Origin of the sequence: Pseudomonas sp. PA-7-1E (genome assembly GCF_021605325.1) — a bacterium.
In the GTDB taxonomy this organism is placed as follows: Bacteria; Pseudomonadota; Gammaproteobacteria; order Pseudomonadales; family Pseudomonadaceae; genus Aquipseudomonas; species Aquipseudomonas fluorescens_BV.
Window position 1 is genome coordinate 1 of record NZ_WKFA01000041.1, and the last position, 49,691, is coordinate 49,691.

Annotated in this window: 47 protein-coding genes; 23 read left to right on the plus strand and 24 right to left on the minus strand. The window is 60.4% G+C overall.

Features of this window, described 5'->3' with window-relative positions; genetic code table 11:
* The first annotated feature begins 36 nt into the window (after positions 1 to 36).
* The 7 genes from purM to GIW79_RS21370 all read left to right on the plus strand — a co-directional run bounded on the left by purM (position 37) and on the right by GIW79_RS21370 (position 8,516).
* Complete coding sequence (gene purM, locus GIW79_RS21340) at positions 37 to 1,095, plus strand: phosphoribosylformylglycinamidine cyclo-ligase (RefSeq protein WP_014719398.1); 1,059 nt, start codon at positions 37 to 39, stop codon at positions 1,093 to 1,095.
* On the plus strand, positions 1,095 to 1,745 hold the full coding sequence (gene purN, locus GIW79_RS21345) for a phosphoribosylglycinamide formyltransferase (protein WP_057976913.1): 651 nt from the start codon (positions 1,095 to 1,097) through the stop codon (positions 1,743 to 1,745). Before purM ends, purN begins: the two co-directional genes overlap by 1 nt.
* Before the next feature lie 8 nt (positions 1,746 to 1,753).
* Positions 1,754 to 2,467 carry a DUF3108 domain-containing protein gene (locus GIW79_RS21350; protein ID WP_014719399.1) on the plus strand — a complete coding sequence of 238 codons (714 nt, stop codon included), beginning with the start codon at positions 1,754 to 1,756 and terminating at the stop codon, positions 2,465 to 2,467.
* 371 nt (positions 2,468 to 2,838) lie between these two features.
* Positions 2,839 to 3,027 carry a hypothetical protein gene (locus GIW79_RS21355; protein ID WP_236455622.1) on the plus strand — a complete coding sequence of 63 codons (189 nt, stop codon included), beginning with the start codon at positions 2,839 to 2,841 and terminating at the stop codon, positions 3,025 to 3,027.
* A 230-nt stretch (positions 3,028 to 3,257) separates the two neighbouring features.
* Entirely contained in the window at positions 3,258 to 5,183 is a 1,926-nt protein-coding gene (locus GIW79_RS21360) for an IucA/IucC family protein (RefSeq protein ID WP_236455624.1), read from the plus strand.
* Complete coding sequence (locus GIW79_RS21365; protein WP_054920202.1) at positions 5,173 to 6,393, plus strand: MFS transporter; 1,221 nt, start codon at positions 5,173 to 5,175, stop codon at positions 6,391 to 6,393. The genes GIW79_RS21360 and GIW79_RS21365 overlap by 11 nt, the downstream gene beginning before the upstream one ends.
* A 2-nt stretch (positions 6,394 to 6,395) precedes the next feature.
* On the plus strand, positions 6,396 to 8,516 hold the full coding sequence (locus tag GIW79_RS21370; RefSeq protein WP_236455626.1) for a TonB-dependent receptor: 2,121 nt from the start codon (positions 6,396 to 6,398) through the stop codon (positions 8,514 to 8,516).
* 66 nt (positions 8,517 to 8,582) lie between these two features.
* Here the strand turns inward: GIW79_RS21370 and GIW79_RS21375 are convergent, their stop codons facing one another.
* The 7 genes from GIW79_RS21375 to GIW79_RS21405 all read right to left on the minus strand — a co-directional run bounded on the left by GIW79_RS21375 (position 8,583) and on the right by GIW79_RS21405 (position 16,365).
* A complete protein-coding gene (locus tag GIW79_RS21375) occupies positions 8,583 to 9,128 on the minus strand; it encodes a DUF2058 domain-containing protein (RefSeq protein WP_014719402.1) in 546 nt (181 codons plus the stop codon).
* Positions 9,129 to 9,153: 25 nt separating this feature from the next.
* Positions 9,154 to 9,987, minus strand: coding sequence for a nucleoside triphosphate pyrophosphohydrolase (gene mazG, locus GIW79_RS21380; RefSeq protein ID WP_236455634.1), 834 nt, complete (start codon positions 9,985 to 9,987; stop codon positions 9,154 to 9,156).
* Positions 9,988 to 10,140: 153 nt separating this feature from the next.
* Entirely contained in the window at positions 10,141 to 12,384 is a 2,244-nt protein-coding gene (gene relA / locus GIW79_RS21385; RefSeq protein WP_003193076.1) for a GTP diphosphokinase, read from the minus strand.
* A 120-nt stretch (positions 12,385 to 12,504) separates the two neighbouring features.
* Complete coding sequence (gene rlmD / locus GIW79_RS21390) at positions 12,505 to 13,857, minus strand: 23S rRNA (uracil(1939)-C(5))-methyltransferase RlmD (RefSeq protein ID WP_034128319.1); 1,353 nt, start codon at positions 13,855 to 13,857, stop codon at positions 12,505 to 12,507.
* Positions 13,857 to 14,759: a cysteine synthase CysM gene (gene cysM, locus GIW79_RS21395; protein WP_034128318.1), complete on the minus strand. Its 903-nt coding sequence runs from the start codon at positions 14,757 to 14,759 to the stop codon at positions 13,857 to 13,859. Before cysM ends, rlmD begins: the two co-directional genes overlap by 1 nt.
* Positions 14,760 to 14,864: 105 nt before the next feature.
* A complete protein-coding gene (locus GIW79_RS21400) occupies positions 14,865 to 15,464 on the minus strand; it encodes a tRNA-uridine aminocarboxypropyltransferase (protein ID WP_181125125.1) in 600 nt (199 codons plus the stop codon).
* Positions 15,465 to 15,471: 7 nt separating this feature from the next.
* Positions 15,472 to 16,365 (minus strand): LysR family transcriptional regulator, encoded by an 894-nt coding sequence (locus GIW79_RS21405; protein ID WP_181125124.1) that lies wholly within the window; start codon positions 16,363 to 16,365, stop codon positions 15,472 to 15,474.
* A gap of 303 nt (positions 16,366 to 16,668) precedes the next feature.
* On the opposite strand from GIW79_RS21405, the gene speB reads away from it, so the two are divergent.
* Positions 16,669 to 17,619: an agmatinase gene (gene speB / locus GIW79_RS21410; RefSeq protein WP_236455644.1), complete on the plus strand. Its 951-nt coding sequence runs from the start codon at positions 16,669 to 16,671 to the stop codon at positions 17,617 to 17,619.
* A 162-nt stretch (positions 17,620 to 17,781) separates the two neighbouring features.
* Positions 17,782 to 19,164 (plus strand): sodium:solute symporter, encoded by a 1,383-nt coding sequence (locus tag GIW79_RS21415; RefSeq protein WP_034128314.1) that lies wholly within the window; start codon positions 17,782 to 17,784, stop codon positions 19,162 to 19,164.
* Between the two features lie 189 nt (positions 19,165 to 19,353).
* Here the strand turns inward: GIW79_RS21415 and GIW79_RS29640 are convergent, their stop codons facing one another.
* Both GIW79_RS29640 and ptrR read right to left on the minus strand, forming a co-directional pair.
* Entirely contained in the window at positions 19,354 to 19,476 is a 123-nt protein-coding gene (locus GIW79_RS29640) for a PA1414 family protein (protein ID WP_003193089.1), read from the minus strand.
* Positions 19,477 to 19,618: 142 nt separating this feature from the next.
* A complete protein-coding gene (ptrR, locus tag GIW79_RS21420) occupies positions 19,619 to 20,512 on the minus strand; it encodes a putrescine utilization regulator PtrR (RefSeq protein WP_236452837.1) in 894 nt (297 codons plus the stop codon).
* 104 nt (positions 20,513 to 20,616) lie between these two features.
* On the opposite strand from ptrR, the gene GIW79_RS21425 reads away from it, so the two are divergent.
* Positions 20,617 to 21,795 carry an MFS transporter gene (locus GIW79_RS21425; RefSeq protein ID WP_200583181.1) on the plus strand — a complete coding sequence of 393 codons (1,179 nt, stop codon included), beginning with the start codon at positions 20,617 to 20,619 and terminating at the stop codon, positions 21,793 to 21,795.
* Here GIW79_RS21425 and GIW79_RS21430 read toward each other — a convergent pair.
* Both GIW79_RS21430 and GIW79_RS21435 read right to left on the minus strand, forming a co-directional pair.
* Positions 21,739 to 22,137 (minus strand): DUF2177 family protein, encoded by a 399-nt coding sequence (locus tag GIW79_RS21430; RefSeq protein WP_080757723.1) that lies wholly within the window; start codon positions 22,135 to 22,137, stop codon positions 21,739 to 21,741. The genes GIW79_RS21425 and GIW79_RS21430 overlap by 57 nt on opposite strands.
* Positions 22,138 to 22,296: 159 nt before the next feature.
* Positions 22,297 to 23,133 (minus strand): CvfB family protein, encoded by an 837-nt coding sequence (locus GIW79_RS21435; protein ID WP_236452840.1) that lies wholly within the window; start codon positions 23,131 to 23,133, stop codon positions 22,297 to 22,299.
* Positions 23,134 to 23,457: 324 nt separating this feature from the next.
* Between GIW79_RS21435 and GIW79_RS21440 the strand changes: the two genes are divergently transcribed.
* The 3 genes from GIW79_RS21440 to GIW79_RS21450 all read left to right on the plus strand — a co-directional run bounded on the left by GIW79_RS21440 (position 23,458) and on the right by GIW79_RS21450 (position 25,505).
* On the plus strand, positions 23,458 to 23,637 hold the full coding sequence (locus GIW79_RS21440; RefSeq protein WP_003193095.1) for a hypothetical protein: 180 nt from the start codon (positions 23,458 to 23,460) through the stop codon (positions 23,635 to 23,637).
* Between the two features lie 212 nt (positions 23,638 to 23,849).
* Complete coding sequence (locus GIW79_RS21445; protein WP_054920217.1) at positions 23,850 to 24,572, plus strand: TorF family putative porin; 723 nt, start codon at positions 23,850 to 23,852, stop codon at positions 24,570 to 24,572.
* A gap of 66 nt (positions 24,573 to 24,638) precedes the next feature.
* Positions 24,639 to 25,505 carry a DUF6279 family lipoprotein gene (locus GIW79_RS21450; protein ID WP_236452850.1) on the plus strand — a complete coding sequence of 289 codons (867 nt, stop codon included), beginning with the start codon at positions 24,639 to 24,641 and terminating at the stop codon, positions 25,503 to 25,505.
* A 13-nt stretch (positions 25,506 to 25,518) separates the two neighbouring features.
* Here GIW79_RS21450 and GIW79_RS21455 read toward each other — a convergent pair whose 3' ends face one another.
* From GIW79_RS21455 to GIW79_RS21465, 3 genes are all read right to left on the minus strand, one after another.
* Positions 25,519 to 26,346: a copper resistance protein B gene (locus tag GIW79_RS21455; RefSeq protein WP_205548243.1), complete on the minus strand. Its 828-nt coding sequence runs from the start codon at positions 26,344 to 26,346 to the stop codon at positions 25,519 to 25,521.
* 10 nt (positions 26,347 to 26,356) lie between these two features.
* Entirely contained in the window at positions 26,357 to 28,072 is a 1,716-nt protein-coding gene (locus GIW79_RS21460; protein ID WP_205548237.1) for a copper resistance system multicopper oxidase, read from the minus strand.
* Positions 28,073 to 28,198: 126 nt separating this feature from the next.
* On the minus strand, positions 28,199 to 28,588 hold the full coding sequence (locus GIW79_RS21465; RefSeq protein WP_034128303.1) for a hypothetical protein: 390 nt from the start codon (positions 28,586 to 28,588) through the stop codon (positions 28,199 to 28,201).
* Between the two features lie 153 nt (positions 28,589 to 28,741).
* Here GIW79_RS21465 and GIW79_RS21470 point away from each other — a divergent pair, with 153 nt between their 5' ends.
* Positions 28,742 to 29,011, plus strand: coding sequence for a hypothetical protein (locus GIW79_RS21470; RefSeq protein WP_072447464.1), 270 nt, complete (start codon positions 28,742 to 28,744; stop codon positions 29,009 to 29,011).
* A 106-nt stretch (positions 29,012 to 29,117) separates the two neighbouring features.
* Here the strand turns inward: GIW79_RS21470 and GIW79_RS21475 are convergent, their stop codons facing one another.
* Positions 29,118 to 30,464 carry a DEAD/DEAH box helicase gene (locus GIW79_RS21475; protein ID WP_003193110.1) on the minus strand — a complete coding sequence of 449 codons (1,347 nt, stop codon included), beginning with the start codon at positions 30,462 to 30,464 and terminating at the stop codon, positions 29,118 to 29,120.
* A gap of 192 nt (positions 30,465 to 30,656) precedes the next feature.
* Between GIW79_RS21475 and GIW79_RS21480 the strand changes: the two genes are divergently transcribed.
* Positions 30,657 to 31,949: a mechanosensitive ion channel family protein gene (locus GIW79_RS21480; protein WP_034128301.1), complete on the plus strand. Its 1,293-nt coding sequence runs from the start codon at positions 30,657 to 30,659 to the stop codon at positions 31,947 to 31,949.
* Between the two features lie 16 nt (positions 31,950 to 31,965).
* On the opposite strand, the gene GIW79_RS21485 is transcribed toward GIW79_RS21480, so the two are convergent.
* Complete coding sequence (locus GIW79_RS21485) at positions 31,966 to 32,532, minus strand: TetR/AcrR family transcriptional regulator (protein WP_034128300.1); 567 nt, start codon at positions 32,530 to 32,532, stop codon at positions 31,966 to 31,968.
* A gap of 125 nt (positions 32,533 to 32,657) precedes the next feature.
* Between GIW79_RS21485 and GIW79_RS21490 the strand changes: the two genes are divergently transcribed.
* Positions 32,658 to 33,446: an SDR family NAD(P)-dependent oxidoreductase gene (locus tag GIW79_RS21490; protein ID WP_054920232.1), complete on the plus strand. Its 789-nt coding sequence runs from the start codon at positions 32,658 to 32,660 to the stop codon at positions 33,444 to 33,446.
* A 61-nt stretch (positions 33,447 to 33,507) separates the two neighbouring features.
* Entirely contained in the window at positions 33,508 to 34,536 is a 1,029-nt protein-coding gene (locus GIW79_RS21495) for an NADP-dependent oxidoreductase (RefSeq protein WP_236452875.1), read from the plus strand.
* Here the strand turns inward: GIW79_RS21495 and GIW79_RS21500 are convergent.
* From GIW79_RS21500 to GIW79_RS21510, 3 genes are all read right to left on the minus strand, one after another.
* A complete protein-coding gene (locus GIW79_RS21500) occupies positions 34,493 to 35,362 on the minus strand; it encodes a carboxylate/amino acid/amine transporter (protein ID WP_034128297.1) in 870 nt (289 codons plus the stop codon). The genes GIW79_RS21495 and GIW79_RS21500 overlap by 44 nt on opposite strands.
* A 203-nt stretch (positions 35,363 to 35,565) precedes the next feature.
* Positions 35,566 to 36,165, minus strand: coding sequence for an FMN-dependent NADH-azoreductase (locus GIW79_RS21505; RefSeq protein WP_072433673.1), 600 nt, complete (start codon positions 36,163 to 36,165; stop codon positions 35,566 to 35,568).
* 151 nt (positions 36,166 to 36,316) lie between these two features.
* Positions 36,317 to 36,631: a 3-phosphoglycerate kinase gene (locus GIW79_RS21510; RefSeq protein WP_014719425.1), complete on the minus strand. Its 315-nt coding sequence runs from the start codon at positions 36,629 to 36,631 to the stop codon at positions 36,317 to 36,319.
* Positions 36,632 to 36,680: 49 nt separating this feature from the next.
* On the opposite strand from GIW79_RS21510, the gene GIW79_RS21515 reads away from it, so the two are divergent.
* The 5 genes from GIW79_RS21515 to aqpZ all read left to right on the plus strand — a co-directional run bounded on the left by GIW79_RS21515 (position 36,681) and on the right by aqpZ (position 41,781).
* Entirely contained in the window at positions 36,681 to 37,604 is a 924-nt protein-coding gene (locus GIW79_RS21515; protein ID WP_003193120.1) for a LysR family transcriptional regulator, read from the plus strand.
* 14 nt (positions 37,605 to 37,618) lie between these two features.
* The gene (locus GIW79_RS21520; RefSeq protein WP_054920239.1) at positions 37,619 to 38,422 is read left to right on the plus strand and encodes an alpha/beta fold hydrolase; all 804 of its coding nucleotides are present in this window, start codon (positions 37,619 to 37,621) and stop codon (positions 38,420 to 38,422) included.
* A gap of 3 nt (positions 38,423 to 38,425) precedes the next feature.
* Entirely contained in the window at positions 38,426 to 38,989 is a 564-nt protein-coding gene (locus tag GIW79_RS21525; protein WP_236452876.1) for a peptidylprolyl isomerase, read from the plus strand.
* 82 nt (positions 38,990 to 39,071) lie between these two features.
* Positions 39,072 to 40,904, plus strand: coding sequence for an ABC transporter ATP-binding protein (locus GIW79_RS21530; RefSeq protein ID WP_236452878.1), 1,833 nt, complete (start codon positions 39,072 to 39,074; stop codon positions 40,902 to 40,904).
* A 175-nt stretch (positions 40,905 to 41,079) separates the two neighbouring features.
* Positions 41,080 to 41,781 carry an aquaporin Z gene (gene aqpZ, locus GIW79_RS21535; RefSeq protein WP_054920241.1) on the plus strand — a complete coding sequence of 234 codons (702 nt, stop codon included), beginning with the start codon at positions 41,080 to 41,082 and terminating at the stop codon, positions 41,779 to 41,781.
* Positions 41,782 to 41,901: 120 nt separating this feature from the next.
* On the opposite strand, the gene GIW79_RS21540 is transcribed toward aqpZ, so the two are convergent.
* Positions 41,902 to 43,035 (minus strand): GNAT family N-acetyltransferase, encoded by a 1,134-nt coding sequence (locus GIW79_RS21540; protein ID WP_236452891.1) that lies wholly within the window; start codon positions 43,033 to 43,035, stop codon positions 41,902 to 41,904.
* A 285-nt stretch (positions 43,036 to 43,320) separates the two neighbouring features.
* On the opposite strand from GIW79_RS21540, the gene GIW79_RS21545 reads away from it, so the two are divergent.
* On the plus strand, positions 43,321 to 44,643 hold the full coding sequence (locus GIW79_RS21545; RefSeq protein ID WP_003193136.1) for a putative porin: 1,323 nt from the start codon (positions 43,321 to 43,323) through the stop codon (positions 44,641 to 44,643).
* Positions 44,644 to 44,675: 32 nt separating this feature from the next.
* Here GIW79_RS21545 and GIW79_RS21550 read toward each other — a convergent pair whose 3' ends face one another.
* The 4 genes from GIW79_RS21550 to hrpA all read right to left on the minus strand — a co-directional run.
* Positions 44,676 to 44,912, minus strand: a complete 237-nt coding sequence (locus GIW79_RS21550) for an anti-sigma factor family protein (protein WP_020302662.1) — start codon at positions 44,910 to 44,912, stop codon at positions 44,676 to 44,678.
* The gene (locus GIW79_RS21555) at positions 44,906 to 45,520 is read right to left on the minus strand and encodes an RNA polymerase sigma factor (protein WP_014719433.1); all 615 of its coding nucleotides are present in this window, start codon (positions 45,518 to 45,520) and stop codon (positions 44,906 to 44,908) included. Before GIW79_RS21555 ends, GIW79_RS21550 begins: the two co-directional genes overlap by 7 nt.
* Before the next feature lie 145 nt (positions 45,521 to 45,665).
* Complete coding sequence (locus GIW79_RS21560; protein ID WP_034128411.1) at positions 45,666 to 46,787, minus strand: beta-ketoacyl-ACP synthase III; 1,122 nt, start codon at positions 46,785 to 46,787, stop codon at positions 45,666 to 45,668.
* Positions 46,788 to 47,027: 240 nt separating this feature from the next.
* The coding region (gene hrpA / locus GIW79_RS21565) for an ATP-dependent RNA helicase HrpA (protein ID WP_236477415.1) at positions 47,028 to 49,691 on the minus strand (2,664 nt) is incomplete at its 5' end.

Consider the following 49,691-nt stretch of genomic DNA (forward strand, 5'->3'; position numbering starts at 1 on the left):
GTCGTTACCCAGAAATCCCCCCTAAAGGCCTGGATCATGAGCAAGCAACCCTCCCTGAGCTACAAGGACGCCGGTGTAGACATCGACGCCGGTGAAGCATTGGTCGAACGCATCAAGAGCGTCGCCAAGCGCACTGCGCGCCCTGAAGTCATGGGTGGCCTGGGCGGTTTTGGCGCCCTCTGCGAAATCCCGGCCGGCTACAAGCAGCCTGTATTGGTGTCCGGCACCGACGGCGTGGGCACCAAGCTGCGCCTGGCCCTGAACCTGAACAAGCACGACAGCATCGGCATCGACCTTGTCGCCATGTGCGTCAACGACCTGGTGGTGTGCGGCGCCGAGCCGCTGTTCTTCCTCGACTACTACGCCACCGGCAAGCTCAATGTCGAGACCGCGACCCAGGTCGTAACCGGCATCGGCGCCGGCTGCGAATTGTCGGGTTGCTCCCTGGTCGGCGGTGAAACCGCTGAAATGCCAGGCATGTACGAAGGCGAAGACTACGACCTGGCCGGCTTCTGTGTCGGTGTGGTGGAAAAAGCCGAGATCATCGACGGCTCCAAAGTAGCTGCTGGTGACGCCCTGCTCGCCCTGCCATCGTCCGGCCCGCACTCCAACGGCTACTCGCTGATCCGCAAGATCATCGAAGTGTCCGGCGCCGACATCGAGAACATCCAGCTCGACGGCAAGCCACTGACCGACCTGTTGATGGCGCCGACCCGCATCTACGTCAAGCCACTGCTCAAGCTGATCAAGGACACCGGCGCTGTCAAGGCCATGGCCCACATCACCGGTGGCGGCCTGCTGGACAACATCCCGCGCGTCCTGCCAAAAGGCGCCCAGGCGATTGTCGACGTGGCCAGCTGGCAGCGCCCGGCAGTCTTCGATTGGTTGCAGGAAAAAGGCAACGTCAACGAAACCGAAATGCACCGCGTGCTGAACTGCGGCGTAGGCATGGTGATCTGCGTCGCGCAGGAACACGTTGAAACCGCGTTGAACGTGCTGCGTGAAGCCGGCGAACAACCTTGGGTCATTGGCCAGATCGCCACTGCTGCCGAAGGCGCAGCCCAGGTTGAACTGAAGAACCTCAAGGCTCACTGATGCCCCAGACCTGTGATGTCGTGGTGCTGCTTTCCGGCACCGGCAGTAACTTGCAGGCCCTGATCGACAGCACGCGCACCGGCGACAGCCCGGTGCGCATCGCTGCGGTGATTTCCAACCGCAGCGACGCCTACGGTCTGCAACGCGCCCGAGACGCGGGTATCGACACCCGCGCCCTGGATCACAAGGCGTTCGAAGGTCGCGAGGCCTTCGACAGCGCCTTGATCGAACTGATCGACGCCTTCAACCCCAAACTTGTTGTCCTTGCCGGTTTCATGCGCATCCTCAGCGCAGATTTCGTCCGGCACTACGAAGGGCGCCTGCTCAATATCCACCCCTCCCTGCTGCCCAAGTACAAAGGCATGCACACCCACCAGCGCGCTCTCGACGCCGGCGACCGTGAACATGGCTGCAGCGTGCACTTTGTGACCGAGGAACTCGATGGCGGGCCTCTGGTCGTACAGGCAGTGGTTCCGGTAGAGTCAGGCGACTCGGCGCAGACGCTTGCGCAACGGGTTCATACCCAGGAACACAGGATTTACCCGCTGGCTGTTCGCTGGTTTGCCGAAGGACGGTTGATTCTTGGCGACCAGGGTGCATTATTGGACGGCCAGTTACTCGCGGCCAGCGGCCACTTGATTCGAACCTAGGAGATTTTATGCGTCGCGCCCTGCTTTTCGCTTTTGCGCTGTTCGCTTTGCCTGCCGTACAAGCGGCAGACCTTCACCCCTTCTCCGTCAGCTACACCGCCGACTGGAAACAACTGCCCATGAGCGGTTCGGCTGAACGCAGCCTGAGCAAGAATGGCGACGGTACCTGGACCTTGAATTTCAAGGCCTCGATGATGATTGCCAGCCTGACCGAAACCAGTGTGATCCTGTTCGACAAGGACACCCTGCAACCCAAGAGCTACAGCTTCGAACGCGGCGGCCTGGGCAAGGCGAAGAAGATCAACCTGGACTTCGACCAGAGCGCCAAGAAAGTCACCGGCTTTGAAAACAAAGACCCGGTCAATGTCACGCTCGAAAGCGGCATGCTCGACAAGTCCACCTACCAACTTGCTCTGCAACGCGATGTTGCCGCGGGCAAGAAGAGCATGAGCTACCGCGTGGTTGAGGGTACTGATACCGATACCTACGACTTCCGCGTGATCGGCTCGGAAAAGGTCCAGACCAAGGTCGGTTCGATCGACGCGATCAAGGTCGAGCGCGTGCGCGACCCGTCGCAGAGCAAGCGCATCACGCAGATGTGGTTTGCCAAGGACCAGGGCGGCATTCTGGTTGCCCTGCGTCAGGTCGAGACTGACGGCAAGGAATACAACATCATGCTGCAGGATGGCACCGTTGACGGTAAGGCCGTTAAAGGTAGCTGATTGCGCTGATGTGCTGGAAAAGAGCCTCGCTGAATGCGGGGCTTTTTTTGCCTGGGATTTCAGGGGGAGCCACTACCACTCGCAGGTAGGCCAGCTCCCACATTGGAATGCATTTCCCGGTGGGAGCTGGCTTGCCTGCGATAGCGGCGGCAGGGTCAACCCCGATAAACAGGCCGACCCCAACATGAAACTTTTGTCATAAATCCCCTGCAGCTGCGGCGCAATGTCGCGGTTTACGAGGCCTGCAGCATTGTTGCGTTACCCGCAATAAATTATTGCGCGCAAAATCGGTTTACTTAGCAAGCTAACAAATCATATAACAGAACCCTGCGACGACTTGCCGCAGATCAACCAGAGATTGGAGCAAGCAGATGACTGTAAAAGTAACTGAACGCGACGATGAACATATGTCCCATGAGGCAGTAGGCCACGGGATTCACATCTGGGATGTCCATCAGCAAGACGTATTGTTCGGCATGTTTCACAACGAGAGCGACGCCAACAATTATAAAAACGAGCTCGAAACTCTCGAACTGCAACGCCAGGCAAAAAGCTCCTGAAGCTCTGAAATCATGTTGACGCCCGGCCCACGCAGCCGGGCCGTCTACAAGAAACCGCGCCTTTGGAGCGCGGTTTTTTTGTTAAGAGACGCCACCTTTACGTTGATTCCGGCCACCCATGCCCGAAGCATCATCGCCGTAAATTAATGTAACAAAAGTACACACAAATAATGATTCTCGATATCATTCGTGCGCCTTTCATTCAGGCTGACGATCAGGGAATCAATTTGATGCACGGAAATAGCAGGAAGCCAGAAAATGCGTTACTGGAACGCTGGAGCGAAGCACTTGCCACTGCGCAATTTCAGACCAGCCACGTCACCCTCGAAGCCCTGATCAATACGCTGGCACCTGCCGCCGAACGTAGCTTCCAACGCCTGATCCAAGCATTGTTTCGTGAAAGCCTGCTGGACCCCAGCACTCTCCTTTATGACGAACATGGCCATTGCTCGCTGACACTGGCTTGCCAGGCCCGATTGCGTTTCGAACATTTGCACCCTGGCCGCATGGCAAGCTGGGACCTGCGTGGCGAAGTCATCCTGTTGCGCGAAGGCCAGCCCGAACAGAAAATCCAGTTCCCATCACAGTTGTTGACGTTGCTTAACGCCAGCCTCGAGTCGCCTGCCGACCGGGAAGTGCTAAACCGCCTCAACGTAGAGATCGACGACAGCTTCATCAACGACACCTTGTGCCTGGCCTTCCATGAGCAATGGACGCTCAAGCTGCATGCATCCCTGGGCCCGGAGCATCAAGACAATCTGCTGAGTCATCTCAAAAACAGCCCGAGCGTTATCAACCCGACTTCCGTGCTTGAACAGTGGGGAACACTGGGTCACCCATGGCATCCCAATTACAAGACCAAGCTGGGCCTGAATACCGAGCAAGTCATCGACTATTCGCCAGAGTTCGAAGCACGCTTCCCGGTGCTGCTGTGCGCGCTGCATCGCCAATTTGCCCATGTCGAAAAGTTGGCCGGTACCGCCGATTACTGGCAGTGGTGGAGCGAGCACTTCCCGCAAGCGGCACAGCAATTGACCGCAGTCCTGCAAGCACAGGGCCTTCAGGCAGGCGATTATCTGCCATTGCCCGCCCACCCCTGGCAGGCACGCCAGGAACTGCCCCAACTGTTCGCCAACGAAATCGGCGACAAACTGCTGGTGCTGACCGATATCGTCGCGTTTACCGCCCACCCCACCATGTCATTCAGAACCGTGTTGCCTGAAGGGCGTTGCGATGCGCCTATGGTCAAACTGCCCGTGTCGCTGCGACTGACCAGCGTGCAGCGCACCGTCTCACCGCGCTCAGCGCGCATGGGCCCACGGATCAGCCATTTGCTGCTGGCCATCCTGGAGCGCGAGCCTGCGATTCAGAAAATCCTCAGCATCGTTCCCGAGCGTATCGGTGTGCATTTCAAGCCACAGCTGGCCAATGACGAGCACTCCCGCCACCTGGCGGTGCTCTATCGCGACAATCCCCATAGCCAGCTCCAGCCCGGGGAAATGGCCGTGCCGGTGGGCAGCCTGTTTGCCATTGATCAACACGGCCAGCCGCTGCTGCGCCAATGGGTGCGCCTGAGCCAAGGCAAGGATGACGCGGCGGCCATGCTCGCCTTCTTCCATGAGTACGCGGCGATCAGTGTGCCGGCGCTGCTGGGCATGTATTTGCGCTACGGCGTTGCATTCGAGGCCCATCAGCAGAACTCTTTTATGGTCATGGCCGCAGACGGGCAATTGAGCCGCCTGCTGTTACGCGATTTCGGCGATATCCGTATCGACCGCAAAACCTTGCACGCCCACGGCCTGGACATTGAACTGCACGACCCGAAGATGACGCTGTACGACGACGCAGGTTTCGTAAGGGACAAGCTGCTGCACACCGTTTTCATGTGCCATCTGGGCGAGCTCATCCTGCTTGCCGCGCGCCACTTCGACATCCCCCAGGCGCTGCTCTGGAATGAACTGTCAGCTCAGGTCAGCCAGTGTTTTGACGACATGCGCTCGCAGGTTGATCCGCAGCGCTGGGCCACCGAGCGCGAAGCACTGCTGGAGCAAGCATGGCCGGCCAAGTCGTTCATGCGCATGCGCCTGCTGGAGAGTCATGCCGATATCGTCGGGCGGTTGCCTAACCCGTTGAGCGCGGCCGCCAATGCCGACTAACAACACAGCGCTGCGGCTGCTGGTGGTGATTCAGTTGGTGTCGATGGGGGCGATGGAAATGAGCGGCCCGTTCTGGCCGCTGCAAATCCAGAAGTTGCTGGGCACTGCAAATGCCCAGTACACCGGCCTGCTGTCTTCGCTGGTGTATGCCGGGCCGATGATGGCAGCGATGATTCTCACACCCATGTGGGGGAAGCTGGGCGACCGTACCGGCCATAAGCCCATGATCATCCGCGCATTGCTGGCACTGGCGGTGTGCCAGGCGCTGGCTGCGATAACGCCTGATCCGTGGTGGCTGGTGGTCATCCGCGTGGTGCAAGGTGCGTTGGCCGGCTTCATTGCAGCGGCCCAAGCCTACGCACTGGCCTGCTGCGGCGAGGGTGGGCGCGGGCACATTCTTGCCAGGCTGCAATCAGCCACCGCTGTAGGCTCCCTGGCCGGACCGGTATTGGGCGGCTGGCTCATGGACATATCCGGTTTCGCATTGCTGTGCTACAGCGCCACCGTCGTCTGCCTGTTGTGCGCGATAATCAGCGCGTTTTTACCCAGCGACTCACCACGATCGAGACCTGCCCGCACGTCCAAGCCTGCCGCACTCCCCAGAGGCTGGATTGGCGCGATGCTGGGGATCATCGTATTGATCCAGGCAGCCAGGATGATGCCGCAACCGTTTTACGCCTTATATGTCGCCCAGGTTTTGCACGCGCCCGCGTGGCTGATCGGCGCCAGCTATGGCGCCAGTGCCTTGACCCTGGCACTGTCCGCGCCGTTGTGGGGCCGCCTGTTCGATCGACATCAGCCAGCCCATACGCTGCGCATCATCGAGTGGGTCACCTGGGCCTGCGCGCTCACGCTGGCCTGCACGGCGCTGGCCAGTGAGTGGTTGGGGTTCATCGCCAGCAGGCTGCTGTGGGGCGTGTGGCAGGGGGCTTTGTTGCCCGTGGCCTACACACTGATCGCCACTACCGTAGCGCACAGCCAGCAGGGTTTTGCCCTGGGCATGGGCAACAGCGCCGCGAAAGCTGGTGCGCTGTGCGGCGCATTGTTGGGCGGTATCGGCATGGGGTGGGTAGGCCTGGCACACAGCTTCTGGCTGGTCGCACTGACCTATGCCTTGGCCGCCGTGAGTATCCGCGCCATCCGTTCGTTTGCGCGAGCGCCTGAGACATCCGATTTTTCTGTCAATACTTCTAATAACTCTGAGACATGATCATGAACACATCGCAATGGGCAGTACTGCTGCCACTTCTTGGGTCAATAAGTGCCCCTGCCTGGGCCGATCAGACAGAGCAGACACAGGCAGCCCCGACCAGTCTGCAACTGCAGGCGACAGTGGTATCGGCCACGCGCAGCGAAACCAGCATTGCGCAGATTCCAGGCTCAGTGCAGGTGATCAATGAAGCGCAAATCCGCCAGCAGACCGGGGCAGGACGTCGGGTTGCAGATATCCTCGGCCAACTGGTGCCTGGCATTGCCCCTTCCAGCGGCGGCATGAGCAACTTCGGCCAGACGCTTCGCGGGCGCAATACCCTGATCCTGATCGACGGGGTTTCGCAAAACGCCACGCGCGATAACTTCCGCCAGCTCAACAGCGTGGCACCGGAAAGCATCGAGCGTATCGAAGTGATCTCCGGCGCCAGCAGCGTCTACGGCGCAGGCGCATCGGGCGGCATCATCAACATCATCACCAAACGCAACCAAGGTGAAGACCTGGCGTTCAGCAGCAAGATCGGCATGACCGCCGGCAACAACCTCAGCCACAAGGGGTTCGCTTACCAGGCGTTCCAAAGCGCCACCGGGCGCAAAGGCCCGGTGGACTGGTACCTCTCGGGCAACACCGTGCAGCGCAACGATCAGTTCGACGGTAATGGCAAGCGCATTCCCCAGGACACGTCCCAGGGCAGCAACATGGACACCGATACCTACGACCTGCAAGGTCGCTTCGGCTATGAGCTTGATGACGACAAGAAGATCAGCCTGTCGCTGCAAGACTACAAGGACGAACAAGACACCCGCTACACCAAGAACCCCCGCATCACCAGCAACGCAGTCGCCGTAAAAGGCCTGGACCTGGGCGACCAACCCTACACCCACAACCAGGCGGTCAACCTCAACTACGCCGACAAGGATTTCTACGGCCAGGGCCTGCAGATCGAAAGCTACTGGCGGCGGGCCGACGCCCTATTCTTTCCAGACCTGTCCCGAGGCCGGGCAGGCGTGTCAGATAACAACAGCGTGCAGGACGTCTACGGCCTGCGTGCGGCGATCGAGACCCAGATGCCGGACATCGGCCCGGCAACGGGCAACCTGGTATGGGGCGCGGACTACGACCATGAAACCTCACGCCAGCGTGGCGACCAATACCGGGTCAATGGCCTGACCTACACGAAAACCGGTACCACGTTCGAACTGGGTCCAGATATCGAGACCACCACCAAAGCCATCTTTGGCCAGCTCTCCTACGACATCGACAACTGGACCTTGCGCGGTGGCGTACGTCGCGAATGGATTGAGAGTAAAGTCTCCGACAGCATCGCGTATGGCGAAATCGTCCAGACCGGCAACCGCGCGACACTGCCCGGTGGCACGCTCAAATACGATGACACGCTGTATAACCTCGGTGCGGTGTACCACCTGACCGACAACCAGGATGTGTTCGTCAACTTCAGCCAGGGCTTTTCCCTACCGGATATCCAGCGCTTCCTGCGTGACGTGAACAGCAAATACGATATCCAGGACCTCAATGCCCAGGCCTTGAAAGTCGATAGCTACGAGCTGGGCTGGCGTGGCGACTGGGACAAGTGGCAGGCCAGTGTCACCGCGTACGAAAACACCTCGGATGTCACGCAGTTCTATGATGCCAATGATCGTGTGCTGCGCCTGATCAATCAGAAAGAACGCGTGCGTGGCGTCGAAACCGGCCTGACCTATAACATCAGCGACCAATGGTCCGTCGGCGGTACTTACGCTTACGCCAAAGGCGAGACCCAGCAGAACGGCAAGTGGATCGACCTGCCTGCCACCCGCATCTCCCCCGCCAAGACCACAGCCTTTGTCGGCTATGAGCGTGACGACTACAGCCTGCGCTTGCAGGGTATGCGCCTGGCCAATTATGACGCTGCGGCCAAGGACAACAACGGTCGCGATATCCAGGGCTACACCCTGGTCGACCTGCTGGGCTCGGTAAGGCTACCGGTAGGCCGCCTCGAAGGGGCGGTATACAACCTCACCAACCGCAACTACCAGAACATGTTCGCCCAGGCCAACGCCCGCGCACCGTACCCGAATGCCGAGGGTCGTACCTTCAGCCTGAGTTACGCAGTGGATTGGTAACCGGTTGGTGCTGCACGCTTAAAACACAAACCCCGCCTTTTGGCGGGGTTTGTCATTTCCAGCGGCTTACCACATCAGATCATCAGGGATCTGGTAAGCGGCGTACGGATCATCCTCGTCCGGCACCTGGCTTTCGGTGAGGATGTTGAGCTGCACGATACGCTCCGGAGCGCGCTCCTGGATTTTAAGCGCCGCTTCCCGCGGGATCACCTCGTAGCCGCCGCCGTGGTGCACGATAGCCAGGGAGCCGTTGCTCAGCTTGTTGCGCATCAGCGTGTTGACCGACAGGCGCTTGACCTTCTTGTCATCCACGAAGTTGTAGTAGTCCTCGGTGGTCAGCTTGGGCAGGCGCGAGGTCTCGATCAGTTGCTTGACCTGGGCGGTACGCGCCTTGGCTTCGGCTTTTTCCTGCTGCTGACGGTTCAGCTCCTGGTCACGCTTGACCTTCTCGGCGTGTGCCTCAGCAGCCAGGCGCGCCTGGGTATCATCGACTTCGGCCTGGCCCTTGTGGACCAGGCGCTGCTGTTTCTGTTTCTCTTTGCCGACCTGCTTGGCCTGCTTTTGGTTGACCAGACCTGCTTTGAGCAACTGGTCGCGAAGGGAAAGGCTCATGGTGCTTACTCACTTAGGCAACTGCTCAACCGCAGCTGGACACATTCTTTTCCTGACGTTTGGCTTCACCCCAGAGGGCGTCCAACTCTTCGAGGGTGCAATCTTCTATGGGTTGGTGTGTATCGCGCAATGCCTGTTCGATAAATCGGAAACGTCGTTCGAACTTGGCATTGGCACCGCGCAAGGCAGTTTCCGGGTCGACCTTGAGGTGACGGGCCAGGTTGACCGCGGCAAACAGCAGGTCGCCGACTTCATCGGCGATGGCCGCCGCATCGTTATCGGCCATGGCTTCGAGCACTTCGTCCAACTCTTCGCGCACGTTGTCCACCACCGGCAACGCGGAAGGCCAGTCGAAACCAACCTGGCTGGCGCGCTTTTGCAATTTGGCCGCACGGGACAACGAGGGTAAGGCGGTGGGCACATCATCGAGTAGGGAGAGTTGCTCGGGAACGTCGGACTTTTCTGCGCGCTCCTCAGCTTTGATCTGCTCCCAGCGCTCCTTGACCCGTTCTTCGCTCAACTGCGGGATATCCAGCGGTGCGTACAGGTCGCCGGTTGGGAACACGTGAGGATGCCGGCGAATCAACTTACGAGTGATGCTGTCGATCACGCCGGCAAATTCGAAGCGCCCTTCTTCCCGGGCCAGTTGGCTGTAATACACCACCTGGAACAGCAGATCGCCCAGTTCGCCTTGCAGATGGTCAAAGTCGCCGCGCTCGATGGCGTCGGCCACTTCATAGGCCTCCTCCAGCGTGTGCGGGACGATGGTCGCGTAGGTTTGCTTGATGTCCCACGGGCAGCCGTACTGCGGGTCGCGCAGGCGGCTCATCAGGTGCAGCAGGTCTTCGAGTGAATACATCGTATCTCTTTCCGCTGAAAATCCAATGTGGGAGCTGGCTTGCCTGCGATGCTTGCGACTCGGTGCTTCAGTTAAACCGAGGTGATGCTATCGCAGGCAAGCCAGTTCCCACAGAAAACAACTCCACATGTCAGTCGGCTGTCATCCTGCTAATCATGGGGTGCGGTTGCGCCGGGTTTCGATGATGTTCGGCAACTGGGAAATCCGCCCCAGCAACCGTCCCAGTGCGTCCAGCCCCGGAATCTCGATGGTCAGGGACATCAATGCAGTGTTGTCTTCCTTGTTCGAACGGGTGTTGACCGCCAGCACGTTGATCCGCTCGTTGAGCAGCACTTGCGAGACGTCACGCAGCAAGCCGGAACGGTCGTAGGCACGGATGATGATGTCGACAGGGTAAGTGAGCACCGGCACCGGACCCCAGCTGACCTGGATGATCCGCTCCGGTTCGCGCCCGCCCAGTTGCAGCACCGAGGCGCAATCCTGGCGGTGAATGCTCACGCCACGGCCCTGGGTGATGTAGCCGACAATGGCGTCGCCCGGCAACGGCTGGCAGCAGCCGGCCATTTGCGTCATCAGGTTGCCCACGCCCTGGATCTGGATATCGCCACGCTTGCCCGGCTTGTAGCCAGTGGCTTTGCGCGGGATCAGCTCCAGCTGTTCGTTGCCGCGCTCCGGCTCGACCAGTTGCTGGGCCAGGTTGACCAGTTGCGCCAGGCGCAGGTCGCCCGCGCCGAGGGCGGCGAACATGTCTTCGGCGATCTTCATGTTGGCCTTTTCGGCCAGCTTGTCGAAGTCCACCTGAGGCAGGCCCAGGCGCGCCAGTTCGCGTTCAAGCAAGGTCTTGCCAGCGGCGACGTTCTGGTCACGTGCCTGCAGCTTGAACCAGTGGACGATCTTCGCCCGCGCCCGCGAGGTGGTGATGTAGCCCAGGTTCGGGTTCAGCCAGTCGCGGCTCGGCGTGCCGTGCTTGCTGGTGATGATCTCGACCTGTTCACCGGTTTGCAGGCTGTAGTTGAGCGGCACGATGCGCCCGTTGATCTTGGCGCCGCGGCAGTTATGCCCGATTTCGGTGTGCACGCGGTAGGCGAAGTCCAGCGGCGTGGCGCCCTTGGGCAAGTCGATGGCGTGGCCGTCAGGCGTGAAGATATAGACCCGGTCCGGCTCGATATCCACCCGCAGTTGTTCGGCCAGGCCGCCGATGTCGCCGAGCTCCTCGTGCCATTCCAGCACTTGGCGCAGCCAGGAAATTTTCTCTTCGTACTGGTTGGACCCGGCCTTGACGTCGGTGCCCTTGTAGCGCCAGTGCGCACACACCCCCAGCTCGGCTTCTTCGTGCATGGCGTGGGTGCGGATCTGCACTTCCAGCACCTTGCCTTCAGGGCCGATTACCGCCGTGTGCAGCGAGCGATAGCCGTTTTCCTTGGGGTTGGCGATGTAGTCGTCGAATTCCTTGGGAATGTGCCGCCACAGCGTGTGGACGATACCCAGCGCGGTGTAGCAGTCGCGCATTTCCGGCACCAGCACGCGCACCGCACGCACGTCGTAGATCTGGCTGAAGGCCAAGCCCTTGCGCTGCATTTTGCGCCAGATGGAATAGATGTGCTTGGCGCGGCCGCTGATATCGGCGTCCACGCCGGTAGCCTGCAACTCCGAACGCAACTGGCCCATCACGTCGCTGATAAAGCGCTCGCGATCCAGGCGCCGCTCGTGCAGCAACGTGGCGATCTGTTTGTATTGGTCGGGCTCAAGGTAGCGAAAGGACAAATCCTCCAGCTCCCACTTGATATGGCCGATGCCCAGGCGATGGGCCAGTGGCGCGTAGATGTCGAAGACTTCGCGGGCCACACGGTTGCGCTTTTCATCATCGGCGGTCTTCACCGCACGGATCGCGCAGGTACGCTCGGCCAGCTTGATCAGCGCGACGCGCACATCGTCGACCATCGCTACCAGCATTTTGCGCAGGTTTTCTACCTGGCCCTGGGTGCCCAGCACCATGGACTGACGCGGGCTGAGGCTGGCACTGATGGCGGCCATGCGCAGCACGCCGTCGATCAGCTTGGCCACCACCGCGCCGAAACGCTGGCTGACCAGAGGCAACGCAATGTGCCCTTCGCGCACGCCGCGATAGAGCACGGCGGCGATCAGCGAATCCTGGTCCAACTTGAGATCGGCGAGGATCTCGGCGATTTCCAGGCCAGTGCGAAAACTTGAAGTGCCTTCGGCCCACAGGTTCTTGGCCGCATTGTCTTGCTGTTCAGACTCACGAGCGAACTCGCAGGCTGCTTTCAAGGCTTCACGGTCCAGTGCCGGGTCGACACTGACGGCATGATCCAGCCATGCCTCGAGATTGATACTGCCGTCGGTGTTGATCGGCTGGTGTGCTCTCACCTGTACCATCTTGCTTACCTTCCCTACGACGCACCTTCGATGCGCCAAAATCATCGCCGACTTTACTGCGAGCTCCGTGGCAGTGTTCAGGCCCTGGAGAACGCAGGCCAGTCGGATTAAACGGGCATCCTAGCCCGCTTCAAATAACGCCATGGCCTCGACATGCGCGGTCTGCGGAAACATGTCGAGGATCCCGGCACGCTTTAGCCGGTAGCCTTGCTTGACCAACTCAACCGTGTCCCGCGCCAGCGTGGCTGGGTTGCAGGACACATACACCAGGCGCTTGGCCCCCAAGGCTGCAAGTTTGCGCACAACCTCCAGGGCACCATCGCGGGGTGGGTCCAAGAGTACCGCAGAAAAGCCCTGTTTGGCCCATTCTGCGTCGGTCAAAGGCTGGGACAAATCGGCCTGAAAAAACTGTGCGTTATGCAAATGGTTGCTGACGGCATTGAGGGCCGCACGGTCCACCATGGCCTGTACGCCCTCCACCGCCACCACTTCGCGTACGTGGCGAGCCAGTGGCAGGGCGAAGTTGCCCAGGCCGCAAAACAGGTCCAGTACCCGTTCGTCGGCTTGTGGCGCCAGCCATTGCAGCGCTTGGGCGACCATCGCCTGGTTGACCCCGGCGTTGACCTGCACAAAGTCGCCCGGCCGGTACGCCAGCTCCAGATCCCACGCCTCCAAACGGAAGCCCAAGGCCTGACCCGGCTCGACGGGCTCCGGCTGCCCTTCCCCGTGCAGCCACAATTGGGCGTCATGGAAGGTGCAGAATTCCTTGAGGATCTGCAGGTCAGCCTCGGACAACGGCGCCATATGCCGCAGCAACACGGCGATGGACGAACCGCTGAACAACTCGACATGCCCCAACGCCTGCGGTTTGCTCAAGCGACGCAGCATCGTTGGCAAACGCTGCATGATCGGTTGCAAGGCCTGTACCAGCACCGGGCAATCATCGATTGCGACGATGTCCTGGCTGGCCACGGCGCGAAAACCCACTTCGAGTTTCTTTGCCTTGGCGTCCCAACGTACGGCCACACGGGCGCGGCGCCGATAACCGAACTCCGGCCCGCTCAACGGCGCTGCCCACTCCTGTGGCTCGACACCGGCCACCCGGGACAATTGCTCGGCAAGCATGCGCTGTTTCAGGGCAAGTTGTTCTTCATGGGGCAGGTGCTGCACGCTGCAACCGCCGCAGCGGCCAACATGGGCGCAGGGTGCCGGGCGACGCAACTCGCTGGCCTGGAACACCCGCTCGGTGCGCGCCTCGACCACTTTGCCATGGGCGCCCAACACCCGTGCTTCCACCTCTTCGCCGGCCAACGCACCGTTCACAAACCAGGTGCGGCCTTCAAAGAACACAATGCCACGGCCATCATTGGCCAGGCGCTCGATGGTCAGGCGCTGTTTCTTGCCCACAGGTATCTGTGGGGCCCGGCTGCCGCCCGTCGGTTGGAAGCGCAGGCCTCTCTCGTGCTTGGCCATCAGTTGGGTTCGTCGAAAATGCCGGTCGACAGGTAACGGTCGCCTCGGTCACAGATGATCGCGACGATCACCGCGTTTTCCACTTCTTTGGACAGGCGCAACATACCGGCCACGGCGCCACCGGAGGACACGCCGCAAAAGATGCCCTCTTCACGGGCCAGGCGGCGCGTGGTGTCTTCGGCTTCGCGCTGGGCCATGTCGATGATGCGGTCTACCCGCGTGGCGTTGTAGATCTTCGGCAAATACTCTTCGGGCCAGCGGCGAATACCCGGGATGGCCGCGCCTTCCATCGGTTGCAGGCCGACAATCTGGATCGCCGGGTTCTGCTCCTTGAGGTAGCGCGAGTTGCCCATGATGGTACCGGTGGTGCCCATGGAGCTGACGAAGTGGGTGATGGTGCCCTGGGTCTGGCGCCAGATCTCCGGGCCGGTGCTGGTGTAGTGCGCCTCGGGGTTGTCGCCGTTGGCGAACTGATCGAGCACCACGCCACGGCCTTCGGCGGCCATGCGCTCGGCAAGATCGCGCGCACCTTCCATGCCTTCTTCCTGGGTCACCAGGATCAGCTGGGCGCCATAGGCGGTCATCGCCGCCTTGCGCTCGGCGCTGCCGTTGTCGGGCATGATCAGGACCATCTTGTAACCCTTGATCGCTGCGGCCATGGCCAGGGCGATCCCGGTGTTACCCGAGGTGGCTTCGATCAGGGTGTCACCGGGTTGGATCTGCCCACGCAACTCGGCGCGGGCGATCATCGACAGCGCCGGGCGGTCTTTGACCGAGCCGGCCGGGTTGTTGCCCTCGAGTTTGAGCAACAAGGTATTGCTGGTTTCACCCGCCATGCGTTGCAAGCGGACCAGGGGCGTGTTGCCGACACAATCGGCGATTGTTGGGTACTGCAAGGTCATGGCGTATTCGCAATCCAGACTGCGGGGCGCACATCATACCGGGAAAGGCCGGCGGGCCATATCACGCAAAGTGTGGTGCTTATGGCTTAAAGGCATAAGCCGGGTTTATGTCGGGTCGCCATGGTTGCGCTGGAATACTTCATCGCCCATCGCAGCAATCTGCCCTTCGATCAGCGCTTCAAAAGGTTTGAGCAGTGGCTCAAACGACGTCGGCGCTTCCAATACCTGCAACGCTTGCGTGATCGCTTCGACCGTCGACAAAGCGCCAGGCCCCGGCGCCTTGCGTAAGCGATAGCGGGAAACGCCGCCTTCGGCCAATGTCACCCGGGGCAATGCCGCCAGCAAAGGGTTGAGGTGCAGCAGTTTGCGCGCCTTGCGCCAGGTGCCATCGGGAACCACCAACAGCAGTGGCTGATCGTCAGGTGCGTAGGCGTGCAGCGGCTCGGCATCATCCGCCGGAAACAACAGGCGTGGCCGATAGCCAGGCTGGTTCAATAGCGTCGCAAGGTCATCAAACACCTCCCCCACCACCAACTGCGCGTTGTTCAGGCCCAACGCCGCCAACCGTGCAGTATTGAGCGCATGGCCGACCTCGCTCGGGTGCTGCAACACCAACACACGAGTGCGGCTGTCAAGGTGGGGGATCAGCGCACAAAGGCAGTGCGTGGTCGGGCGCAGGCAGCGCGGGCAATGGGGTCGGGACATGGTGTTTTCAGGCCTGGTTGAGCTGGGTCTTGAGCAAATCGCGGAAGGTCTGGATCAGTGGCTCGCGGCTGCGGCCACGGCGCATGATCAGCGAAAACGGCGCCTGGTAGCCGAAGGTCGCCGGCAGCAAAACGCGCAGATCGCCCTTGTCAGCCCAGGCCCGGGCGTAGTGTTCGGGCAGGTAGCCAATATAAGCGCCCGACAGCACCAGAATCAGTTGCGCCTCCATACTTTCCACCGTGGCAGCGCTGTGCTTGAAGCCGTGGCGCGCCAACTCCGCCTGGCTCCAGTAACCCCGCCCGACCATGCGTTGCTGGGTGATCACTTGTTCCGGGATGCGCCGCTCGTTGAACAATGGGTGCCGGGTGCTGCAATACAACCAGTGCTGTTCGCGGTACAGCGGCATGTAGACCAGCCCGCTCATGCGGTTGGAAAACGCACCGATGGCCAGGTCCAGGCGGTTGTCCTGCACCCCCAGTTGCAATTCGTAGGGGCTCATCACCGACAGGTGCAAATGCACTGCCGGGTGCTCCAGGCTGTAGGCGCCAATCACTTCGGCGAACGGCAAGGCCTTGTCGCTGACGGTGGAGTCGAGCACTCCGAGCTTGAGGGTGCCGCGCAATTCGCCTTTCAACGCGGCGGCGTACTGCTCGAAACCTTCGAGTTCGCCCAACAGGCGCAGGGTTTCCTGATGAAACAGCTCGCCCTTGCTGGTCAGGCTGAAGCCGCCACGGCCACGATGGCACAGCACCAGGCCCAAGGCTGACTCGAGTTGGCTCATGTAGGTGCTGATGGCCGACGTCGACAGGTTGAGTTCGTGCTGGGCGTTGGCAAACCCTTGGTGGCGCACGACGCTGACGAAGATGCGCAGGAGTTTCAGGTCGGGCAAGGCGTTGGCCATGGGGGCTCCAATGAAGCGTGACGCAGAGCATCACAGGATGCATCCCCACGCAGAGCGTGGGAACGATCAACTGTAGGAGCGAGCTTGCTCGCGAAAAACCTGAGGACGCCGCGTACATTCTAGGGCTGCGCATCATCGTTGACGTTTTTCGCGAGCAAGCTCGCTCCTACAGGGATCAGGGAGTTTAACTCAGGCTTTAGTTTAGAAAAATCTGAACTAAGTATTTGCCTCTGCCGATTCTTCCTAAGCCAGGCTTTTCGCAGAATCGGCCATCAATAAACAAAACAACGATGAGGCAATCCCGTGGACAAGATTTTCCACCAACCACTGGGCGGCAACGAAATGCCGCGCTTCGCCGGCATCGCCACCATGATGCGTCTTCCCCACCTGCAAACCGCCAAGGGCCTGGACGCCGCCTTCGTCGGCGTGCCTCTGGATATCGGCACCTCGCTGCGCGCCGGTACGCGCTTCGGCCCACGGGAAATCCGCGCCGAGTCGGTGATGATCCGTCCCTACAACATGGCCACCGGCGCCGCACCGTTCGACTCACTGTCGGTGGCCGATATCGGCGACGTGGCGATCAATACCTTTAACCTGCTCGACGCGGTGCGCATCATCGAAGAGGCCTACGACGAGATCCTCGAGCACGACGCCATCCCCCTGACCCTGGGTGGCGACCACACCATCACCCTGCCGATCCTGCGGGCGATCCACAAAAAACATGGCAAGGTCGGGCTGGTGCACATCGATGCCCACGCCGACGTCAACGACCATATGTTCGGCGAGAAAATTGCCCACGGCACCACCTTCCGCCGCGCCGTGGAAGAAGGCTTGCTCGATTGCGACCGCGTGGTGCAGATCGGCCTGCGCGCCCAGGGGTACACCGCCGAAGACTTCAACTGGAGCCGCAAGCAAGGCTTCCGCGTGGTCCAGGCCGAAGAATGCTGGCATCACTCCCTCGCGCCGCTGATGGCCGAAGTGCGAGAAAAAGTCGGCGGCGGCCCGGTGTACCTGAGCTTCGACATCGACGGCATCGACCCCGCCTGGGCACCCGGCACCGGCACCCCGGAAATCGGCGGGCTGACCACCATCCAGGCCATCGAAATCATCCGTGGCTGCCAGGGCCTCGATCTGATTGGTTGCGACCTGGTAGAAGTTTCGCCGCCTTACGACACCACCGGCAATACCTCGTTGCTGGGCGCCAACTTGCTGTACGAGATGCTCTGCATACTGCCTGGCGTCGCGCATCGCTGATAAGGCGAACGCGCTGAGAACAAAAAAAACCGCGTCTTCACACTCACAACCAAGGGGGTCGCACAGATCCCCGACAACGATGTACCTGACTTTCGCTCGCGTGTTTACCGAGCCAGCTGCCGCCTGATCGCCCATAAAAAATATAATCGGAGAACCGCCGTCATGGCTTTGGATTTATTCGTCGTACTCATCTACGCCGCCGGCATGCTGGTGCTCGGCTACTACGGCATGCGTCGCGCCAAGACCCACGAAGACTACCTGGTCGCCGGCCGCAACCTCGGCCCATCGCTGTACATGGGCACCATGGCCGCCACGGTGCTGGGCGGTGCCTCCACCGTCGGCACCGTGCGCCTGGGATATGTGCATGGTATTTCGGGTTTCTGGCTGTGCGCCGCGCTCGGCGCGGGCATCATTGCCCTGAACCTGTTCCTGGCCAAGCCCCTGTTGAAGCTGAAAATCTTCACCGTCACCCAGGTCCTGGAAAAACGCTACAACCCCATGGCCCGCCAGGCCAGCGCGGTGATCATGCTGGCCTACGCCCTGATGATCGGCGTGACCTCGATCCTGGCCATCGGCACCGTGCTGCAAGTGCTGTTCGACCTGCCGTTCTGGATGTCGGTACTGGTGGGCGGCGGCGTGGTGGTGGTGTATTCGACCATCGGTGGCATGTGGTCGCTGACCCTCACCGATATTGTGCAATTCGTGATCAAGACCGTCGGCCTGATGTTCATACTGTTGCCGATCTGCCTGTACCGCGTCGGTGGCTGGGATGAACTGGTGGCCAAACTGCCGGCGTCGAGCTTCAGCTTCACCGCTATCGGCTGGGACACGATCATCACCTACTTCATGATCTACTTCTTCGGCATCCTGATCGGCCAGGATATCTGGCAACGGGTCTTCACCGCCCGTGACGAAAAGGTCGCCCAGTACGCAGGCACTTTTGCCGGCTTCTATTGCATCCTGTACGGCCTGGCCTGTGCGCTGATCGGCATGGCTGCCCATGTGCTGATCCCGGACCTGGACAACGTCAACAATGCCTTCGCCGCGATCGTCAAAGCTTCGCTGCCGGACGGCATTCGCGGCCTGGTCATCGCCGCCGCGCTGGCCGCCATGATGTCCACCGCCAGCGCCGGCCTGCTCGCCGCCTCCACCGTATTGACCGAAGACCTGCTGCCCCGCCTGCGCGGCGGCAAGGCGTCGAGCCTGCGCATCAACCGCCTGTTTACCCTGTTGACCGGCGTTGCCGTGCTGGGTATCGCATTGGTGGTGAACGATGTGATCAGCGCCCTGACCCTGGCCTATAACCTGTTGGTGGGCGGTATGTTGGTGCCCTTGATCGGCGCGATCTTCTGGAAGCGCGCGACCACCTCGGGCGCAATCACGTCCATGAGCCTGGGCTTTGTGACCGCGCTGGTGTTTATGTTCAAGGATGGGTTGGATGCAAATACGCCGATCTACTACAGCCTGGCGGTGGCGCTGGTGAGCTTTGTGCTAGTGAGCCTGCTGTCGCGTCGGCCGGCAAAGGTGGCGGCTGCGGTGGTTTGAGCTATAACAAGGGCGGGGATATTTTTTTCAGCGGGCGCGACGTCGGAGGTCGCGCCCGTTTTTTTCGCCTGGTGCAAAACAACTGTGGGAGCGGGCTTGCTCGCGAAAGCGGTGTGTCATTCAACCTTATTTTGGCTGATACACCCTATTCGCGAGCAAGCCCGCTCCCACATTTTTTAGACCGCGTGATTAGCGGCGACGTGGCCGACGTTGCTCGTCATCCGTGCGAATCGGCACCGGTTGCAGCGGAGGCTCGATCAAGCCCAATGCAACGCCGAGGTCGTGGAGCCAGTTTTGGATTTTCTCTTTCATGATTGCCCCCTTTGAGGGTAGTGCTGGCCGGCGTGAGTACTGTCGCCGTTTCCTACAGTGATAGTAGCCCTAAGTCCTAGGTAATGCTTGAAGGAAACCACAACGAACTATTACTGAATTGATCCGAATCCTGACGGATCGTTCAAGCAATGGCACGTGTGTCTTGCACGCATCGCGGGTTGCCGTCTTGCTGCAGGTCGATCCATGCATTGAGGTTAGCGCCGAGCATGCCCTTTCGCCACATCAGCCAGGTGGTCGCAGTGGCAAAAGGCCCAGTCAGCGGATGAACGGACACGCTGTCCTTGCCGGGCAGGCTTGCGAGCATGGACTCAGACATCAACGCCACGCCGGAACCTGCGACCACGCAGGCGAGCATGCCTTGGTAGGACTCGATCTCGATCGCCCGCCCCATCGCCACACGCTCATGGGAAAACCAGGTTTCCAGGCGCGTGCGGTAGGCGCAACTGCGCCGGAACGTGAACACTGCACGGCCCGCCACATCCTGGGGGCCACGCACCGGCGGATGATCGGCCTCGCAAATCAGCACCAGGCGCTCTTCGCACAGCGGTACGCCATCCAGGGTGGCGATGGTCAGCGGGCCGTCGACGAAGGCTGCGTCCAGGCGCCCGGTAATCAGCCCTTCCAGCAACTCCCCGCTGGGCGCCGACTGCACCTGCAGATTCACCATGGGGTAAGTCTTGTGATAGCGCGCCAGCAGCTTCGGCAAATGAACCGCGGCGGTGCTGTACATGCTGCCCAATACGAAATCACCAGCCGGTTGCCCGCCTTGTACGGCGCCGTGGGCTTCATCGTGCAGCGCCAGCAGGCGGGTGCTGTAGTCCAGTAGTACCTTGCCTGCCGGAGAAAGCTGCAAACGCTGGCGCTCGCGCACGAACAGATCGACACCCAGTTGCTCTTCCATTTGTTTAAGCCGGGTCGACAGATTTGAGGGAACGCGGTGCAGGCGCTCAGCGGCGCGGGTGATGGAGCCCTCTTCCGCCACGGCCTGGAAAATGCGCAATTGACTGAACTCCATTACTTTCTCCAAAACTGAACAAGTTACTCACTATTATTCAATTTTACAGAAAGTCAATCCGTCTTAGCCTGCAAGGCATTCGCTTCTTTGCAGGAAACCTGACCATGTCCCCGCTGATTCGTTTACTCGCCAGCTTCGTCGCCCTGATGATGGCCATGGGCATTGGCCGCTTCGCCCTGACTCCGCAAATGCCGCATTTGCTCAGTGAAGGCCAGATCGACCTGACCGGCGCCGGCCTGATCGCAGCCGCCAATTACCTGGGCTATTTTGTCGGCGCGGTGGACTCGATCTTTGCCCGCAGCCATCAGCATGTGCGCGGGCGCCTCTACGGCGGGCTGTGGTTGTGCGTATTGCTGACCCTGGCGTCCTACTGGGCTAACGGGTTCTGGCCGCATTTGTTGCTGCGTTTCGGCACCGGGGTCGCCAGTGCCTGGGCCCTGGTGATGATTACCAGCCTGAGCCAGCCACTGGCGATTGCCGCCGGCCGCCCGCGCCTGGGTGCGCTGGTGTTTGCTGGGCCGGGGTTGGGGATTGTGCTGACGGGGCTGCTGGCGCTGGTGTCGAACCTATCAGGGCAAAGCTCTGCCGCGCTGTGGTTGATCTACGGGACTGTGGCGCTGGTGATGTTGCTGGCGATCCTGCCGTTTCTACCCAAGCCGACCCTCACCGTGACACAGCCCACCAGCGCGGGGAGCAACGGCAGCATCGCGCACTTGTGCTGTATCTATTTCTTGTACGGCCTGGGCTACATCATCCCGGCGACTTTTCTGTCGCAGATGGCCAGCGCTCAATTCAACGGGGCCTGGCAGGCCGATCTGTTCTGGCCCTGCTTTGGCCTGGCGGCCGCGCTGGGAGTGGGGGTGGCCAGCCTGCGCCGCAAGCACCCGAACACCACCCGTCGCTGGCTGATGGCGACTTTATGGCTGCAAGCGGCCGGGGTATTTGCCTGCCTGCTGGGCAATGGCTGGGGCTTGGCGCTGGGCGTGTTGCTGTGCGGTGCTCCATTTTTGGCCTGCATGCAGTTGGTGATGGCGCGATTAAGGGAGGTCGCACCCCATGGCTACCAACGCAGCACGGGGCTGCTGACCGCCAGCTTCGCCGTCGGCCAATTGAGCGGGCCACTATTGGCGTCGGTCAGCAGCCACCTCAGTGGCGGCCTGCAACCGGCGTTGGTCGCTGCCGGTACCGGGTTGTTATTAGCAGGTTCAGTACTGATCAACCGCCCTCTACCGCCACAGCCGATTTGCACACAAATGGCCAACAGTGCAGCAAATGGCGGTTAGGCACGTGCCCCACGCCATGTCCATCAGCGCCAACCCAGCGGACCAGCCTTGAAGCGTGGCCCAGTTGCTCAGGTCATAGGTGCCGTAGGCCACCAGGCCAAGCAAGGCGCCCAAACGCGCAGCGCGCTGCCAACTGGCGCTGGGCAAGATAACCAGCACCACGCAACCGAGGACGTACAGGAGATAGAACAATACGGCAGGCAACAGGCGTGGCTGATCAAGCATCAGCGCGCCAAGCAGGGATTTGTAGGTGGGCCCCATGAGCACACCGAGCCAAAGGCCGTCGAGGACCAGGAAGGCGAGCAAGGTACCGAGGTAGGCATACAACGACTTTCTTGACATGAGCAAGCCCTACTGTGAAGGCAAGCTTGTTGTGGCGAGCAAGCTTGCTTGCGTTGGGGTGCGAAGCGCCCCCAAAAAAGCTTGCGACTGCTACGCAGTCGAGCGGGAGCAAGCTCCCTCGCCACAACAAGCTCGCTCCTACAGGAGAGCGAAGCGTACTCAGCTTAGTTCAATGCGATCCGCATGAATCACGATCTGGCCCTGCTTGTAGAGCGCACCAATGGCCTTCTTGAAGTTGCCCTTGCTCACGCCGAACAAGTCACTGATCACCGCCGGGTCGCTTTTGTCGCTGACCGGCAGGCTGCCATTGTTGTCGCGCAACTTGGCGAGGATCTTCGAGTTCAGGCTGGAGGCCGCTTCCTGGCCCACCGGCTGCAGGCTCAGGCTGATGTTGCCATCGGCGCGGATCTCTTTGATAAAGCCCTTCTCTTCCTTGCCCGGGCGCAGGAACTTGAACACTTCGTTCTTGTGGATCAAGCCCCAGTGCTTGTTGTTGATGATCGCCTTGAAGCCCATGTCAGTGGCTTCGGCCACCAGCAGGTCGACTTCCTGGCCCACCTGATAGTTCGCCGGCGTCTTGTCCAGGTAACGGTCAAGGCGAGCGGTGGCGGTGATGCGCTTGGTGTGCTTGTCGAGGTAGACGTGCACCACGCAATATTCACCCGCGGTCATCTGGCGTTTTTCTTCCGAATAAGGCAGCAGCAGATCCTTGGGCAAACCCCAATCAAGGAAGACGCCAATGCTGTTGACTTCCACAACTTTCAAACTGGCGAATTCACCGACTTGAACTTTGGGCTTTTCGGTGGTGGCGATAAGTTTGTCATCGCTGTCCAGATAAATGAAAACGTTGAGCCAGTCTTCATCTTCACTGGGAATATCTTTAGGGATATACCGATTAGGCAAGAGGATTTCCCCATCTTGCGCACCATCGAGGTACAAACCAAAGTTAGTGTGCTTGACCACTTGCAAGCTGTTGTAGCGCCCGACTAAAGCCATTTCCAATACCCTCATTGCGTGGGCGGCATTCTACCCGAGTTGTGCCCTGCACGCGCACACGCCTGAAAAATCGCGGGCTGGCATGGCGTTCCAGTGGCCTCGCCCCACTCGTCTGATCGTTCGGTTCACTTTGAGCAGGCCATCAGCGTGTCCACAAGCCTTGGGTTTCCAGCTAAAACAGTAAGTTAGCGCTTTATTTCAGCGCTGAACTTCGGCTATTTCCAGCCGCGAGCACTTATTCTCGAGGGATATTTGCCAAGCAATTGTCAAGTATTTCCTGTACGATAGCTGGCCAAGTTAATTTTCTACAGGTTAGTGGCCGCCATGCGTGTAAAAGCATCCAACAGCAAAGCAAAGCCAGCTCCCGCCGTTGAAACCAGCGAATCGATCAATAGCCAGATTGCTGCGTTCCTCAAGTCCGGCGGCGAAATCCAGCAAATTGCCAAGGGCGTGAGCGGCCAGACTTTCGGCCCGTCCAAGCAGATCAGCCTGGGCAAGAAGTAATAGTCATACCCGCGCACTGCATCTGGTCCCTAAGCGTCTTGCCTTCGAGGCGCTAGGACTAGAGTTGCCACCCCCTCCCGACACCCTCAATACGCAGCTAATCGACGAACGGGCCTCAATGCCTGGCATTCGCCGGTATCCTTGCACACGTCTAGCACGGGCATCTGCCTGAATCTTTCCGTTACTGCTCCTCGCTTTTCATGGAGTGAAGCATGCTTAAACGCTGTATTTTCGTGGTCAGCATCCTGGTCGCCAGCCCTTTGGCCGAAGCGCATATCTTCCAGCGCGAATTGGGTGACTTCGACCTGAAATTAGGTACAACCCCCAGCCGCACCATGGCCCAGGGCCTTGTCAAGCCGACCGCCCCTGGCAGCGACTCGTTCCACGGAGGCCTGGACCTTACCCACGACAGCGGCCTGTATTTCGGCCAGTTTTCCCCGAACATGGGCCTGTCGTCGGCCAATAACCTTGAAGTCGACTCCTACATGGGCTTCAAGCGTCCGTTCGACCAGACCCTGGGCTATGAAGTCGGCTTGATCCACTACAGCTACCCCAAGCTCAGCCCCCTCGACAGCCAAGAGTTCTACGGCGGGCTGAACCTGTTGGGCAATCGCTTTGGCGTGTCTTTCAGCAACGACCCCGACCGCCAGGACAGCACCCTGTTTGCAGACCTGGGCGGCACCCAGCCTTTCGGCATCGGCGTCAGCATGAAGTACACCACCCATCAACTGGGCACACCGGTCTCGGTAGAGAACGGCGCCATCAGCAGTTTCAGCGATTGGTCGGTACAGTTTTCCCGGGCCTGGAAAGGCATTGACCTGGACCTGATCTACAGCGGCTCCAGCCTCAGCGGCAGTGACTGCTCGGCCTACTCCGGACACAATTCGCAATGTGACGGGCTGTTGACCTTGAAGGCCGTGAGGTCGTTTTATTGATGGGCTGAACTGTCGCACCCCGCGCAGGTTCACATTCATTAACGCCCTCCATGCAAGGACCTGCCCATGTTGCGCCGGCTCAAATTCCTGATGGTACTGCTGACCCTGAGCCTGGTGCTCGCCGGCTGCAATCGCGTAGGCCTGGCCTACCGAAACCTCGACGTGATCATCCCCTGGACCCTCAACGATTACCTGGACATGAATGCCGGGCAAAAGAGCTGGTTCAACGACACCCTCAAGGAGCACCTGGCCTGGCACTGCACCACGCAATTGCCTGGCTACCTGGACTGGCTCGACCGCCTGCAGCAGATGGTCGACAGTAACCAGGTCACCGACGCCGCATTGCAAACCCGTACAGTCGAAGCCAAACAGGCAATTGCCGAGATTGCGCGGGAAATCACGCCCTCATCTGTGCAATTGCTGCAAGGCCTGGACGATCAGCAGGTCAAGGACATGAGCGATGCTCTGGCCAAGGACCTGCGCAAACGCCAGGACGAATACCTCAAGCCACCACTGGCTCAACAAATCAAGGAACGCGCCGAGCGTATGAGCAAGCGCCTGGACGCCTGGATCGGCCCGTTGAGCCCAGGCCAGCAAAACCGCGTCACGGCCTGGTCGGCCGAGTTGGGCGCGCAAAACCAAGCGTGGATCGGCAACCGCGCCCATTGGCAGGCGCAATTTATCGAGGCGCTGCAACAACGCCACAATGCCGATTTCCCGCAGAAAATCCAGCAACTGCTGGTGGATCGCGAAAGCCTGTGGACCCCGCAATACCGCGCCGCCTACGCACAGACCGAAGCCGCCGCGCGCAGTTTGCTCGTGGACGTGATGGCCCAAAGCTCCCCAGCGCAGCGCCTGAAACTCACCCAGAAAATCGACAAGGTCCGCAGCGACTTCCAGGCGCTTAAATGCCTGAAAAGCGCACAGTCTTGATGGATGCTTGCGGTCAGAACCATAGGCGCACGCCAACCACCCAGTGCAGTTGGTTAACGTCTTCGCCTTCGTCCCGTGCGTATTGCGCGGTCTGGCCATAAGTGCGGTTCCAGCTGAGCCCGACATAAGGCGCAAACTCGCGGCGAACTTCGTAGCGCAAACGCAAGCCCAGGTCACTTTCCGCCAAGCCCGAACCAACGCCGCGTTGCGGATCGTTCTGCGCATAAAAATTGAGTTCGGCGGTGGGCTGCAGGATCAGGCGATTGGTGAGCAGAATGTCGTAGTCACCCTCAAGGCGTGCGGCGGTATGCCCCGATTCGCCGACAAACAACGTGGCTTCGGCCTCGAAGTTGTAGAGCGCCATGCCTTGTAGGCCAAAGGCCGCCCAGCTCTGGCTAGCACCGGGCTTGAAGTCCTGACGCACGCCGCCGACCAGGTCCCACCACGGGCTGATAGCGCGCCCCCATAAGGCTTGGGCTTCGGCACTTTCAGTGCGGCCGGCGCTGCGTTCGCCTTCACTGCGTAGCCACAGCCGGTCGATGTCACCGCCGACCCAACCCTTGATGTCCCAACTCTGCGCGTTGCCGTCGCCGCCCTGCCATTCCAACTGGTTGACCAGCAGCATCGAGTTCACGCCGCTGTCGTGCACCTGATGCCCTCCCGGCGCGTTGTACACCGCTGCGCGGTCTGCGTCGGTCAGCGCCGGAATCGGCGTACGGCTTTGCGTCAGCGCGGACGTCGCCGGGCTCATGCCCTGAAATTCATCCTCGGCCGCCAACGCCCATGGGGCGAAACCCAGCGTGGCGAAGGCGATGCACAGGGACGAGACGCAACGGTTCATGCTCGTTTGCTTATTCATGCACGCGCACCTCACGGAACATGCCCATTTCCATGTGGTACAGCAGGTGGCAGTGATAGGCCCAGCGCCCCAGGGCATCGGCGGTGACGCGGTAACTGCGACGGGAGCCGGGAGGCATATCGATGGTGTGTTTGCGCACCTGGAACTGGCCGTTTTCGTCCTCCAGGTCGCTCCATAAACCATGCAGGTGAATTGGGTGGGCCATCATGGTGTCGTTGACCAACACCACCCGCACGCGCTCGCCATAGGTCAGTTGCAGAGGCTCGGCATCGGAAAACTTCACGCCATTGAACGACCAGGCGAACTTCTCCATATGCCCGGTGAGGTGCAATTCAAGCGTGCGCGAGGGGTCGCGGCCATCGGGGTCTTCAAAGGTACTGCGCAGGTCGGCATAGGTGAGCACGCGGCGGCCGTTGTTGCGCAGGCCGATTCCAGGGTCGTCCAGCTTGGGCATCGGGTTCATCGCCTGCATGTCTACCAGCGGGCTGTTCTGCTCGCTGGCAGGGTGTTTCTGCATCGCCATCGCGCCCATGGCGCTGTGATCCATGCCTTCCATGCCCGGCATATCGGCCATGGCACCGTGGTCCATGCCGCCCATGCCCATGTCATCCATCGTCAGCCACGGGCGCGGATCAAGCGGCGGTACTGAGGCGGTCGCACCCATCTGCCGGGCGAGGGTGCCACGGGCATAGCCTGTGCGGTCCATGGACTGGGCAAACAGGGTATAGGCCTCTGCCACAGGCTCGACCAGCACATCGTAGGTTTCCGCCACGGCGATACGGAACTCGTCGACGCTTACCGGCTTTACCGGCTGACCATCCGCGGCGATGACAGTCATCTTCAACCCTGGAATGCGCACATCAAAATAGGTCATCGCCGAGCCATTGATAAAGCGCAGGCGAATCGTTTCCCCCGCCTTGAACACTCCGGTCCAGTTCTGCCCAGGCGGCTGGCCGTTGAGCAAGTAGGTGTAGGTCTCGCCGCTGACGTCCGCAAGGTCGGTGGGGTTCATCTTCATTTGCGCCCACATCAGCCGGTCGGCAGCCGTGGCCGACCAGCCCTGCTTACCCACATCCCGGATAAAATCGCCCACGGTGGGTTTGTGCAGGTTGTAGTAATCGGACTGCTTCTTGAGGGTCTTCATCAGGGCGACGGGGTCTTCATCGGTCCAGTCCGACAGCATCACCACGTAATCGCGCTGGTAGATATACGGCTCGGGTTCCTTGGGGTCGATGACCAGCGGGCCATACACGCCCTGCTGTTCCTGAAGCCCTGAATGGCTGTGATACCAGTAAGTGCCGTGCTGTTTGACCTTGAACTGGTAAACGTAAAGGCCACCCGGTTCGATGCCCTTGAAGCTCAGGCCGGGCACGCCGTCCATGGTCGATGGCAGCAGGATGCCGTGCCAATGGATCGAGGTGGGCTCGCCAAGGCGGTTTTTCACGCGCAGGGTCACGGTGTCGCCTTCGCGCCAGCGTAACAGCGGGCCGGGCAGGCTGCCGTTGACGGTCAACGCGGTGCGCGCACGGCCGGTCAGGTTGACGGGAGTCTGGTCAATAAACAGGTCAAATTCGCTGCCGGCGAGCACCGTGGGCTGGCCGGGGCTGGTCAGTGCCCACACAGGTGGGCGCCAAAGCCCGAGCCCACCCAGCAGGCCGCCTGCGGCCAGGCCTTTGACGAATGTGCGTCTGGAGGTTGTGGAGTGCATGCCGATTCAAGTCCGTGAGTTGAATGGCAGCAGATTAGGAGTCGCCGGCTGTCAGCAACCTTAGCGACAGATTACCGATTCGACAGGTTCACCCGGCTCCCTCGGGGGCGCCGGGGCACAAGAAGATCAGGCGATCTGCGCTTTGGAGGCCACTTCAGCGAACGTTGCCGGATCAAGCGCGTCCTCCTGCTCATCCAACACCTGACGTGGATGATCATTACCCGGAATCGAACTGTCGATCAGCGCCAGCAATTGCGCACCCAGCGCCGTCAGAATGAAATTCTCGCCATTGCCGCCCTCTTCCTCAGGCCGCGACTCGATAAAGCCACGCTTGAACAGCAGCGCCTCGTAATCGGCAGCGGTCTTCTTGAGTGCGTCCAGGTTGCCAGTGTCCTCGCCGGCCGTCGCCTTCTCGGCCGCTTCTTGTTCGGCGTATTTGCGCGGGGCAAAGCTGCCTTCGCCGTTCTGCACTTCATGCAGCAGACGTTCGATCAGATCCCAATTGTAAGTCGTCATCCTGATTCCTCCTGCAGGCCGATGGAGTTAGCCCGTCTTAGGGAGTGACACGTTCCGGCACGGGCCGTTCAACCAAACGGACGGGCGTCATTTCTCTGAACTTTCCCGAGGTTCGCCGCCTCAACTGCACATCACTGCCAAGGAAGTCCGACCATGAAAACCTTGATGAAGCTGACCCTCGCCGCCACGCTGTTGAGCACCCTGCCCGCCTGGGCCTGCACGCCTGAGGAGGCCACGGCCAAGCGCGAGGAGCTGGCCAAGGAAGTGACCAAGCTCACCGAGCAGAGCCCGAACAAGGCCAAGGAGATGAATGACGAGTTGCAGAAGATGGACCTGGATACTGAAAGCGCCAAGTTTCCCGACAAGTGCCAGTTGATCGATGCGCGGCTCAAGGAGCTCAGAGAGGCTGCGCGGAAGCATTGAGCACAACGCGACGCAGAGCGTCTCTGGAGGCATTCCCACGCGGAGCGTGGGAACGATCATGGCGAAAAAAAACCGGACATTGTCCGGTTTTTTTATGCCCAACTGCTTATTCGGCAGCCGGAGCTTCTGGCTTGCGGCGCTTGAGCGGCGCCATGCCGTCCTTGCTGACGAGCGACAGGTTGTCGGTCTTCGGCCGGTTGGCGATCTTGCGCTTGGTCGGCGACTTGGCGCCGGTTTTCTTCTTGTCGCCCTTGGCGTCGGTCTTTTTCTTCTTCACGCCAACGGCCTTGCCCGACGCCTTGACCTTCTTCGGCCCGGTGTACGTGCCTTTGACTTCCTTGATGGTGCGGCGCTCGAACGACTGCTTCAGGTAGCGTTCGATGCTCGACATCAGGTTCCAGTCGCCGTGGCAGATCAGCGAGATAGCCAGGCCATCGTTGCCGGCCCGTCCGGTACGGCCGATACGGTGCACGTATTCGTCGCCGCTGCGGGGCATGTCGAAGTTGATCACCAGGTCCAGGCCGTCCACGTCGAGACCGCGTGCGGCAACATCGGTGGCCACCAGGATCTTGACGCCGCCCGCCTTGAGACGGTCGATGGCCAGCTTGCGGTCCTTCTGGTCTTTCTCGCCGTGCAGCACGAACGCCTTGTATTCCTGCGCAACCAGGCGCCCGTAGATACGGTCGGCGGCGGCACGGGTGTTGGTGAACACGATGGCCTTCTGGTAGGTCTCGTTGGCCAACAACCAGTTCAGGATCTGTTCTTTGTGCACGTTATGGTCAGCGGTGACGATCTGCTGACGCGTGGTGGCGTTCAGGTCGCTGACGTTGTTGACCTGCAAGTGCTCAGGGTTGTTCAGCACCTTGGCGACCATATCGCGCAGGGTCGAACCACCGGTGGTGGCGGAGAACAGCATGGTCTGCTGGCGGTTGACGCACTCACCGACCAGACGTTGCACATCATCGGCAAAGCCCATGTCGAGCATGCGGTCGGCTTCGTCGAGCACCAGCACTTCGACTTCCTTGAGGTCGAGGTTGCCAGCGTTGAGCTGCTCGATCATGCGCCCTGGGGTGCCGATCAGGATGTCCGGTACCTTGCGCAACATCGCGGCCTGGACCTTGAAGTCTTCGCCACCGGTAATGATGCCGGACTTGATGAAGGTGAACTGCGAGAAGCGCTCGACTTCCTTCAGGGTCTGCTGGGCCAGCTCGCGGGTCGGCAGCAGGATCAGGGTCTTGATGCTGACGCGCACTTTGGCCGGGCCGATCAGGCGGTTAAGTACCGGAAGGACGAAAGCGGCGGTCTTGCCGCTGCCGGTTTGCGCCGTCACCCGCAGGTCACGCCCTTGCAGCGCGAGCGGGATGGCCGCTGCTTGCACAGGCGTAGGCTCGACAAATTTAAGCTCGGCCACGGCTTTAAGCAGGCGTTCGTGCAGGGCGAATTGGGAAAACACGGGTGCTACCTCGAAGAAATACAAAATATCAGCTGCATAGGTTACCGGTTTCGGGCGCCCAAACCGAGTTTCTTTACGCGAACGGGGCTAATCAGCTGCTTTTTTGTCAGCGATTTTGTCCAGAGCGTCAACTTTGTTGCACTTAAATGCTCTAATCGCCCCGTGTTGTCTTACAGAAGAATCGGTTCACTCATGGATATCAAACAGCTCTGGCTCAACGTCCAAGACCTTTGGGGCGCCCTCGATGAACACCCGGTCCTGCATTCCAGCCTAGGCTTGCTGGTGTTGCTGGTGGTGGCATTGGTGGTGGGAAGGGTCGCCCGTTACCTCATCCTGCACGCGGTCAAATTGCTCGGCCGGCAGCCGGCCCTGCACTGGCTGAACGACCTGCGGCATAACAAAGTCTTCCATCGCCTGGCGCAGATGACGCCATCGCTGGTGGTCCAGTTCGGCCTGTACCTGGTGCCGGACCTGAGCAAGACCGCCATTCTGTTTATCGGCAACGTCGCCCTGGCGATCACCATTCTGTTCATGGTTTTGGCCATGAGTGCCCTGCTCAACGCGCTGCTGGATATCTACGCACGCACCGAACACGCACGCACCCGCTCGATCAAGGGCTATGTGCAACTGGCGAAAATGGTGCTGTTCGTGTTCGGCGCGATCATCATCGTCGCCACCCTGATCGACCGCTCGCCGCTGTTGCTGCTGTCGGGCCTGGGTGCGATGTCGGCGGTGATTCTGTTGGTGTACAAGGACACGCTGCTGTCGTTCGTCGCCAGTGTGCAATTGACCAGCAACGACATGCTGCGCGTCGGTGACTGGATCGAAATGCCCCAGGTGGGTGCCGATGGCGATGTGGTGGACATCACCCTGCACACGGTGAAGGTGCAGAACTTCGACAAGACCATCGTTTCCATCCCCACCTGGCGCCTGATGTCCGAGTCGTTCAAGAACTGGCGTGGCATGCAGGCCTCCGGTGGGCGCCGTATCAAGCGCAGCCTGTACATCGACGCCAGCGGCGTACGCTTCCTGAACGACGAGGAGGAAGTGCGCATGACCCAGGTGCACTTGCTCAGCGGCTATATCAGCCGCAAGCAGGCCGAACTCAAGGCCTGGAACGAGGCTCAGGGCCACAGCGCGCAACTGTCGGCCAACCGTCGGCGCATGACCAACCTCGGCACCTTCCGCGCCTACGCACTGGCATACCTGCAAAGCCACCCGGACATCCAGCCGAACATGACCTGCATGGTGCGCCAGATGCAAACCACCGCCCAGGGCGTGCCGCTGGAGATCTACTGCTTTACCCGCACCACGGCGTGGGGCGATTACGAGCGGATCCAGGGCGATATCTTCGATTATCTGTTGGCGGTGTTGCCGGAGTTCGGGCTGAGCCTGTATCAGCAGCCGAGCGGCAACGACCTGCGCGCCGGCGTGCTGCCGGCATTGGCCGGGGCCACGCAGGTACCCGTCGCCGAAACGGCATGAGGTGATGCAAACGGGATTACGGCAGTGACGCCGTAATCTCCTTGCGGCAAACCTCAAGCACTTCATCGGCCAGTGCGGAATCATCCGGGCACGCCCGCGACAGCATGATTGCGCCGATGGCATGGGCCATGCTGTCGAGCATTTTCGCGCGCACGCCTTCTTGTGGCGTCTCATGAGCTGCGTTGTACTTTGCTTCCAGGGCCTGCAGGGTATTTTCCAAACCGTCGGCAAAGGTCGCCTTCAGCGTGTCCGATTGACGGGCGGCATCGGCACACAACGCCGCCAATGTGCATCCGCCGCCGCGATGGTCGCGGTGCTGCCTGGACAGGTAAACCTCGAAAAACTGCTCCACCTCCATCTCCGCGCTGTCGGCCAGTGACTGCGCCAGACTGTTGGCGGCTGCTTCCGCCATCAAGTCCGCCTTGGAACCGAAGTGCTTGTAAAAGCCGCCTTGGGTAAAACCGGCCGCAGCCATCAACTCGGCCACGCCCACCCCATCGAAACCCCGCTCGCGGAACAGCTCGGAAGCTGTCGCGACGATATGGGCCCGATTGCTCTGTGACTGCGCCTTGGTGATCTTCATGTGTAGGGTCCTGCCAGCTTGCGAGATAGGCATATTACTATGATGTCGATCATAATCAAAACCGTTGACAGCTTTGATTATGATCGACATCATAAAACCTCCTCGCACTCACAGAGCATCACACCATGAGCACTTCCACTACCGTTCTGATCACTGGCGCTTCGACCGGCATTGGCGCCGCCTACGCCGAACGCTTTGCCGCACGCGGCCACGACCTCGTACTGGTCGCCCGTGACATAGCGCGCCTGGAAGCGCTCGCCGCCAGGCTGCGTGAGCACCACGCCGTCAGCGTTGATATCCTCCCGGCCGACCTGACCCAAAGCGCTGACCTGGCCGCAGTTGAAGCGCGCCTGCGCGATGACGCCAGCATTGGCACGCTAGTCAATAATGCAGGCGCCGCGCAGTCCGGCAGTTTTATTGAACAGTCCACCGAAAGCGTCGCGCAGTTGGTCGCCCTCAACACCACGGCTCTGGTACGCCTGGCGAGTGCCATCGCCCCGCGCCTGGCGGCAGCCGGCAACGGCGCTATCATCAACATTGGCTCGGTAGTCGGCCTGGCCCCGGAATTTGGCATGACGGTGTACGGCGCGACCAAGGCGTTCGTGCTGTTCCTGTCCCAAGGCATGAGCCTGGAACTGGCGCCCAAAGGCGTGTACGTGCAAGCCGTGCTGCCCGCTGCCACGCGTACCGAGATCTGGGAGCGTGCGGGCATTGATATCAACACCCTCACGGACGTGATGGAAGTGGGTGATCTGGTGGACGCAGCGCTGGTCGGTTTCGACCGCCGCGAGCCGGTGACCATTCCGCCGTTGCAGGACGGCGCCCGTTGGGACGCGTTGCAGGCTGCGCGGCAAGGCTTGCTGGCGCAGATCAAGCAGTCCCAGGTTGCCGAGCGTTACCTGGCCAACGCCTGATCAACCGGTAGCAGGCGTGCTCCGCGCCTGCCCTTCTCACCGAAGCAACGAGCGTTGAACCATGAAGGCATTTTCCATCAAACGGTACGGCAAGCAGCCCGGCCGTCTCATCGAGACCCCCGCGCCTGTTGTGGGTGAACATGACGTGCTGGTCCAGGTGCGGGCCAGCAGCGTCAATGTGCTGGATGCAAAGATCGCCAAGGGCGAATTCAAACTGATCCTGCCCTATGCATTGCCGTTGACACTGGGCAACGACCTGGCCGGCGTGGTGCTCAGTGTCGGCGCTGCGGTACGACGCTTCAAGCCGGGGTACGAAGTCTACGCTCGCCCGCCCCAGCAACGTATCGGCACCTTCGCCGAGCGGATTGCCGTGCACGAAGACGCACTGGCGCGCAAACCCGACAACATCACCATGGAGCAAGCCGCGTCCCTGCCCCTGGTCGCGCTTACGGCGTGGCAGGTGCTGGTGGAAACCGCGAAGCTGAAGAAAGGCCAGAAGGTGTTCATTCATGCGGGCTCAGGCGGGGTGGGCAGTATCGCCATCCAACTGGCCAAGCATTTGGGCGCTTTTGTCGCCACCACCACCAGCACCGCCAATGTGGAGTGGGTCAAGGCGTTGGGCGCGGATGTAGTGATCGACTACAAACAGCAAGCCTTCGAGGCCGTGCTGCGGGATTACGATGTGGTGCTGAACAGCCTGGGCCCGGATGCGCTGGCCAAGTCACTGAAGATTCTCAAGCCCGGCGGTCAGCTCATCTCCATCTCCGGGCCGCCGACGCCCGCCTTCGCCCGCGCCCAGAACCTGCCATGGGTATTAGGCCTGGTCATGGGCCTGTTGAGCAGCGGTATCCGCAGGAAAGCACGCAAGCAAGGCGTGAGCTATGAGTTTGTCTTCATGCGTGCCAGTGGCGCACAACTGGATGAAATCACCGCGCTGGTCGAATCCGGCAGTATCCGGCCGGTTATCGACCGTACCTTTCCGTTCGAATCCACAGCGGCGGCCCTGGACTATGTCGAACAAGGCCGCGCCAAAGGCAAGGTGGTGATCACGATGGGGACGACACCGCCCGACGCACACCCAGCCGGCTGATCCAAACCGCCCCCAGAATCACCAGACCGCCCAGGGCCAAACGGCCCAGCGGTTCGTGCTGGTTCCAGATCAGCAGGTTCAGCAGCAACCCCACCGGCACATGCAGGTTGTTCATCACCGCCAGGGTGCCGCCATTGACCAGGCAGGCGCCCTTGTTCCACCAGTACATGCCCAGCGCGGTGCTGACCAACCCGAGGAACACCAGCACACCCCATTGCAGCGGCGCTTGCGGCAGGAAGTCAGCCTTGCCGAACAGCAGGAATGCCGGCAACACCACCAACAAGGCACCCAGGTAGAAATAACCGAAACGCCGGAAGTGCGGCTGGTCACTGGGATAACGCGCCACCAGGTGTTTGTACATGACTTGCCCGGCGGCGTAGGTGAAGTTGGCCAATTGCAGCAGCAAGAACCCCATCAGGAAGTGCGGGGTGATCTGATCGAAACGAATCACCGCCGCACCGCCCACCGCCACCAGGGCCGCCACCAGCGCCCAGGGATTGAAGCGGCGATTAAGCGCGTCCTCGATCAGGGTCACATGCAGCGGCGTGAGGATGGTGAATAGCAGCACTTCCGGCACCGTCAGCACGCGAAAGCTCAGGTACAGGCAGACGTAGGTCACGCCGAACTGCAATGCACCGATCACCAACATGCCGCGCATGAACGCGGGCTCCACCGAGCGCCAGCGCGTCAGCGGGATAAAGATCAGCCCGGCCAGCACCACGCGCACCAGCACCGCAAAGTAGCTGTCGACGTGACCGGCGAGGTATTCGCCAATCAAGCTGAAGGAAAATGCCTGAATCAGGGTGACAACCAGTAAATAGCCCATGCGCGCCTCGTTTCGAATGGGCGCGACATTAAAGCTTTTTGGAGGTTGAAGAAACTCGGCGCAAAAAAAACCCGACCTCGCTAAAGCGGCAGTCGGGCAGGAGCACTCAGGAGCAAAAAGTGCAAAGGGAGGTTCGATACGCGTACTTGAAGGGTTTGCGTGGGGCTATATAAGCAGCACGGGATTATCTGACGATTAACGCCTCAGGCCACCTGGGCCAGTTGCGCCTTGGCATGATTGAGGCCCTTCTCCTGGAAGTCGCCGCCCAGGTTGACGCCTTCGGCGTGAATGAAGGTAACGTCATGAATGCCGATAAATGCCATGACCTGGCGCAGGTACGGTTCCTGGTGATCCGAGGTGGCGCCAGTGTGGATACCACCGCGTGCGGTGAGCACGATAGCGCGCTTGCCGGTCAACAGACCCTGGGGCCCGGTGGCGGTGTATTTAAAGGTCACACCCGCCCGCAACACGTGATCCAGCCAGGCTTTAAGGGTGCTCGGAATGGCGAAGTTGTACATCGGCGCGGCCATCACCAACACGTCGGCGGCCAGCAGTTCGTCAGTTAACTCGTTGGAGCGGTCCAGGGACACCTGTTCGTCGTCGTTACGCTGCTCCGCCGGTTTCATCCAGCCGCCCAGCAGGTTGGCATCCAGATGGGGTACCGGATTGAGCGCTACGTCGCGCACGGTGATGCGGTCTGCCGGATGGGCGACTTGCCATTGGCTGATGAACTGTTGGGTGAGCTGGCGGGAAATGGAATCCTGCTGGCGCGCACTGCTTTCGATGATCAGAACATTGGACATGGCTTCGTAGGCTCCATCGGTAATTGCTGTAAGTCGATGGAGAGAAGGTTAACCAGGGCCTATTCGATAAAAAAGCGCAAAAAACTGCTACAACCCATCTAGAAATTTGTTTATAAGCGGAGTATTCCTGTGAGCACGCTCCGCTGTTGCTTTATTTTGGCGCGCAGTCCAGGGCAATACGCATCTTGATGATGGCGCGGTTGAACTTGACCGTGGTGTTAGTGCTTTTGCCAGCAGGCACGGTCACGGTACGACGGCGTGGCGATTCCGGGCCGTTGGTAAAGGTGACCTTGCACACCGCGTCCTGGGCGCCGTAGTTGTTCAGCTGGATCGAACTGATGTCGCCGTCCACATCGGAGGCGGTGTAGTCAATGCTCACGCCATCGATCTTTTTCGTCACGTCGATAGGATAGGCAAACGCGCTCATCGGCAGCAACGCCAGCAACACACAACACAATTTTCTCATTCGGCAGTCTCCAATAAGGACCGCCAGCTTAGGACAAGAGGAGCTCATCTTGAAAGCGCCCCGCGTTACCCTCGATCAATGGCGCACCTTGCAAGCCGTGGTCGATCATGGCGGCTTTGCCCAAGCCGCCGAAGCGCTGCACCGTTCGCAATCTTCAGTGAGCTACACCGTAGCGCGCATGCAGGACCAACTCGGTGTCCCCTTGCTGCGTATCGACGGGCGCAAGGCGGTGCTGACCGAAGCCGGTGAAGTGCTGCTGCGCCGCTCCCGCCAACTGGTGAAAAACGCCAGCCAACTGGAAGACCTCGCCCATCACATGGAGCAGGGCTGGGAAGCCGAAGTGCGCCTGGTGGTGGATGCCGCCTACCCCAGCGCACGCCTCGTTCGCGCGCTGACCGCCTTTATGCCCCAAAGCCGTGGCTGCCGGGTGCGCCTGCGCGAAGAAGTGCTGTCCGGCGTCGAAGAGTTGCTGCTCGACGGCATGGCGGACCTGGCCATTTGCGGGTTTATCATCCCGGGCTACCTGGGCACGGAAATGAGCGATGTGGAGTTCGTCGCCGTGGCCCACCCCGATCACTCGCTGCATCGCCTCAACCGTGAGCTGAGTTTCCACGACCTGGAGAGCCAGATGCAGGTTGTGATCCGTGACTCGGGCCGCCAACAACCGCGCGACGTCGGCTGGCTAGGCGCCGAACAGCGCTGGACCGTCGGCAGCCTCGCTACCGCCGCCACCTTCGTCGGCAGCGGCCTGGGCTTTGCCTGGCTGCCCCGGCACATGATCGAGCGCGAACTCAAGGAAGGCGTGCTCAAGCAGCTTCCCCTGGAAAAAGGTGGCAGTCGCAACCCGACGTTTTACCTGTACTCCAACAAAGACAAACCCTTGGGGCCCGCCACGCAGATCCTCGTGGAATTGCTGCGCACCTTTGACACCGCTCCCCTGGACGCGCCCTTCGCCGCTCCCCAACAAGCCTGAAACGGAGTTCATCCATGGCCTGGTTCGATCATGAAGGCTGCAGCCTGCATTACGAGGAATACGGCCATGGCAACCCCCTGATCCTGATCCACGGCCTGGGCTCCAGCAGCCAGGATTGGGAACTGCAAATACCGGTACTCGCCCGGCACTACCGCCTGATCGTGGTTGACGTGCGCGGCCATGGTCGCTCGGACAAACCCCGGGAGCGCTACAGCATCAAAGGGTTTACCTTCGACCTGGTCGCCCTGATCGAACACCTGGACCTGCCAGCGGCCCACGTGGTGGGTTTATCCATGGGCGGCATGATCGCCTTCCAACTGGCGGTGGATGAACCCCTGCGGGTCAAAAGCCTGTGCATCGTCAACAGCGCGCCTGAGGTCAAGGTGCGCAGTGCCGACGACTATTGGCAGTGGGCCAAACGCTGGACCCTGGCCCGCGTGCTCAGCCTGGGCACCATCGGCAAGGCCTTGGGCGATCGGCTGTTCCCAAAACCTGAGCAGGCCGACCTGCGCCGCAAGATGGCCGAACGCTGGGCAAGCAACGACAAACGTGCTTATCTCGCCAGCTTCGACGCCATTGTGGGCTGGGGCGTGCAGGAACAACTGTCGAGAATTGCCTGTCCAACCCTGGTCATCAGCGCCGACCATGACTACACCCCCGTGGCGCAGAAAGAAATCTATGTAAAACTGCTGCCCGATGCGCGGCTGGTGGTCATCGAAGATTCCCGCCATGCCACGCCCTTGGATCAACCCGAGGTCTTTAACGCGACCTTGCTCGAGTTTCTAAAGACCGTCGAAACCACTACCCAGGATCACTGACCCATGCTGAAAAAAATCGCCTTCTTTGCCGGTTCCGCCCTGTTCGCTGCCAACCTGATGGCGGCCGAGCCGGCCAAGGCGCCACACGTGTTGCTCGACACCACCAACGGCCAGATTGAAATCGAACTGGACCCGGTCAAGGCGCCGATCAGCACCAAGAACTTCCTGGCCTATGTCGACAAGGGCTTCTACACCAACACGATCTTTCACCGCGTGATCCCCGGCTTCATGGTCCAGGGCGGCGGGTTCACCCAGCAAATGGCGCAAAAGCCGACCGAAGCACCGATCAAGAACGAAGCCAGCAATGGCCTGCATAACGTGCGTGGCACCTTGTCCATGGCTCGCACCAATGACCCGAACTCGGCCACCAGCCAATTCTTCATCAACGTGGCCGACAATGCCTTCCTCGACCCGGGCCGCGATACCGGTTATGCCGTGTTCGCCAAAGTGGTCAAGGGCATGGACGTGGTAGACATCATCGTCAACTCCCAGACCACCACCAAGCAAGGCATGCAGAACGTGCCTATCGATCCTGTGATCATCAAGTCGGCCAAGCGCATCGACTGAGGTCCGCAGGCAGCTTTGCACGGTGCCCGCATGGCACCGTGCACCTTTGAAAGGAGAGCCCGCCCGGCGGGCGTCAAACCTAATGCTCTATCGTCGTTTTGAACAACTGATCGATATTTTCCGCGACGCCCCCAGCGCGGCCCCTCCCGAAAAAGTCCTGCCCTTCTATCTCTATTACCTGCGCCAGGTGTGGCCGTGCTTCGCCGCGCTGCTGGTGGTGGGGCTGGTCGGCGCCCTGATCGAAGTTGCGTTGTTCAGCTACCTGAGCCGCATCATCGACCTGGCCCAGGGCACGCCACCGGCGAATTTTTTCCAGATCCACAGCGCCGAGCTGATCTGGATGGCCGTGGTCGCCCTGTTATTGCGCCCGCTCTTCAACGGCCTGCATGACTTGCTGGTGCACCAGACCATCAACCCTGGCATGACCAGCCTGATTCGCTGGCAGAACCACAGCTACGTGCTCAAGCAGAGCCTGAATTTCTTTCAAAACGATTTCGCCGGGCGCATCGCCCAGCGGATCATGCAAACCGGCAACTCCTTGCGTGACTCGGCGGTGGCGACCGCGGAGGCTATCTGGCACGTGTCGATCTACGCCATCAGTGCCCTGGTGTTGTTTGCCGAGGCCGACTGGCGGCTGATGATTCCGCTGATCACCTGGATCGTTTGCTACAGCCTGGCCCTGCGTTACTTCGTACCTCGGGTGAAAGAACGCTCGGTGATTTCCTCCGAGGCGCGCTCCAAACTGATGGGCCGAATCGTCGACGGCTACACCAATATCACCACTTTGAAGCTGTTCGCCCATACGCAGAACGAACAGGAATACGCCAAGCAAGCAATCATCGAGCAGACCGAAAAAACCCAACTGGCCGCCCGCGTGCTCACCAGCATGGACACCGTGATCTGTATTCTGAACGGCCTGCTGATCGTCACCACTACTGGCCTGGCCCTGTGGCTGTGGACCCAGTCGCTGATTTCCGTGGGCGCGATTGCCCTCGCCACCGGCCTGGTGATCCGCATCGTCAACATGTCCGGCTGGATCATGTGGGTGGTCAACGGCATCTTCGAAAACATTGGCATTGTGCAGGACGGCCTGAAGACCATCGCCCAGCCGCTGGCCGTGGTCGATCGTGAGAACGCTCCGCGCCTGACGGTGCCCGACGGCCAAGTGCGTTTTGAGCAAGTGGACTTCCACTACGGCAAGAAGAGCGGAATCATTGGCGGCCTCAACCTCGAGATCAAGGCCGGGGAAAAGATCGGCTTGATCGGCCCGTCCGGCGCAGGCAAGTCGACGCTGGTCAACCTGCTGCTGCGCCTTTACGACCTGCAGGGCGGGCGCATCCTAATCGACGGCCAGGACATCGCAGAAGTCGCCCAGGAAAGCCTGCGCGCACAAATCGGCATGATCACCCAAGACACCTCGTTGCTGCACCGCTCGATCCGCGACAACCTGCTGTATGGCAAGCCCGACGCGACTGACGAGGAACTGTGGGCGGCGGTGCACAAGGCCCGCGCCGATGAATTCATCCCGCTGCTGTCGGATTCCGAGGGCCGCACCGGGCTGGATGCCCATGTGGGTGAACGTGGGGTGAAACTCTCCGGCGGGCAACGCCAGCGTATCGCTATCGCCCGTGTGCTGCTCAAGGACGCACCGATCCTGATCATGGACGAAGCCACCTCTGCGCTGGACTCTGAAGTGGAAGCGGCGATCCAGGAGAGCCTGGAAACCTTGATGCAGGGCAAGACGGTGATTGCGATTGCGCACCGGTTGTCGACCATCGCACGAATGGACCGCCTGGTGGTGCTGGAAAAAGGCCAGATTGCCGAAAGCGGCAGCCATTCCGAGTTGTTGGCATACGGCGGGCTTTATTCGCGGTTATGGCAGCATCAGACCGGGGGTTTTGTCGGAATAGACTGATTTTGCTGAGTAAAGCCCCGCTCAATTCCGAACAATTCTGACAGCTTTCTCTATCTGGCTGGTCTTGCGACACAATCCTGCTGTACTGCAATCAGGCCCCAGGAGGGCCCTGATTTAAGGCAGCAGGGAAGCCACACAGACCGTTAATCAGATAGAGCAATCTAAGGAAGTGTTCATGTCACTGTTCAAACGTTCCGTAACGGAAGGACTGGGTACGTTTTGGCTGGTGTTGGGTGGCTGCGGGAGTGCGGTGTTGGCCGCAGCGTTCCCCAACGTCGGCATCGGCCTGCTCGGGGTGTCCCTGGCTTTTGGGCTCACGGTGCTGACCATGGCATTTGCCATCGGGCATATCAGCGGCTGTCACCTTAACCCAGCCGTCTCGGTGGGGTTGGTGGTCGGCGGCAGATTCCCGGCCAGGGAGCTGCCGGCCTACATTGTGTCGCAAGTGATCGGTGGCGCCATCGCCGCCGCACTGCTGTACTTCATCGCCAGCGGCAAACCCGGGTTCGAACTGGCCTCCGGGCTGGCAAGCAATGGTTATGGCGAGCATTCACCCGGTGGTTATTCAATGGCGGCAGGCTTTGTCTGTGAGCTGGTGATGACGGCGATGTTCGTGCTGATCATCCTTGGCGCCACCGACCGTCGAGCCCCGGCAGGCTTCGCGCCCATCGCCATCGGCCTGGGGCTGACGCTGATCCACCTGATCTCCATCCCGGTGACCAACACCTCGGTCAACCCGGCCCGCAGCACAGGGCCTGCGTTGATTGTCGGCGGCTGGGCGCTGCAGCAATTGTGGCTGTTCTGGCTCGCGCCCATCCTCGGCGCGGTGATCGGCGGCATTACGTACCGATGGTTGGGTACAGAAAAAACAGCTTGACCCAATCCCTGCAGGAGCGAGCTTGCTCGCGAAAAACGCCAACGATGACGCGGTGCATACAGCTGTAATCCCGCGTCGTCTGCACGTTCTTCGCGAGCAAGCTCGCTCCTACAGGGTGTTTCACGTGCCGTCAGAGTGCCGATAAGGCAGAGCCGCCCTCGCCTCTTCGGCATACGCCAGAACCCCCACCCGTTCACGCTCAAGAAAATCTTCCACAGCGTTCTTCAACCCAGGGTGGCGCAGGTAGTGCCATGACCGCGTAATCACCGGCTCAAACCCGCGAATCAATTTGTGCTCACCCTGGGCACCTGCATCGAAGCGTTGCAGGCCGTGGGCGATGGCGTAGTCCATGCCCTGGTAGAAACAGGTTTCGAAATGCAGGCGGTCGAATTCCGCCAGGCAACCCCAGTAGCGACCATAGAAGCTGTCGCCACCGAGCAGGCTGAAGGCCATGGCTACCGGGCGCGTGCCTTGTTTGGCCAAGACTACGCGTATGGCTGCCGGCATGCGCTCAGCCAACAGGCTGAAAAATGCGCGGGTCAGGTAGGGCGATTGCCGGCGCACCGCGTAGGTGTTGGCGTAGCAGGCGTAAACAAAATCCCACTGGGATTCGCTCAGCTCATGGCCTTGCAACCACTCGAACTCGATACCCTGCCCTGCCACTTGTTCGCGCTCTTTGCGCATCTGTTTGCGCTTGCGTGAACTCAGAGCGTCGAGGAAATCCTGGAAGTCGCGGTAACCACGGTTCTGCCAATGAAACTGACAACCCAGGCGTTGCAACCAGCCGGGGTGTTGGGCCATGGCTTCATCGGCGAGGGCATCGGTAAAGTTGATATGGGCGCTCGACAGGCCCTCGATCTCCAGATACCCCGGCAGGCTGTTGAGCAATTCGAAAGCATCTGCAGCACTGGCAGCCAATACCCGCGGCCCACCGACCGGGCTGAACGGCACGGCTGTCAGCAACTTGGGGTAATAGTCAATGCCGGCGCGCTCGCAGGCGTCGGCCCAGCCGTGATCGAACACGTACTCGCCATAAGAATGCCACTTGCGATAACCCGGCAATGCCGCCATCAACCGGTCGCCTTCCCAGTGCAGCAAGTGCTCCGTCTGCCAGCCCGAATGCGGGCCGATGCTGGCGCTGTCTTCCAGCGCACTGAGAAACCCATGCTGCATAAACGGCTGGGCCTGTGGCATCAGGGCATCCCACGTGTGCGCAGCGATATCGGACAGGCTGTCCAGGCGTTGCAGCGGCATCGGCATCCTCATTGTTTCTTGGCATGAAAACCTGGGGAGTATCGCTGATCACAGCCGCGCACACATCCTCAAAACACGCGGACAGACGTCAAAACCCTTAGTTCCGTTGCGTAACGATTTGTCATCTAGATGAAATCACTTAGCCACTACTCCGTCATAAACGGTCGCGATACTGACGCCAGTTTTTAGAGCGTCCGGGTCTACCGGGCGACATTTTTTCCGTCCGTCATGGGTCGGTTGTGTCCTGGAGGGTGTTGCCCTCCCTCCTCACTTTCGGAGATTGATATGCGTCTTGCTTCCACTAAAACTGCGGCGGTCCTGTGTGGCGGCCTGTTGCTGGCACTGAGCGTTCCGGCCAGCGCTGCAGTCGACGCTAAATTGCTCGACATGCTCAAGGCCAACGGCCAGATCACCGCGGCGCAGTACACCGAACTGCAAATGGAACTGGCCAGGGATCAGAAAGAGCAGCAGATCGCACGCCAGGCTCAACAAGAGACCAACGAGCAGATCGCGGCCACTGCGAAAAAAACCAACGAGCTGAGCAGCTTCGACCAGAAATTGGCTTGGGCAGCCAAGACCCAGTTCAAGGGTGACGTGCGCTTCCGCCAGGAAACCATCAAGATCGACGGCGAGCCCAACAACGGTGGGCGTGACAAAGACCGTCAACGCATTCGTGCCCGCCTGGGTGCCTACACCGAAATCAACCCGCAGGTGGACACCGGTATCCGTATCGCCACCGGCGGCGGCGATGATGCACGCTCCACCAACCAGGACCAGGATGGTTACTTCGATAAAAAGTCGATCTGGCTGGACCTCGGCTACATCGACTACCACCCGGACCAGATCAAGAACCTGCACGTGATCGGCGGCAAGATGCTGCAGCCGTGGGTGAACATGGGCGATGTGATCTGGGATAGCGACATCAACCCTGAAGGCCTGGCCGTCACCTACAAATACCCACTGGGTAGCAGCGCTGAGCTGTTCGGTAGCCTGGGTAACTACAACCTCAAGGACAACGTGGACGGTGACGGCGTGCAATTTCGCCATGACCTGCGCCTGACGTCCGGCCAGTTGGGCACGCGGTTCTCGGTCACCGACAACCTGAAAATGACCTTGGGCGGCAGCATCTACGCCTACAAGAATGACGAAGACAGCCGCTGCACAACCACCACCACGCCTTGCGCATTGGCGGTCAACGGCAACTCGGCCAACAATGAATTCCGCTTGTACGAAGGCTTTGCGCAAGCAGACATCGGTGGCCTGGCCGTGCCGCTGTCGTTCTACGGCCAGTACGTGAAAAACAACGATGCGGTGACCGACCAGGACACCGCCTGGTTGCTGGGTGCCAAGTCCAAGGTGTTCGGTTTGAACCTGGACTACAACTACCGCGACGTTCAACGTAACGCCGTCGTAGGCGCCTTCACCGATTCGGACTTCGCCAACGGCACCACCGGCTCGCGCGGTCACAAGATGAAAGTCAGCTACGACATCGACAAGAACTTCGCCATCGGCGCCACCTACTTCCTGACCAAGGCTGACTTCGCCAGCCGGACCCAGCGGGATGCCGATACCAACACCTTGCAGCTGGATGCTGAAGCCAAGTTCTAACGCTTAACATGTAGGAGCGAGCAAGCTCGCTCCTACATGATGTCTTTAAGCCGCTCGGCGGCCAGTTGTTCGGCCAGCGCATCAACACCCTCCACCGGTTCCTGAGGCATGCGCTTGAGCGTTGCCTGCATCAGGCGCATCTGACGGATAAAGCGCCGGCAGTTCGGACAAAACATCAAGTGATGACGCACCAGCAGACGCTCCCGAAAGGTCAATTGCCCATCGAGATAGTCACTGGAACGCGCTACTTGTTCTTTACAGGTCAACATTCGCCCGTTTCCTCAAAATGCTCCACCGTGGCGAAGACTTTAAGCCGCGCTCGATGCAACAGCACACGGACGTTGGAGAGTGAAAGGGTCAGAAGATTACAGATTTCTTCCAGTTCCAGGCCCTGGCGTTCACGCAGGACCAGCACACTGCTTTGCAATTCTGACAAACTCAGAATCGTATGCTCCAGGCATTTGCGCAGTTCATCTTCGGTCAGCAGCGCTTCCGGGGTGTCCTGGTGCCAAGCGTAAGGGGCGACAGCCCAATGGCCATCATCCGGGCTGAAGCGGTCATCGCCAATGGTGCCGTGGGGTGAGGGCAAATCGTCGAGAAGGACTTCCCGACGATTTTGTTTGTAACGGCTCTTTGCGGAGTTGGCAGTGATCGTCAATAACCATGTCTTGAGGCTCGATCGCCCTTCGAACTTGGCCAGGTTGCGCACCACCGAGAGCCAGGCATCTTGCACCACCTCATCGGCATGGCGCTGGCCGACGATGGCATACGCCACTGCCCGCATCGCACTCTGGTAAGTGTTGACCAAATCCTTATAAGCCCGCTGCTCACCCTTGAGCAGGCGTTCAAGCAGGTGCGCATCGTCCGCTGCTGCCATCGATTACCTCAATATTGCCGTGGAAATACGCTCAATGTGGGGGCTGGCTTGCCTGCGATCCAGACAACTCGGTAATTCAGGCACACCGAGCCGATGCCTTCGCAGGCAAGCCAGCTCCCACAGTAGATCGCGTCCGGCCACACACTCAGCGTTTGCGCAGGATCACACTGCCAATCGAATACCCGGCGCCAAAGGAGCTGAGTACGGCAACCGCGCCCTTGGGCAGGTCATCCTGATAAGTGTGAAACGCAATCACCGAGCCGGCCGAGCTGGTATTGGCGTAAGTATCGAGGATCACCGGCGCTTCTTCCACCGATGCCTCGCGCCCCAGCAGTTTTTTCACGATCAAGTGATTCATGCTCAGGTTGGCCTGGTGCAGCCAGAAACGCTTCACATCAGTCACACTCAGCTGGTTTTCTGCCAAGTGCTCGCCGATCAATTCGGCCACCATCGGGCAAACATCACGGAATACCTTGCGGCCTTCCTGCACGAACAGCTTGTCGGGGGCGCCGATGCCCTCTTCCGCCGTGCGGTTGAGAAAGCCGAAGTTGTTGCGAATGTTGTTGGAAAACTTGGTCAGCAGCTTGGTGCTCACCACGTCGAACTGATGTTCGGACGTCGCCAGGTCAGCACGCTCCAGGATCACCGCCGTGGCGGCATCACCGAAGATAAAATGGCTGTCACGGTCACGAAAGTTCAGGTGGCCGGTGCAGACTTCCGGGTTGACCATCAGGATCGCCCGGGCCTGGCCCAACTGGATGCTGTTGGCCGCGTTCTGGATGCCGAAGGTGGCCGAGGAACACGCCACGTTCATGTCGAAGCCGAAACCCTGGATACCCAAGGCTTCCTGGACTTCAATGGCGATCGCCGGGTAGGCACGTTGCAGGTTGGAGCAGGCGACAATCACGCCATCAATGTCGGCGGCGGTCTTGCCGGCGCGCTGCAGGGCTTGTTCGGCGGCACCGATGGCCATCTGGCAAAGCACCGACCATTCGTCGTTGCTGCGCTCGGGCAGGCGCGGCGCCATGCGCTGCGGATCGAGGATGCCGTCTTTGTCCATCACAAAACGGCTCTTGATGCCGGATGCCTTTTCGATGAATGCCGCGCTCGACTCGGTCAGCGCCTGCACCTCGCCACGTTCGATAGCGGCGGCGTTGTCGGCGTTGAACTGTTGTACGTAGGCATTGAAAGACTGCACCAGCTCTTCGTTGGAGATGCTGTTGGCCGGGGTGTACAGGCCGGTGCCGCTGATGACGACGTTATGCACGGTCGTTCCTCTAAATCTGTCAGGCAGAAGATATTGGTACCGTCGTACCAAACTGTAAGTCGTTTGATTCCGTCCAGCAGGCATCAAACTGGCAACGCTTTATCTAATCTTGTAACCGCGAAGTTTGCCACAACGCCGGTGATTTGGCGCCATATGCCAGACAAACATCCAATTGTGGGAGGGGTTTGTCCTCATACCTGTAGGAGCGAGCTTGCTCGCTCCTACAGTTGGGGAAGCGCTTCAGGGCTCTACCTGACTCCACTGCTTGCTCAAGCGCTTATCGGAAATCGGCACTTTGGTACCCAACTGCTGGGCAAACAGCGACACCCGGTACTCCTCCAGCCACCAGCGATATAGCTCCAACTGCGGGTCGCGCTTGCCTTCCTGGGTGTGTTTGTTCAGGCGGTTCTGGTACTGCGCCCACAGGCCGCCCAATTCGCTGCTCCACACGCGGTCCTTTTGCACCTGGCTCGGCAGTTTTTCCAGGCGCAGTTCGATGGCCTTGAGGAAACGCGGCAGTTCCTTGAACCACTGGGCCGGGGTTTCCCGCACAAAACCTGGATACACCAGGTTGCTCAGTTGCTGCTTGATATCGTTCAAGGCCACGGCCTGGGCCAGGTCGATCTTGCCTTTGAAGCGTTTTTGCAGGCCGTGCCAGAGTTTCAGCACTTCCAGGGTCAGGCGCGCGAGGCGTTCGGCGTGCTCAGTCCAACTGCCGCGCTTGCGTTCAGCCAAGGCTGCCAGGCCAGCGCCATCCCGTGGCAGGCTATCTTCGCCTTCAAGTACGCAGGTATCGAGGCTGGCCAACAGGATGTCTTCCACCAGCGCGTCGATACGCCCCAGTTCACGGTACATCAGGCCCAGCTCGGTCAAGCCCGGCAATTTACCGCGCAGGAATTTCGCCGGTTCCGCCAATTGCTGCATCAGCAGGCGCTGCAAGGCGCGACGGTGCTGGAACTCGGCTTCGGCGGCGGTCGAGAAGCGCCCCTCCTTGACCGTGCCGTTCTCTTCCACCAGTGCCGGGTACACTGTCATCGATAGGCCGGCGATGTTCTGCTGGGTTTTTTCCGCCACCGCCGCAAACACCTTGGCCTCCACCGGCTGCTGGCTTTTCGCGGTTTGCGGCACGGCCAAGGCCGCCTGGCTGGCTTCGGCAAACCGTGCGGTGAGCTCGGCCAGGTCACGGCCTTCGCCGAGGAATTTGCCCTGGCCGTCGACCACTTCCAGGTTCATCTTCAGGTGGTTTTCCACCTGTTGCGCCGCTTCGGCCCACGCCTCATCGCTGACCCGCGCACCGGTCATGCGCAGCAATTCACGCCCCAGCGCCTGGGGCAGCGAGCCCTGGCCGAATTCGATGCGTTGCAGCGCGGCCTTGACGAAGTCCGGCACCGGCACGAAGTTTTTGCGCAACGCCTTGGGCAAGTTGCGCACCAGAGCGATGCACTTGGCTTCGATCAACCCCGGCACCAGCCACTCCAGGCGCTCGGCTGGCAACGCCGGCAACAAAGGCGCCGGCACCCGCAGGGTCACGCCGTCACGGGGGTGGTTGGGTTCGAAGTGGTAACTCAAGGCCAGGGCCAGGTCGCCCAAGTGCAAGGTGTCCGGGTAATGCGCGGCGGTGACTTCACTGGCCTCGCGGGCCAATACATCTTCTTCGCGCATGATCAGCAGTTGCGGGTCTTTCTGGCTGTTGACCTTGTACCAACTGTCAAAGGTGGCGGTCTGGTGAATCTCTGCAGGCAGGCGCGCATCGTAGAAGGCGTACAGGGTTTCTTCATCGGCCAGGATGTCGCGACGTCGGGCCTTGGCTTCCAGCTCGTCGAGTTGCTCCAGCAGTTTCTGGTTGGCCGTCAGGCACTTGGCACGGGACTGAATCTCGCCGCGCACCAGGCCTTCACAAATAAACAACTCACGGGACACCACCGGGTCAATCGGCCCGTAATGCACCGGCCGGCGCCCGACCACAATCAGCCCGAACAGGGTGATCTGCTCAAAGGCCACCACCTGGCCACGCTTCTTCTCCCAATGGGGTTCGAAGTGGTTCTTCTTGATCAGATGCCCGGCCAGCGGCTCGATCCAGTCGGCGTCGATTTTCGCCACCATGCGTGCATAGAGCTTGGTGGTTTCCACCAGTTCAGCGGTCATCAGCCATTGCGGGCGCTTCTTGCCGATGCCCGAAGACGGGTGAATCCAGAAGCGACGCTGGCGCGCCCCGAGGTAATCGCCGTCTTCGGTCTTCTGGCCAATCTGGCTGAGCAGGCCGGACAGTACCGCCTTGTGCAATTTTGGGAAGTCTGCTGGTTCTTTATTGATGCTCAACTGCATGTCGCGGCAGATGAGGCTCAACTGGCGATGGGAGTCGCGCCACTCGCGCAGGCGCAAGTAGTTGAGGAAGTTTTTGCGGCACCAGTTGCGCAACGGGCTGGCGGTCAGTTCCTGGCGCTGCTCCTCGAAACCGCGCCACAGGTTGACCAGCCCGGCGAAGTCCGAATCCGGGTCTTTCCACTGTGCGTGGGCCTGGTCGGCCGCTTGTTGACGCTCCGGTGGGCGCTCGCGCGGGTCCTGGATCGACATGGCGCTGGCGACGATCAACACTTCCTGCAAACTGCCCAGCTTGGCCGCTTCCAGCAACATGCGGCCCATGCGCGGGTCCACCGGCAAGCGGGCAAGCTGGCGGCCCAACGGCGTGAGCTGGCTGTTGCGGTCGACCGCCGAGAGTTCTTGCAGCAGGTTGAAACCGTCGCTGATGGCCTTGCCATCCGGCGGTTCGATAAACGGGAAATCGGTGATCTCGCCCAGGCGCAGGTGCAGCATCTGCAGGATCACGGCAGCGAGGTTGGTGCGCAGGATCTCCGGGTCGGTAAATTCCGGGCGCCCGATAAAATCTTCTTCGCTGTACAAGCG

Coding starts and splice junctions, on each gene's coding strand:
- purM (WP_014719398.1), top strand. CDS start 37: ATGAGCAAGCAACCCTCCCTGAGCTACAAGGACGCCGGTGTAGACATC.
- purN (WP_057976913.1), top strand. CDS start 1,095: ATGCCCCAGACCTGTGATGTCGTGGTGCTGCTTTCCGGCACCGGCAGT.
- GIW79_RS21350 (WP_014719399.1), top strand. CDS start 1,754: ATGCGTCGCGCCCTGCTTTTCGCTTTTGCGCTGTTCGCTTTGCCTGCC.
- GIW79_RS21355 (WP_236455622.1), top strand. CDS start 2,839: ATGACTGTAAAAGTAACTGAACGCGACGATGAACATATGTCCCATGAG.
- GIW79_RS21360 (WP_236455624.1), top strand. CDS start 3,258: ATGCACGGAAATAGCAGGAAGCCAGAAAATGCGTTACTGGAACGCTGG.
- GIW79_RS21365 (WP_054920202.1), top strand. CDS start 5,173: ATGCCGACTAACAACACAGCGCTGCGGCTGCTGGTGGTGATTCAGTTG.
- GIW79_RS21370 (WP_236455626.1), top strand. CDS start 6,396: ATGAACACATCGCAATGGGCAGTACTGCTGCCACTTCTTGGGTCAATA.
- GIW79_RS21375 (WP_014719402.1), bottom strand. CDS start 9,128: ATGAGCCTTTCCCTTCGCGACCAGTTGCTCAAAGCAGGTCTGGTCAAC.
- mazG (WP_236455634.1), bottom strand. CDS start 9,987: ATGTATTCACTCGAAGACCTGCTGCACCTGATGAGCCGCCTGCGCGAC.
- relA (WP_003193076.1), bottom strand. CDS start 12,384: ATGGTACAGGTGAGAGCACACCAGCCGATCAACACCGACGGCAGTATC.
- rlmD (WP_034128319.1), bottom strand. CDS start 13,857: ATGGCCAAGCACGAGAGAGGCCTGCGCTTCCAACCGACGGGCGGCAGC.
- cysM (WP_034128318.1), bottom strand. CDS start 14,759: ATGACCTTGCAGTACCCAACAATCGCCGATTGTGTCGGCAACACGCCC.
- GIW79_RS21400 (WP_181125125.1), bottom strand. CDS start 15,464: ATGTCCCGACCCCATTGCCCGCGCTGCCTGCGCCCGACCACGCACTGC.
- GIW79_RS21405 (WP_181125124.1), bottom strand. CDS start 16,365: ATGGCCAACGCCTTGCCCGACCTGAAACTCCTGCGCATCTTCGTCAGC.
- GIW79_RS21415 (WP_034128314.1), top strand. CDS start 17,782: ATGGCTTTGGATTTATTCGTCGTACTCATCTACGCCGCCGGCATGCTG.
- GIW79_RS29640 (WP_003193089.1), bottom strand. CDS start 19,476: ATGAAAGAGAAAATCCAAAACTGGCTCCACGACCTCGGCGTTGCATTG.
- ptrR (WP_236452837.1), bottom strand. CDS start 20,512: ATGGAGTTCAGTCAATTGCGCATTTTCCAGGCCGTGGCGGAAGAGGGC.
- GIW79_RS21425 (WP_200583181.1), top strand. CDS start 20,617: ATGTCCCCGCTGATTCGTTTACTCGCCAGCTTCGTCGCCCTGATGATG.
- GIW79_RS21430 (WP_080757723.1), bottom strand. CDS start 22,137: ATGTCAAGAAAGTCGTTGTATGCCTACCTCGGTACCTTGCTCGCCTTC.
- GIW79_RS21435 (WP_236452840.1), bottom strand. CDS start 23,133: ATGGCTTTAGTCGGGCGCTACAACAGCTTGCAAGTGGTCAAGCACACT.
- GIW79_RS21440 (WP_003193095.1), top strand. CDS start 23,458: ATGCGTGTAAAAGCATCCAACAGCAAAGCAAAGCCAGCTCCCGCCGTT.
- GIW79_RS21445 (WP_054920217.1), top strand. CDS start 23,850: ATGCTTAAACGCTGTATTTTCGTGGTCAGCATCCTGGTCGCCAGCCCT.
- GIW79_RS21450 (WP_236452850.1), top strand. CDS start 24,639: ATGTTGCGCCGGCTCAAATTCCTGATGGTACTGCTGACCCTGAGCCTG.
- GIW79_RS21455 (WP_205548243.1), bottom strand. CDS start 26,346: ATGAACCGTTGCGTCTCGTCCCTGTGCATCGCCTTCGCCACGCTGGGT.
- GIW79_RS21460 (WP_205548237.1), bottom strand. CDS start 28,072: ATGCACTCCACAACCTCCAGACGCACATTCGTCAAAGGCCTGGCCGCA.
- GIW79_RS21465 (WP_034128303.1), bottom strand. CDS start 28,588: ATGACGACTTACAATTGGGATCTGATCGAACGTCTGCTGCATGAAGTG.
- GIW79_RS21470 (WP_072447464.1), top strand. CDS start 28,742: ATGAAAACCTTGATGAAGCTGACCCTCGCCGCCACGCTGTTGAGCACC.
- GIW79_RS21480 (WP_034128301.1), top strand. CDS start 30,657: ATGGATATCAAACAGCTCTGGCTCAACGTCCAAGACCTTTGGGGCGCC.
- GIW79_RS21485 (WP_034128300.1), bottom strand. CDS start 32,532: ATGAAGATCACCAAGGCGCAGTCACAGAGCAATCGGGCCCATATCGTC.
- GIW79_RS21490 (WP_054920232.1), top strand. CDS start 32,658: ATGAGCACTTCCACTACCGTTCTGATCACTGGCGCTTCGACCGGCATT.
- GIW79_RS21495 (WP_236452875.1), top strand. CDS start 33,508: ATGAAGGCATTTTCCATCAAACGGTACGGCAAGCAGCCCGGCCGTCTC.
- GIW79_RS21500 (WP_034128297.1), bottom strand. CDS start 35,362: ATGGGCTATTTACTGGTTGTCACCCTGATTCAGGCATTTTCCTTCAGC.
- GIW79_RS21505 (WP_072433673.1), bottom strand. CDS start 36,165: ATGTCCAATGTTCTGATCATCGAAAGCAGTGCGCGCCAGCAGGATTCC.
- GIW79_RS21510 (WP_014719425.1), bottom strand. CDS start 36,631: ATGAGAAAATTGTGTTGTGTGTTGCTGGCGTTGCTGCCGATGAGCGCG.
- GIW79_RS21520 (WP_054920239.1), top strand. CDS start 37,619: ATGGCCTGGTTCGATCATGAAGGCTGCAGCCTGCATTACGAGGAATAC.
- GIW79_RS21525 (WP_236452876.1), top strand. CDS start 38,426: ATGCTGAAAAAAATCGCCTTCTTTGCCGGTTCCGCCCTGTTCGCTGCC.
- GIW79_RS21530 (WP_236452878.1), top strand. CDS start 39,072: ATGCTCTATCGTCGTTTTGAACAACTGATCGATATTTTCCGCGACGCC.
- aqpZ (WP_054920241.1), top strand. CDS start 41,080: ATGTCACTGTTCAAACGTTCCGTAACGGAAGGACTGGGTACGTTTTGG.
- GIW79_RS21540 (WP_236452891.1), bottom strand. CDS start 43,035: ATGCCGCTGCAACGCCTGGACAGCCTGTCCGATATCGCTGCGCACACG.
- GIW79_RS21545 (WP_003193136.1), top strand. CDS start 43,321: ATGCGTCTTGCTTCCACTAAAACTGCGGCGGTCCTGTGTGGCGGCCTG.
- GIW79_RS21550 (WP_020302662.1), bottom strand. CDS start 44,912: ATGTTGACCTGTAAAGAACAAGTAGCGCGTTCCAGTGACTATCTCGAT.
- GIW79_RS21555 (WP_014719433.1), bottom strand. CDS start 45,520: ATGGCAGCAGCGGACGATGCGCACCTGCTTGAACGCCTGCTCAAGGGT.